This window comes from Mesorhizobium sp. f-mel (assembly GCF_053850215.1).
Genome location: NZ_JBSPTO010000004.1, coordinates 169496 through 224104, shown reverse-complemented (window position 1 = coordinate 224104; position 54609 = coordinate 169496). Strand labels below are relative to the sequence as shown.

Here is a 54609-nt window from a genome sequence, read left to right as displayed (position 1 = left end):
TGAAGCCGGCCGCTACTTCTATGCCAAGGCATTGGCCTCCGGCGAGGAAGTGCCTTGCGAAGTTCTGGTATTTCCGCTGCAGGTCGACAAGATCGCCGACCGGTGGAAGGAAAAGCGGTCGCGCATCCGCAAATGGGTCAGCCCCGCCGAGGCCGTGCGCATGGTCAACGAGCCGGACCTTGGTCAGATCATCGCCTATTTCTGCGCCGACCCGCACCAGTTCTCCTGAGCGAGACTAGGCACCGGCCATAGCTGCGCACCTGCCGCGCATCACCGGCGATGCTCTTTGGCGAAGAGAATCGATTTGACCACCACAGCTTTGGCGTGCGTTGTCATCACGGTCGATGGCCTGGACGTGGGTCAAAATCGAAATCCTCCGCGCCACTTCTATCCCCGTTATCCACATATGTGACACACAAGATGTTGGGGTCACAAAAGCTACGCAAACGAATCCTTGACGGCGCAAAACGAGTCGCCTTTTATGGGCCATGCGCTCCTGTTAAGAGTGCGACCGGAAAGTTCTGAGCCCGGTCTTTTTCCCGGACTATGTGCGTTTTGGCCGCATTTCCGCCTGTCTATGAGGCCGGCGGATGCGTTGGGGTTGTGGGGACTTTGGGGACGAAAGGGAAAAATGTCGGACTGGAATAAATTGTCTGTTAACACTATATTTAGTGATTGCAGATAGGTTCGACGCTAGATAGTGTGAAGGTCCCCTCGATTGAGGGAGTCGCAAACAAGTTTCAGTTTTGAGGGACCGCAGGGTTCGTCGGCGCGTTGGACGACTACTTCGCAAGGAGTTCGGCCAGCAGGGCGGGCGGAGCCTGTGAAAGGGAGCCGGCCGTTTTCTAACGCTGGCAGACGGCGGACATGCGCGTTTCGCCAAGGGGGCAGAAATCCCCTGGGAAAAGCGCTATATCTAGACAAGCAAGGGATAGGACCAATGCGCATTGAGCGTCGTTTCACCAAGCAGGGGCAGTCGGCTTATGCGGAGATCGAATTCCGCAAGGCGCTTTCGGAGATCAAGAATCCGGATGGCTCGGTGGTGTTCCGCTTGGACAATATCGATGTGCCGGCGCAGTTCAGCCAGGTTGCCGCCGACATCCTGGCGCAGAAGTATTTCCGCAAGGCCGGCGTGCCGGCTCGGCTGAAGAAGGTCGAGGAGAATGACGTCCCTTCCTTCCTGTGGCGCTCCGTCGCCGACGAGGCCGAACTGGCAAAGCTGCCCGAGTCCGAGCGCTACGGCTCCGAGATCGACGCCCGCCAGGTCTTCGACCGCCTCGCCGGTACCTGGACCTATTGGGGCTGGAAGGGCGGCTACTTCAAGTCGGAGGAAGATGCGCGCGCCTTCCGCGACGAGCTCGCCTATATGCTGGCCACCCAGCGCGTCGCGCCGAACTCGCCGCAATGGTTCAACACCGGCCTGCACTGGGCCTATGGTATCGACGGCCCGAGCCAGGGTCACTTCTATGTCGACCCGTTCACCGGCAAGCTGACCAAGTCGAAGTCTTCCTACGAGCATCCGCAGCCGCATGCCTGCTTTATCCAGGGCGTGCAGGACGATCTCGTCAACGAAGGCGGCATCATGGACCTGTGGGTGCGTGAAGCGCGCCTGTTCAAATACGGCTCCGGCACCGGCTCCAACTTCTCATTCCTGCGCGGCGAAGGCGAAAAACTGTCCGGCGGCGGCCGCTCGTCCGGCCTGATGAGCTTCCTCAAGATCGGCGACCGCGCGGCGGGCGCCATCAAGTCGGGCGGCACGACGCGCCGCGCCGCAAAGATGGTCATCGTCGACGCAGACCATCCCGATATCGAGGAATTCATCGACTGGAAGGTCAATGAGGAGCAGAAGGTCGCCTCGCTGGTCACCGGCTCGAAGATCGTGAAGAAGCACCTCGAAGCGATCATGAAGGCCTGCATCAACTGCGAAGGCCAGGACGACGATTGCTTCGACCCGGCGATCAACACGGCGCTGAAGCGCGAGATCAAGGCGGCCAAGAAGGACGGGGTGCCGGAGAACTACATCTACCGCGTCATCCAGCTCGCCAAGCAGGGCTACACTTCGATGTCGTTCAAGACCTACGACACCGACTGGGATTCGGATGCCTACCTCACCGTTTCGGGCCAGAACTCCAACAATTCGGTCTCGCTGAAAGACGATTTCCTGCGCGCCGTAGAGCAGGACGGCGACTGGCACCTCACCGCCCGCAAGGACGGCAAGGTGCTGAAGACGCTGAAGGCCAGGGATCTGTGGGAAAAGATCGGCTATGCCGCCTGGGCGTCGGCCGATCCGGGCCTGCACTTCAATACGACGATGAACGACTGGCACACCTGCGCCGCGGCCGGTGCGATCCGGGCGTCCAACCCGTGCTCGGAATACATGTTCCTCGACGACACGGCCTGCAACCTGGCCTCGATCAACCTGCTGCCCTACCGCAAAGCCGACGGCACCATCGACATATCAGCCTACGAGCACACGGTTCGGCTGTGGACCATGGTGCTGGAAATTTCCGTCATGATGGCGCAGTTCCCGTCGAAGGAGATCGCCAAGCTCTCCTACGAATACCGCACGCTCGGCCTCGGCTACGCCAATATCGGCGGCCTGCTGATGACCTCAGGCATTCCCTATGATTCCGACGAGGGCCGCGCCATCTGCGCAGCACTCACCGCTGTTATGACCGGCACGGCCTATGCCACCTCGGCCGAAATGGCCGCCGAGCTCGGCGCCTTCCCCGATTACGACCGCAATGCGCAGAACATGCTGCGCGTCATGCGCAACCATCGCCGCGCTGCCTATGGCGACAAAGACGGCTACGAGAAACTCGCCGTCAACCCGGTGCCGCTGGTCGCCTCCGACCTGAAGCAGCCTGAGCTTGCCGCCCATGCCAAGGCTGCCTGGGACCGCGCCATCGAGCTCGGCGAGGAGCATGGCTACCGCAATGCGCAGGCGACCGTAATCGCGCCGACCGGCACGATCGGCCTGGTGATGGATTGCGATACCACCGGCATCGAGCCCGACTTCGCGCTGGTCAAGTTCAAGAAGCTGGCCGGCGGCGGCTATTTCAAGATCATCAACCGCGCCGTTCCGGAAGCACTGCGTACGCTCGGCTATTCGGAAAGCCAGATCGCCGAGATCGAGGCCTATGCGGTCGGCCACGGCAATCTGAACCAGGCGCCAGCCGTCAACCCCGGCTCGCTCAAGGCCAAGGGTTTTACGGACGACAAGATCGCGGCACTCAATGCGGCATTGAAGTCGGCGTTCGACATCAAGTTCGTCTTCAACCAGTGGACGCTGGGTGCGGACTGGGTGAAGGAGACCTTTGGCTTCACCGACGAGCAGCTCAACGATTTCTCGTTCGAGATGCTGCCGGCGCTCGGCTTTTCCAGGAAGGACATCGAGGCCGCCAACATCCATGTCTGCGGTGCGATGACGCTGGAAGGCGCGCCGTTCCTGAAGGCCGAACACCTGCCGGTGTTCGACTGCGCCAGCCCGTGCGGCAAGATCGGTAAGCGTTCGCTGTCGATCAACAGCCACATCCAGATGATGGCGGCGGCCCAGCCCTTCATCTCCGGCGCCATTTCCAAGACCATCAACATGCCGAACGACGCGACGGTGGAAGACGCCAAGGGCGCCTACATGCTGTCGTGGAAGCTGGCGCTGAAGGCCAACGCGCTCTATCGCGACGGCTCGAAGCTCTCCCAGCCGCTCAACGCCTCGCTGCTTGCCGACGTCGAAGACGACGAGGACGAGGCGATCGAGCAGCTGATCGCGGCACCCGCCTCGCAGCGCGCCGTGCAGGTGACCGAAAAGATCGTCGAGCGCGTCGTCGAACGCCTTTACCGCGACCGCGAGAAACTGCCGAACCGCCGCAAGGGCTATACCCAGAAGGCGGTCGTCGGCGGCCACAAGGTCTATCTCAGAACTGGCGAATTCGACGACGGTCGCCTCGGCGAGATCTTCATCGACATGCACAAGGAAGGTGCTGCCTTCCGGGCGATGATGAACAACTTCGCCATCGCCATCTCGCTCGGCCTGCAATATGGCGTGCCGCTCGAGGAATATGTCGAAGCCTTCACCTTCACCAAGTTCGAACCTGCCGGCATGGTGCAGGGCAACGACGCGATCAAGAACGCGACGTCGATCCTCGACTATGTGTTCCGCGAGCTTGCCGTGTCCTATCTTGCGCGCCACGATCTCGCCCATGTCGACCAGTCGGATTTCGACAAGACAGCGCTCGGGCGCGGCATCAACGAAGGCAAGGCGACGCCGTTCTCGAAGGGGCTGACCCGCGGCGCCTCGCCGGTCAAGCTGGTGTCGGGTATGGGCGCCGAGCCCAAGGGCTTTGGCGGTTCGGGCTCGTCCGGAACCCCTGTCCGCTCTGCCCCGACGGCGTTCTCAGGTTCCAACGTGCTGGCGCTGAAGCCGGCCAGCGACGAAGCGATCGCCTACAAGCGCGATTATGAGGAGCGGGCCAGGGAACTGGTCGAAGACGTCGTCTACGAGGAGGCCGAAGAGGCTTCGGGGGCTTCGGCGCTGTTCACCGACGCCGCCGCGCAGGAGGCCGCCGAGGCAAAGGCGCTTGCCGCGACACGGCGCCAGCAATCGCTGATGCAAGGCTACACCGGTAACGAATGCTCGGAATGCCACAACTTCACCATGGTGCGGAACGGCACCTGCGAGAAGTGCGATACGTGTGGTTCGACGAGCGGGTGCAGCTGAGGAAATCTTCAGCGCTAAAACGTAACATGGTCGGTCCGGTCGCAAGATCGGACCGAAATGGCAAAGGGAACAAAAAGGGTACAATATGCAGTTAATCATTACCAACTGGGAATTTTAAATGGCAGATGTCAAATCGATCTCAAGAACTCCCCCCACTGAAGTTCGGCGACTTAGGGCGGAAGTCGGCTTTGGGCGTCCGATGTGCGGTTCTCCACACTTGGAATATCATCACTTCGACCCTACTTGGGCCGAGCAAAAGCATCACGATCAACAAGGCATGATCGCATTGTGTGCTGAACATCATGCTGCCGCCGATTCAGGCGCATTCACAAGAGATCAGCTTATGGGTCTCAAGCGGGCAAGCCATGCTTCCGTCGAAAGTAGCTTTCAGTGGCGGAGAAAACACACTGTGTTCGTTTGCGGCGGGAACTATGCCTATAAATGTGGGAGTATGCTTCGCGTAGGAGGAATAGATATTATCTATTTTGAAGAAGATGATTCCGGCTATGATACCTTATCGTTAAACATATATGACGTTTGCATGAATAGAATCTTTGCGATGCGAATGAACGATTGGATCGCAAGAATAAACGTTGACGATATTGAGGCACCGCCAGGAGCACGAACACTCGTGTTCAAATCAGCCGTCCATCAAGTTGACATCAGAATTGAATTTAGAGATCGAAAAATGTTGAGCTCCCACGACGAGGCTATCTCTGCCGAATTTGGAATTCCTACTGAAGAACCCGTCGTCTTCTGCATCTTTACAGGTAAAATGCCTGCACCGGTGCCTGTCAAATTCAATGACCGCAACATCCAATTCCGCGGCATGACACTGGAAGGTTGTCGTATGGAACGCTGCAGCGTTGGCGTACAAGTTGGCTAAACCGAGAGGTGGCCCCCGGTGCCTCCTTCATTTCGAAATTGCAGTATGGATGCCACGTTTCCGCGACGTTGAAGAGTTGCACCGGGAACACTGAACAGGATCCTCAAGCAGTCCGGTTTAAGGAGTGACGATATGCGCTATGCGTTGGTGATCGAAAAGGCCGGAAACAATTTTTCCGCCTACGTACCGGATCTACCCGGCTGCATCGCTGGTGCGACGGTGCCTGAGCTGGAAACCGAAATTCGCGATGCAATACGCTTTCATATCGAAGGCTTGCGTGCCGATGGGCTGGATGTGCCCAAAGGTGACAGCCTGGCGGAGTATGTAGAGGCGTAAAGCCCCCGCCTTCTCTTCTTGGGAGGAGGAGAACGATCCCCTACTCCGCGTCGGCCACCATTTGCCGTCAGCCGGCCCATGCCCGCCAGGCACCCTCATCACTGTGGAACGCGTTGAGGTCGATGCGGCCCCTCGCCCCGTGAGACAGGTCGGAGCCGGAACATTGCCAGAACGGCCATTTGCGGCCGGGATAGACCTTTGACGGGTCCGCCGTCACCGCACGACCGACGTGCTGGCGGCTTGGTTTCGCGGAAACCGCCACGCAGTCGCCAACGAAACAGCCGCAGCATCTTCGCTGCGGCTGTTGGCCAGGTGGGGCGTTGTCCGTCAGGGAAGAAGTCGCGCTGCCGAAGCGACCCCACCCCGATCCGCTTCGCGGATCGACCCTCCCCTCAAGGGGGAGGGGAAACAGCCTCAGTTCACGGCGCTGATGTTGCCCAGGCGCAGAAACAGCGTTTCGCCGGAAGAATCGTCGACGCCGTCATTGTCAGTGGCGACGAAGATGTCGCCGTTCTTGTCGATGGTGAAACCTTCGACCTTGTCGATGACATAGCCGTTGGTGGCTGATTTCAGGTCGCCGATGATGTCGCGCACCAGCGTCTTTTCGACCAGCGGCAGTTCGCCACCGAGCTTGGCCGGTTTGAAAGCGTCGAGCGTCACCGAATAGACGCGCTTTACCTTGGCCAGGTCGCCGATCTGGTTGTCGCGTTCAAGGATATAGAGCTTGCCGTCATGCGCGGTGATCTCCGACAGCCCCATCCAGCCAGCCTCGGTCGCTTCGAGCGGATAGCGCACCGCCGACCATTCCTTGGCCTTCGGCTTGTAGGCCAGAAGCTTGACCTGGTTCTTCGGATCGTCAGCCCATTCGCGCTGCACGGCCATTACCAGCATCAGGTCGTCGCCCTCGCCGATGGTGGTGATGCCTTCGAGACCGAAGCGGGTCTGGTGGGCGAGCAGTTCCATCGGGAAGCCGATTTCCTGCTTGATCTCGCCCTTGTCGTCGACGCGCAGGATAGCGTGCGGGACGAGCTTTGTCGGATCGCCTTCATTGGCCAGCCAGAAGCCGCCTTCACCATCGGCGACCATGCCTTCGATGTCGAGCTTCTGTGCAGGATGGCCGCCACGCGTGACGATGGTCTTGCCGGTGATCAGCGCCGGCGTCTGCGTGGCATCGATCTCGAAGATCGAGGGCGCGTTGGCGTAGAACGAGTCCGAGGCTGCGAAGAGCTTGCCGGCAGTGTCGCCGGCCGCGAGCGCCGAAAGCGCACCCCAGCCGAGCGGCGTGCCGTCTGCCGTGAGCTTTGCCGTGATCATCGGGTAAGTGGCGGGACCCTCGGAGCGCTCGTAGATCATCACGTGCGAGCGGGCGAGCCCGTCCTCGACCAGGTCGGCCTCGTTGGCGGTGACCAGGAGATTGCGCGACGGGATCGCGACCAGCCCTTCCGGGCCGATGCCGGACGGCAGGATCTGGACAAACTGAGGCTCCGCACCCGTGTCCTTGTAGACGCCGACAACGGAGCCACGCTCCGAAGCGACGAAAATCAGTCTGTCTTCGCCGAAGGCGCCGGTATCCAGACCTTCCGGCTCGACGCCCTTCTTGTTGCGGGCGTCGGGATAATGGCCGGCATTGGCGACCTGGTACTCGAAGGACGGACCGGATTCGTAGAGAACCTCGCCCTTCTTGCTGAAGATCGTGAAGCCGCGCGAACCGCCCTTGTAGTCGCCTTCGTTGGCGACGACGAGACGGTCATTGTCGAGCCATTTCACGGCGTCGGGTTCGCGCGCGACGTCTTCCATTTTGCCATCGAAAGAGAAGGCGCCGTTCTTCTTGGTGTCGATCTTGTCCAGCGTGACGGAGCCTGCCGAGAAGTGCGTGACGATCGCGCCGGTTTCGGCGTTGACGATGGCGATATGGTTATTCTCCTGCAGCGTGACCGCAACCTCGCCGGCCTCGTTGAAAGCCACGAATTCCGGCTCCGGATCTTCCGCCGCGACTTCGGCAATGCCCGCCAGGTTGACGCTCTTCATCGTCGCGCAATCAGGCTGGCCTTCGGTCATCGTGAAAATCTTGAGGTCGCCCGCCGGTATCTGCGGAATTTCTCCGTCGTTCAGCTCCTCGTCGCGCTCGTTCTCGATGGCGATGGCCAGGAACTTGCCGTCCTTGCTGAACGCCAGCGAGTCCGGCTGGCCGCCGAGGTCGCAGGTGCCTTCGATCGCCTTGGAGGCAAGGTTGATGACGGTGAGGTTGCCCGAAGGCTTGGCTTTGCTCTTCGACGTGTTGACGCCGGCCAGCACCTTCCCGCCAATGACCACGACCGACGTCGGCTCGCCCTCGATCTTGACGATGCCGCCGGCCTTGGGCGCCTTGGGGTCGGTGATGTCGATGAAGCCGACCGCGCCGAGCGGGCTGTCGGAATAGACCAGCGTCATGCCGTCTTCGGTCGCCCTGATGATCTCGGACGAAGTCGGCGTGGTCTGCTCGACGTCCGCCGGGAGGTTTCCGGCGACGGCGAAGCTCGCGACCCGGTTGAACATCATGTCGGCATGGGCCGGCAGCGAAACGGAGGCAGCAAGCGCTGCCGTCAGGACGAAAAGCGCGGAATGGCGGGGCACGGGTGGCGTCTCCTGTTCGATGGAAGCCACCTGCTTTGGGGGAACGACATTTCAAAGCGATGACGGATCCATGACAGTTCTGAGACAGCGGCTTTCTGCGGCCGCGATCAGCACCCCGCAGGTGCGAGCAGCAAGAAGGAACCCCTACTCCGCCTCGGCCACCATCTGCCGCCCACCAACCCAGTTCCGCCAGGCTCTCTCGTCGCCGTGGAAGACGTTGAGGTCGATGCGGCCTCTCACGCCGTGCGACAGGCCGGAGCCGGAATACTGCCAGAACACCCATTTGCGGCCGGGATAGACCTTTGACGGGTGCTGTGCCACCGCGCGCAGCCAGAACGGATAGTCGGGGAAAGCGCCTCTGAGATTGTCTCGGTAGAAATCGGGCGCGGTGTAGATGACGGGCCGCTGGCCGTAGTGGCGCTCGAGCTTGTCCATGAACACCTGCATCTTCTCCAGCACCTTTTGCCGCGACGGCCGCCGCTTGCAGCTGGATTCGCCGTTCCACTCGACATCGATCACCGGCGGCAAGGCGCCCTCGACCCTCGGCACGTTGCGGATGAACCAGTCGGCCTGCTCGCCTGCCGTACGGCACCAGTAGAAGAAATGGTAGGCGCCGCGCTTGAGGCCGGCGGCGTCGGCATTGCGCCAGTTCTTCATGAACATCGGATCAAGATGATCGCCGCCATCGGTCGCCTTGATGTAGGCGAAGTTCGCGCCCTGCGCGCGCAGCTTTGCCCAGTTCACGTTGCCCTGCCAACGTGAAACGTCAACGCCGTGAACGGCGAGGTGCCTGGGCGAGGCCTTGCCGAAATTGATCGGCTTGGCGTCACGAAAACGGTAGCGCTGGACCGGCTCGGCGAGGATCGGTGCTGCTCGTGCCAGCCGCTTCGGCGCCACCAGGGCAATCGGCTCGACGGGTGGTTCGATGCTGTCGGCAGGCTCTGGAGTGGCCATCGCCACAGTCTGCTCCGTCGCCTCTTCCTGCTCAAAGTCGGGTGCGGCATCGGCCGCACCGACCGACGCCACCGGCGCGGGCGGCCGCACAACGGAGCTGGTCGTCTCGCTGGACGGCACTTGCAGCGCGTCGATGCCGGACGTGGATGTGCAGCCGGCAAGGCAAAGTGACGCGATCGAGAAGATGACGACGCCTGATAACCGCATCTGGACCTGTACGCAGAACACAACAGACCGAGGGCAAGACAACGCCGCCGGACAACCGATCCAGATTACTAACGAGAAATTGCCAACAAAGTTTGAATCAAATTGTTAGGACGAGAGCTGGGCAAACAGAATACATGGCGCCCGCTTTATAACCGTAGCGGTGAGAGCTTGGAAACACGGCAGGACGGAGACGGCGCGAAGGATCGCCGACGCCTGCAGGCCCGCTGCCTAGCCGCACAGCCATAACTTGTGGCAGCTCTCGGCTACCATGTGAGCGGGCGGTATGAAGCGGTCGGTGACGGGACGATCGTTGACGACCGGTGCATCATCCCGGCGAACCTTTTCTTCAAGCAGCGAGCGAAGCTCGGCCGGCTGTACGCGGTCACGCTCCATCACGAGCTTGACCATCGGATCGCTCAAAAGCTCATCCAAGGTATTGATTCTGTCTTTCATCCGTCGCCTCCTCGACTGCCGACCCGCACGTAATAGATAGGCAGCAATGATGGCTCGCCAATGACGCTTTGCCGGCTATCTCGTGTCCCGGATGAAAAAATTGGGCACGCTTTGCGCTCAGTTCGCCTGTGCTTCAGTTCGGGGGTGGCGCGCCTTCATATTGCGGCAGGCCGTCGTCAAGCTGCACCCAGGGCTGCTTCGAGGCGGTCCACATATGCATCTGCGGCTTGAATACCGAAGGGGCGTCGAGCGAGCCTGAGGTCACGCCGATGATGCCGGCGGAGTCGCGCCGGGAAAACATCGTCGTGCCGCAGCCCGGGCAGAAGCCGCGCTTGAGATCGGGCGAGGAATTCACCGTCGCCACCGGCCCGTCGATGGTCACGTCGTCGATGCGGAACAGCACGCGTGCGTTGAAGGCCGCGCCCAGCGCCTTCTGGCAGAGCCGGCAATGGCAGACCCGCTCGTTGATCGGCGTGGCATCGGTGCGGTAACGCACCGCGCCGCACAGGCAGCCACCCTGATATTTCGCCATTACCTGCGCCCCTCTTTCTGAAGATTGTCGGCAAGGTAGCTGCCGGCACAGCAGCGTCAATTAAAAAGCCTTGATAGGGCCATCTATGGCTGTGATGCGGGAGATGCCATTGGCCCCCACGACGTGTGTCGGGATTGCCAAGGCTTATAGCCGGCTTCAGAGGGATAAGCCTGCCCGGCCATCTCGCAGGAGATGGGCCGGGCAGGCCGTTGTCAGGTGGTTATTCGCTGATGACCTCGTCCCAGGTCTTGACCTTGGTCTCGCGATTGAGGAAGGGCAGAGTGACTGCTGTCAGTTCCGGCGCGAAGAACACGTCATAATGGGTGCGGTTCGGCAGGATGGCCAGCCGGTTCTGCGAAAGGTTCTCGCGCATCCAGCCGGCATCCTTCAGTCCGCCGCCGAGCATCTGATAGAATTTGATCTCATGCTCGGGCCGGTACATGTCGCTGTCGCCAAAAACCAGCATGACCGGCATCTTCAGCTTGGGTACGTCGGCGGAGTAGTCGTAGTCCTTGCGCATATGGGCGCCTAGTTGATCGAGCAGCTTCGGAAAGTCCTGCGGATGCGGCGCGACCGCCACGTAGGACTTGTACATCGGCGTGTCTTTCATCATGTCGGCCATCGCCGCGCCGACCTGCGCCTGCTGGGCGCGCATGTCGGCATAGAAGCCGTCCGAGGCATAGCCGGCCGACACCAGGACCAGCCGGCGCACCGCTTCGGGATGCTGGACGGCCATGCGGAAGGCGACGCCGCCGCCCAGCGAATAACCCATGACATCGACCTGCTCGTAGCCGAGCGCCTTGACGATCGCCGCCATGTCGTCGCCCATCGCCTTCAGGCTGAGCGGCCGGTCGCCGAGCGCGGTGCGGCCGTGACCGTGCAGGTCGACGCCGATGACGGTGCGGTTTTCGGCAAACTTCGGCAGGATCGGCGCGAACATGTCGGTGGTGCCGAGACCACCATGCAGGAGAAGCAGCGGCTCGCCCTGGCCATAGACGGCGTAATAGTAGTTCAGGCCGTTGATCGGCAGCAGGCCGGATTTCGCCGGCTTCGGCATTGCTTTCGTTTCAGTGGTCATGACGGGCTTTGCTTCCTCGGCTTTGGTGGAGCCCGGCGCGGCGAAGAGCGCTGCAGCCGAGGCGAAAATGGCGAAAAACATCGCTCTGGACATGTCGGTCTCCTTCCGTCCCGCTGATATCAAAGCCGCTTGGCGACTTCTTCGAGCTGGTCGGCGCACTGGCCCCAGCCCTCGTGAAAGCCCATCTTCTCGTGCTCTTCGCGATCGGCGACGGACCAATGCGCAACCCGGGCGATGTAGCGGGTCTTGCCCTCGCCCTCATCCTCGAAGGTCAGCACGAGCGTCATGAACGGTTTTTCGGACGGCTCCCACGCCTTCGTATAGGCGTCGGTGAGAACGATCTTCTTGCCCGGCACGACTTCGAGGAAGATGCCGGGGTTCGGGAATTCGTTGCCGTCGGGTCCCGCCATGACGACCAGGCTGGAGCCGCCGCTGCGCACATCCATTTCGGCGCGCGGCGTCGTCCACGGCTTTGGCGCGAACCATTGCGTCACGAGCTTCGGCTCGGTCCAGCAGCGATAAACGTTCTCGCGCGGCGCATCGATGATGCGGGCAAGAACCAGTTCGCGGTCGGAGCTGGGGGCGATGTCGAGCTTGGTGGTCATAATGGTCTCCTCACTTGCAAAAGAGTTGGCTTGAATGCCGGTTTCCGTCTCAAGGACGAGCGGGCAACGCGCAGCCCGACAGCGTCCCGCGAAAATTTCGCCAGGCCGATTCCGGCGAACGCCGAAGGAGAGCTTAGTGGCGCTTGGCTTGCACCAGATAGGCGTCGATATCGGTCTCGCCGAGCCACTTCGCCGCTTCCAGCCGATGCAGGCCTTCGACCAGGACATGGCGCTTGCCGTCGTGGCGCACCTGGATCGGGGTCTTCATGCCGTTTTCCAGAATGTCTTCGGCCAGATGCCGGACGGTCTCGGGATGCAGTGTCTTCCTGCGCGCGGTCGGCACGTAGATGTCGTCCACCTTGACCTTTTGCACTCTCAGCATGTCGGCTCCCGTGGCGAAAAACGCCACCCTTTGTGATAGTCGGTTTGGAAGGCAAGGCCAAGGCCGACTGTGAGCTATCGCTGGCCCGATCGTTTCCAATTGACGGTTGGCCGGCAGATGGTCGAAATGACGCGTTCGACCCTTCACAGGCGTTCATGACCAAGCTTCCTACCGAATTCCCCGATTTCGGACTGACGCCCCACCAGCGCCGGCAAGCCGTGCGCGGCCACTATTACGAGTGGCCGGGCATGGATGGCGAACGCGGCGAGATCTGGTGCTACAGCGACCGTTTTTCATACCGCCGGGACGAGACGGTGGTGCTGCATGTCAGCTCGACGGCCTCCAGCTTCAGCATGTCGATCGTCCGCGACGGCGGCACCGAAACGAAAATGTTCGACAAGGCTGGGATCGCGGCGCGCTGGCAGGATACACCCGACCAATGTTCGGTCGTGGGCTGCGGCTGGGGCGCTTCGTTTGAATTCCGGGTCGGCGACGACTGGCCGTCCGGAGCCTACCGCATCACGCTGACGGCGGACGGCCGCGACGGCAAACCGATCCGCTGCCAGCATCTTTTCATCGTTAGCCCGCAGCCCGGCAAGAAACGCGGTCGTGTGCTGCAGGTTGCAGCCACCGGCACCTGGCTTGCCTACAACACGTGGGGTGGCTCCAATCATTACGAAGGCATCACCGGCCCGAACCGCGACCAGTATGCCTCAATAGTCTCGACGCAGCGGCCATGGTGCCGCGGTTTTGTTGTTCTGCCGAACGTGGCACCGCGCGTGCCGCTCGAGGTCGCCGTGCCGCCCAAGACCGTGCCGCGCTATCCGCATATGGAATGGGCCTTCGCCACCGGCCATTCGAAGAAATACGCCTCGTCCGGCTGGGCAAGCTATGACAGCCACTTCTTTCGTTTTGCCGAGCGTGCCGGCTATGGGGTCGATCTCGCCAGTCAGCACGAATTGCATTTTTCGCCCGAAATCCTCGACGGCTATGACTGCGTCGTCTTCGTCGGCCATGACGAATACTGGACCTGGGAGATGCGCGACACTGTCGACGCCTATGTCGAGCGCGGCGGCCATGCCGCACGCTTCGCCGGCAATTTCATGTGGCAGACCAGGTTGGAGGACGAGGGTCGCCGGCAAGTCTGTTACAAATACCGCGCCCGCGCCGAGGACCCGGCCTATCGGGGCGGCGACGTGACCCGCGCCACGAACTCCTGGGAAGCACCTGAGATTGGCCGGCCGGGCGCCTCGACTTTCGGGCTCAATGCGACGAGGGGCCTCTACGCCGGCTGGGGCGGTTGCGCGCCGCGCGGCGTGCGCGGCTTTCCGGTCTACCGGCCGGAGCATTGGGCGTTCGCCGGCACAGGCATCTACTACGGCGACCTGCTCGGCGCCGACAGCCATGTCTATGGCTATGAGGTCGACGGGCTCGACCACGAGATCCGAGGCGGACTGCCCTACCCGACGCCCAACAGCGGCGCACCGGACGGGCTGCAAATTCTCGCGGTCGGCATGGCTGCCCAAGTCGAGGAGAGCGCCGATATTCCGTTCGAAGACCAGTTCCTCGGCGACGAGGACGGACGCTTCACCGCCGAAACGCTGTTCGGCGAGGCGAGCGACGCCAATCTCGACAAGGTCAAGCGCGGCAACGGCATGATCGTCAATTTCCCGCGCGGCAAGGGCGAGGTGTTCCACGCCGGAAGCTGCGAATGGGTCGCCGGCCTGCTAAGGCAGGACCCGATGGTCGAGCTCGTCACCAAGAATGTTCTCGACTGCTATCTCGGAAAGTCCTGACATGCTGAAGTCCCAGACCCCTGCCCCGGACACCGAGACGCGCCCGCCATCGCATCTGTTCTATCTGTCCAGTCTGCGCCGGCCGCTGGTCGACCGCGCCGAAGGCATCTACATCTGGACGCAGGATGGCCGCCGCTTCATCGACGGATCGAGCGGACCGATGGTCGCCAATATCGGTCATTCCAACCGCAACGTGCTCGATGCGATGAAGCGGCAGATGGACCGCGCAACCTTCGCCTACCGGCTGCATTTCGAGAACGAGCCGGCCGAGGAGCTCGCGCGGCTATTGGCTGCCAAACTCCCAGAAGGCATGGACCGCATTTTTTTCGTCTCGGGCGGCTCGGAGGCGACGGAATCCTGCATCAAGCTCGCGCGGCAGTGGGCAGTGGCGACAGGCCAGCCCAAGCGCTGGAAGGTGATCACCCGATTTCCCTCCTATCATGGCGGCACGCTTGGTTCGCTATCCGTCACCGGCGACGACGCCTTGGCCGAAACCTTCATACCGATGATGCAGGTCATGCCGACCGTGCCGGCGCCGGCCGCCTGGCGCGACCGCGACAATCTCTCGATGGAGCAGCGCGGCATCCGCTACGCCGACATGCTGGAGGAGAAGATCCTCGCCGAAGGGCCGGAAAGCGTGCTCGCCTTCATCATGGAGCCGGTCGGCGGCGCTGCCACCGCGGCGCTGGTCGCGCCGGACAGCTATTATCCGCGCATCCGCGAAATCTGCGACCGCTACAGCATCCTGCTCATCCATGATGAAGTGATGAGCGGTGCCGGCCGCACCGGAAAATTCCTCGGTGGCGACCATTGGAACTGCAAGCCCGACATCGTCGCTCTGTCGAAGGGGCTGGGCTCGGGCTATGCGCCGCTCGGCGCGCTGGCGGCACCGATGCGGCTGGTGCAGCCGCTGCTCGCCTCCGGCGGCTTCCAGCACGGCCATACCTATGCCGGCAATCCGCTCGCCTGCGCCGCCGGGCTCGCCGTGCTTAGCGAGATGGATCGTCTCGGCCTGATCGCCAATGCAGCTGACATGGGCGATCTTTTGATGGCCGAGCTGAAGGGGTTGGCCAAGCGGTTTCCGTTCATCGCCGACGTGCGCGGCAAGGGCCTGCTCCTAGGTGCCGAGATGGTCGCCGACCCCGATACGCTGGGGCCGATCGCACCGGCGAAGAAGGCCACCCAGCGGCTGCTCGACCTCGCCTATGAGCGCGGCCTGATCATCTATGGGCGAAAGGTCAAGGGCGGCTTCGACGGCGACAATTTCATGGTGGCACCGCCGATGATCGTTACCAAGGAACAGGTCGGCGAAATCGTCGCCATCATCGGCGACTCGCTGCAAGTGCTGGCCGGCGAGCTCGACCTGCCGGTCGAAGGTTGAAAATGGCGCCGCGAAAAGTCATCGTCACCTGCGCCGTCACCGGGTCGGTGCACACGCCGTCAATGTCGCCGCACCTGCCGGTGACGCCGGACCAGATCGCCGCAGAGGCTATTGCCGCCGCCGAAGCCGGCGCCTCGATCTTGCATCTTCACGCCCGCGATCCCAGTGACGGGCGGCCGACCGCCGATCCTGATGTGTTCATGCAGTTCCTGCCGCGCATCAAGCAGGCGACATCAGCGGTGATCAACATCACCACCGGCGGCTCGTCGCTGATGACGCTCGACCAGCGGCTGGCCGCACCGCTCAGGGCCGAGCCCGAAATGTGCTCGCTCAATATGGGCTCGATGAATTTCGCGCTGTTCCCGATGCTCGACCGGCCAAGGGAGTGGCATCACGAGTGGGAGCCCAAGCTGCTTGAAGCGACACGTGACACGATCTTCAAGAACACCTTTGCTGACATGGAGACCGTGCTCGAAAGACTTGGAAAGGGCTGCGGCACACGCTTCGAATTCGAATGCTATGATGTCGGCCACCTCTATTCTTTAGCGCATTTTCGAGACCGGGGGCTGGTGTCAGGACCTCTGTTCATCCAGTTCGTGTTCGGCATATTGGGCGGTATCGGCGCCGATCCCGACAATTTGGTCCATATGAAGCGTATCGCCGACAAACTGTTCGGCGACAGCTATCAGTTTTCGGTGCTGGCCGCCGGCCGCCACCAGATGCCGATGATCTCGATTGCGGCAGCGATGGGCGGCAATGTCCGCGTTGGGCTGGAGGATAGCCTCTACGACGGCCGCCAGCTGGCAAAGTCCAATGCCGACCAGGTGCGCCGTATCCGCAGCGTGCTCGACGGGCTTTCGCTGGACGTCGCCACGCCCACCGAGGCGCGGAAGATGCTGGCGCTCAAGGGCGGCGATAGGGTGGCATTCTGAGATGCGGCCGTGATCAACCCAGCGTCAAAAGACATTCGCATCCGGCCCGGTACCGTCGAGGATGTCGAAACCATCCATGCTGCGATCCTGCGGCTTGGCGCCCATATCGGCGCGCCCGAGGAAATCACTTCTACGGCCGACGACCTTCGCACCTACGGCTTTGGCGAAAACCCTGCCTTCTCGACGCTGATTGCGGAAGTCGGCGGCGAGTTCGCCGGCCTATGCCTGCATTTCCCGATCTTCTCGACCTGGATGGGCCGGCCCGGCATCTATGTGCAGGACCTCTATGTCGAGGATCGGTTTCGCGGCCGCAGGATCGGCGAACGCCTGCTGCGCCGTGCCGCGCGAGAATGCCGGGAGGACGGCGGCGTCTACCTCAGACTGTCCGTCGACACCGACAATGAAACCGCCAAAGCCTTTTACGAAAGACTGGGCATTGCCTGGTCGAGCTACGAGCAGGTGCAGAAGATCGCCGGCGACGCGTTCTTTGCCTTCGCCGATGCACCCGATGATGAGGAGCCAAGATGAAAGCCTTCTATGCCGAAGAACAGAAGCGCCATGATCCCAAGGCATTCCTCTCCAGCGGTGCGCAGAAACCCAATCCGGAAAAGCCGGAACGCGTCGAACGGCTGCTCGCCGGCGCAAGGGCCGCCGGCTGCACGATCGAACGGCCGAGAGATCACGGGCCAGGACCGGTTGCGGCGGTGCATACGCCCGAATATCTCGATTTTCTCGAGCACATCTTTGTGCGCTGGCAGCGCATCGAAGGCGCTTCGGCAGAAGTGATCCCCAACATCCATCCGATCGCGCGGGGCGGCTCCTATCCGGCCTCAGCGGTCGGCCAGGCCGGCTATCACATGGCCGACACCGCTTGCCCGATCTCAAGCGAGACCTGGCAGAGTGCGCTGTGGAGCGCCTGGAGCGCGGTCGAGGCCGCTGAGGCCGTGATGTCAGGCGCACCGGCTGCCTATGCGCTCTGCCGTCCGCCCGGCCACCACGCCTTTGCCGATGTCGCCGGCGGCTTCTGTTTCATCAACAATTCAGCGGTCGCGGCACAGACGCTCCGCAAGAATGCGGCGCGGGTGGCAATCCTCGACGTCGATCTGCATCACGGCAACGGCACGCAAGGCATTTTCTATGCGCGACCGGACGTGCTCACCGTCTCGCTGCATGCCGATCCGGTGCGCTTCTACCCGTTCTTCTGGGGTCATGCCGACGAACGTGGCGAAGGGGCCGGCCTCGGCTACAATTTCAACCTGCCGCTGGCGCGCAAATCCGGCGACGCCGCATTCCTCGACGCGCTGGATGTGGCTTTCCAGCGTATCCGCGCCTTTGCGCCGGAAGCGCTTGTCGTGGCGCTCGGCCTCGACGCCTTCGAAGGCGATCCGTTCGGCGGACTGTCGGTAACGACACCGGGCTTCTCGCGCATCGGCGAGGCTATCGCCGGCCTCGGCCTGCCGACGGTCATCGTGCAGGAGGGCGGCTATCTCTGCGACGAGCTCGGCGACAATCTTACTGCCTTCCTCACCGGCTTCGGCGGCGGCAAGAAGCGGTGATGTCGGATCAGGATCGCTCCTGTCGCAGCATCGCGATGACGCGATGCACGCTCTCCAGTGTCTCGTCGATTTCGGCCGCCGTATTGTAGTGGGCGATGCCGATGCGCACGACGCCCTGTTCGGGCGGAATGCCGAGCTGGTGGACGATTTCCCAGGCATAGTTGTGGCCGGACCACAGGAAGATGTTTTCCGCATTCATCTGCCGTACGATCGTCTCCGGCACGATGCCATCGACGGTGAAGGAGACCGTCGGGACGCGCTCCCCGACACGCGCCGGATCGGTAATGCCATGGATGGTCAGGCTTGAGATAGCCGACAGGCCGTCGATCAGCCTTTGCGCCAGCGGGTTCTCATAAGCTATTGATCTTTCGAAGGCCTTGGCGATCCTGGCGCGGCGCGAGCCGCCATCGCCTGCCGCCGCGCCGAGTTCCGCAAAGTAATCGACCGCGGCCGTCAGTCCGGCCATCAGCTCGATCTGCGGCGTGCCGAGTTCGAACCGCTCCGGCAGAGCATTGGACGAACAGCGGCATTTATACGGTTTCAGCACATCGATGACATCCAGCCTGCCCCATAAGATACCCAAATGCGGCCCGAAGAATTTATAGGCCGAGCAGATCAGGAAATCGCAGTCGATATCCCTGACGTCGATCAGGCCGTGCGGCGCGAACTGAACAGCGTCGACATAGACCAGGGCGCCGGCCTGCTTGGCAATGCCGGTCAGGGCCTTCACCCGGTTAATCGAGCCGGTCAGATTGCTGGCGTAGTTCAAAGCGACGAGCCGGGTCCTGTCGGTGAGCAGCGTAGCAAGCGCCGCCTCCTCGATCTGCCAGCTCTGCTCGTCGAAAGGCAGCCAGCGCACGACAAGGCCAAGGTCTTCGGCCAGCTGCAGCCACGGCGATACGTTGCCCTCGTGATCCATGCGGGTGAGGATGATTTCGTCGCCCGGTTTCATCGTGCGGCCGAGCGTGCGCGACATGTGATAGGTCAGAGTCGTCATGTTGGCGCCGATGATGATTTCCTGAGGGCTCGCAGCAGCCAGGAAATCGGCCATCGCCGCATGGGCGTCATCGACGATTTGTTGCGCTGCGATCGTGGTTTCGAAGAATCCGCCGAGATTGGCGTTTGCGGTCAGCAGGCAGCGTGACACCGCGTCGGCAACCGCTTGCGGCACCTGCGTGCCGGCAGGGTTGTCGAGGTAGATGCGGCGACGGCCCTTGTCGGTCAGCGACAGGGCCGGAAATTTCTCGCGCACGGCATCGATCGGAAAATCCATTTCTGCCCCTTCCCGTTGTAATCATTTGATAACCGGCCGTATTGCTCACGGACAGGGGTTGCCGACACGCTGGTGGATTGCATCGACCGCCTTCTGCATGTCCTCGGTCCAGACGACATCGGCGCAAGACAGCGCCATTTCGAGTTGCGAAATGGTCGTCGCGCCGATGATGCTCGAGGTGACGAAAGGCCGGCTCGTGACATAGGCGTTGGCAAACAATGCCGGCTCCATGCCGAAAGAGCGCGCCAGCTCGTTGTACTCAAGCTGCGCTTCCGCGGCGTTGGGCGTCTCGTAGCGCTGGCCCCGATTGAAGAGCTGCGAGCGTGAGCCTTGCGGCCGCGCGCCATGATCGTACTTGCCGGTGAGATAGCCCTGCGCCAACGGCGAATAGGGCAGAAACGAAACCTGTTCGCGCTCGCAGACTTCGGCGAGATTCACCTCGAAGCTGCGGTTGACGAGATTATAGGCGTTTTGCAGCGACACCAGGCGTGGACCGAGGCCCTTGTCAGCTTCGGCGATGAACCGCATGACGCCCCAGGAGCTCTCGTTCGACAGACCGAAATGGCGGATTTTTCCAGCCTTCACCAGTTCGTCGAAGACGGCCAGTGTCTCGGTGATCGGCGTCTCGCCAGCCGGTGCGCCGACGGAATCGGCTCGCAGCGGCACGGCACCGACGCGGTTCGGGTTGGCGCCCCAAGCCACGTCCCGCTCCGGCCAATGGATCTGATAGAGATCGAGATAATCGGTGTTGAGCCTGGTCAGCGACTTTTCGACGGCATCGAAGATGTCGGCGCGCACCAGCTTCGACGGGCGCCCGCCGCGGAACCATGCATTTGCGGTGCGGCCAACCACTTTCGAGGCGAGGATCACTTGATCGCGATTGCGCTTCGCTTTCAACCAGCTGCCGATGATCTTCTCGGTCCAGCCCTGCGTCTCCGCCTTGGGCGGGATTGGGTAGAGCTCGGCAGTGTCGATGAAGTTGACGCCGCGCGAAAAGGCCAGGTCCATCTGGGCGTGGCCATCGGCTTCGGTGTTCTGCTGGCCCCAGGTCATCGATCCCAAGCAGATCTGGGAAACAAGAAGATCGGTCCGACCGAGGCGGCGTTTGTGCATGGAACTTTCTCCGGCGGGAAATTCTTTGCGCTGCTGCGCGGGGAGGAAGCCGCAGCATACAGGAAGGCGCGGGCTGTCTCCAAGCCCGCCGCAAATCGGCTAGCACTTTTCCGCGAGATCCAGTGAACGCAAGGCGCAAGTAGGTAAAAAGCCGGACTGGATTTTCATGCAGTCCGGAATTCCGCCAGGAATGGCGAGGAAAAACCGGCCCTGTACCGGCATTCAGCTATACGGTCAGCTCGCGCCGGGAGTTTCACCGGCGAAGTCGATTGTGGTCAAGAAGTTCGGTGCGGCATAGCTGCCATGCAAATGCTGCACTGCACAATTGTCATGATTTGACTATATTTGGGACTCGGGGAGGACCAACCAGGGGCTTGAATCATGGGTTTCCTCACTGAAATGTTCGCCCGTCCGCGTCCGCAGGAACATCTGCGCTACCGCGCGGCGCTGGCGCTGCTTCATTCGATGAGCAATGCCGACCGTGCGGATATCGGCATCAAACCAGCCGACTTCCCGCGCATCGTCCGCGAAATGTCCTCCCGCTAGTCGGATATCCCGGCTCGACCGGGATATCTCATCGCCAATTTTTCAACGCGATCCCATGAAAATCGCCTTGCTCAGCGGCACGCCATTGTGGCGAAGGATGTCGTAGGCGGTGGTCACGTGGAAATAGAAATTGGGCATGGCGAGATGCAGCAGATACTGCATACCGGCCATCGAGAATTCGCGCTGGCCAAGCTTCAGCTCGAGCACCCTGTCATCCGAGCCGTCCATATCGGCAGCCGAGAATGTCGCCAGATGGTCGACGGTTTTGGCGATGCGCGCCTGGAGATCGGCAAAGCTCGCCTCGTTGTCTTCGTATTTGGGCACCTCGCGGCCGGCAAGCCGCGATGGCGCGCCCTTGGCGTGGTCGGTGGCGATCTGTACCTGCCTGGTCAACGCGTACATGTCCGGCGCCAGCCTCGACGTCAAAAAAACCTGCGGGTCGATCTTGCGGTCGAGCGCATTCTGCTCAGCGATATCCAGCACATTGGATAGCGCCTTCAACCTGGCCGAAAACACCGGCACGGCCGCTTCGTACATCGATATGGTCACGTGATTCTCCTATCCGGCGGGACGCCGACGGCGGGACCTAACGCCTCCGCGGGCGATTCTTCAAGCGTCACCACGTCGCCGCAATCGGTATGATAGGATTTCCCATCAGGTGGAGATTCCCGATGAGAAGCGCCCTTTTCGCAGCGACCGCCTTTTTCTCCTTTACCGTGTCAGGCCAGCCAGTGCTCGCCGCCGATGCGCCCTATGTCGATGACAGGTCGGACGCCGAAGCGGTCATCCGCTCGCTCTATAGCGCCATCAACCGGCAAGAATTCCCGCGCGCCTGGGATTATTTCGGCGACACCAAGCCGGCCAAGGATTTCGACGCCTTCGTAAAGGGCTATGACGGCACCAACGCCGTCGAAGTCAAAACCGGTGCCGTGTCCGAAGACGGTGCTGCCGGCAGCATCTATTACAGCGTTCCGGTCGCCATCCGGGCGACAGCTAAGGACGGCAGCGAAAATGTCTTTGCCGGCTGCTACACGCTGCGCCAGGTCAACGCCTCGATCCAGGAACCGCCATTTCGCCCGATCTTCATCGACAAGGGCGCGCTGAAACCGGCGAAGGCCGATTTCGACAATGCTGTGCCGGAAAGCTGCGGCGACGGACCGCCGCCGCCGAAGAAGGATGCGGCGCTGGAGCAGGCCAAGGAGGCGTTTGCGGCCACCTATGGCGAACAATGCGATAAGGAGATGCCTGGCGGCGAGCCTTTGGGAGGGCCGGACGCCTACTCCCTCCGCTACAAGGATGCGGGCGCCGAGGCCGACGAGCCCGAACGCGAGACGCGGCTGTTCCGCTTCTTCTGTTCGATGGCTGCCTACAATGAGAGTGCCGTCTACTATATCTACGACGAGGTATCCGGCGTCCGGCAGCTGCAGTTCGCCTCGCCGGAACTCGATATCCACTATGGGAACAACGATAGCGAAGGCAAGGTCGAGGCGATGAACGTCACCGGCTTCCAGACCGACGACCAGTTGGTCAATTCCGAATTTGACGACGCCACCAAGACGATCTCGTCCCTCAACAAGTGGCGCGGCGTCGGCGATGCATCATCAGCCGGGACATATCTTTTTCGCAACGGCAATTTCTCGCTGGTGCAGTACGATGTCGACGCCTCCTACGACGGCGAGATCAACCCGCAGACGGTGGTGGACTACAACACCGCGCCTTGAAGCGCGGCGCGCTTCAAGTTTTTTCTTGATGCATGTCGTTGCCCCAAAACCGCTACACACTTTTGGGCGACATGCATTAGGGCGCCTTCGACAGCATCCAATTGAGCGTGCCGCGCCAGTCGGTCATGCGGATCGGCGTGCCGTGCGTGCCGGTCTCGAAACGAACAAAGCGGGCCGGATAGGTTTTCGATTTGGCCAGGATCGAACGGAAGAAGGCTTCCTGTTTTGCCACCGGAAATACCGGATCCTTGCTGCCGTGGCCGAAGAGGACCGGGACACGGCGCTTAAAGCCCGGGCTCGAGAAGAAACTTTCATCCCACAGCGAACCGAGCAGCAGCAACCCGTCGATGCGGCCGCCCGTATCCTTGCGGGCAGCAAGCTTCCAGCACAGTGCGCCGCCCATCGAGCCGCAGGCAACGAAGATCTTCGCGCCCGGCGACTGCTGGGCATAATGGCCGATCAGCGCGGCGATCTGGGCCGCCCCGGTGTCGCCGAAATCGGAAAAGTCCGGTGAGAGATAGAGGCCACCATTGCCGGCCATCAGGTTCTTGATGCGGTTAAAATTGCCGCCAAAGGTGAAGTCGTCAACGCCCTGCTTGCGGCTGCCGCCCTGCCCGTGCAGATAGAGCACGATGATGCCGGCGCCTTGCGTGCGGCCGACGCCGACGTGGCGGATATTTCCGGCATCGGTCTTCAGCGACAGATCCCGCTGCACGTTACGCACACCGGTGTCGACATACTGCGCCTGCGCGCGGCGCTCCGGCACTTTGTCGCGGGCGTTGATATCGCGCAGCTCGCGATAGTCGACGACTGTATACGCGCCGTTGTTCTCGGATGAGAGCGTGCCCGGATAGGCAAACAGATCATCCTTGAAGGGCTTTAGCGGCAGCGTTTGGCCATGCGCCAAACCCGAAAACAAAAGAAACGTCGAGATCAGAAGGGGTAAACGGAAAGCCATGCCAAAGGCATCGTTTTTCGGCTTCGGTTTGTCAATCCTGCAGCACGCCGCCGGCGCCTTCCAGCGCCTCGCGGGTGTCGACGTCTATCGAAGCCGCCTTGCCGATCTCGACATCGACAACATCGAGCCCCTCGGCCTCGACCAGATGGCGCGCGCCGGTATCGCCTTCGAGATGAGCGATCGCCGCAAACAGCGAGCGCGGCAGCAGCACCGGGTTGCCTCGCTTACCCTCATGCGATGCGCGTACGACCGATTGGCCCTCGGACTTGCGGAATGCGTCAATCAGCCTGTCGAGGTCGGCCGACGAGACGCCAGGCATGTCGCCGAGCATAATCATGGCGCCGGCGGCATCGCCGGCAACCCGGGCGATGCCGGCCTTCAGCGACGAAGACAGGCCCTCGGTGAAATCCGGATTATCGGCGAAGGTCACATCCAGGCCCGACAATGCGGCGTGTACGCGTTCGCGCTGATGGCCTGTGACAACGATGATGCCCGAAGCTTTCGAACCGAGCGCGCGCTCGGCGGTGCGGCGCACCAGCGGCTTGCCGTCGAACAGCGCCAGCAGCTTGTTCGGGCCGCCCATGCGGCTGGAGCGACCGGCGGCCAGCAGCACGACATCGACTTTCAACTCGGCTCTGGCCGGCAGCGGCTCGCGCGGCTGCGGCCGCGTCGGGATTTCCATCAACAGACCGCCGACACCCATGCCGGCAATATCCTTGGCCGTCACGTCGAGACCGGCAATCAACCTGTCGAGAACCCAGTCGAAGCCGTTCTCCTTGGGGCTGCGGGCGCAGCCGGGCGCACCGATGACGTGCTTGCCGCCAAGTGTGCCGAGCACCAGCAGATTACCGGGATCGACCGGCATGCCGGCGCGGATGACGATGCCGCCGGCCTTCTCGATCGCCGCCGGGACGACGTCGCCAAAATCGCTCATCGCCGAAGCGCCGAAGATCACCACCATGTCGTTGTCGCGCGCCAGCGAGGCCGCAGCTTCCGCGACGGGACCAACTTCATGCGGCGTACGGCGCTCCGCCGTCAGCCGGCCGCCCGAGCGCGCCAGGCGGGCTTCGGTGACACGCAACGTCTTGTCGAGCACGTTCGGCTTGATACCGGGCAGAACCGTCTGGATGACGCCGACACGCACCGGCTGATAGGCATTGACGGCGAAGATCTCGCTGCCGGCGCAGATCCTTGCCACCGCATCGACCAGCACGGAGCCGACCGCGAAGGGAATGATCTTCACGGTCGCCACCATCTGGCCCTTTTCGACCGGTGCGTGCTGCGCCAGCGTGGCGATGGTGATGGTCGGGTCGACGGCGTTGATGGCGTCGATCATCGCCGCGTCGACAGTGAAGATGCCGCCCGCCTCGGCGTGCAGGTTGACCCGGCCGGTCGCGGCGGGCTTGGCCTCGATGTTGCGATGGATCATGCTTTCGGCGATCTTTTCGGCGGCAGCGTCCTCGCTAAAATCGTCGGGAGCAAGAACAGCCGCGACAACCTCCGAAATCCCTGCCGCCTTGAGCAAAGATACATCATCGGCGCTCAGCCGATGCGCCTTGCGGAAGCGCCGTTCTCCGACCGTGGTGGCATGCGCCAGCACCGCGCCCTCGGCCGTGTCAATCGGGATCGGGCCGAATTTCACGCCGCCGCGTCCGTAGAGCGCCGCGCGTCCTCTTGGACGCGCAAAGGACGCTCTACTACTTTGAATCTACGCATTGTGCTTCTCCAAAATCGATTCCGATCTTTGGGCCGATGCGGAGGCTTCGAGGCCACGCGAGCGAAAGGCCTGGATCGCCTGCGCCAGCACCGCGACGGCGATCTCGGCCGGGCTCGCTGCGCCGATGTCGAGGCCGATCGGCGCGTGGATGCGGGCGATCTGGTCGGCGGTCGCGCCCAATGCCAGCAGGCGCTCGACGCGCTTCGAATGGGTCTTGCGGCTGCCGAGCGCCCCGACATAGAAGCAGTTGGCGTCGAGCGCCGCCTTCAGCGCGAAGTCATCGATCTTCGGGTCATGGGTGACGGCTGCCAACGCCGTATAGCTGTCGAGCGGCTGGCGCTTCAGAACATCCTCGGGCCATTCGGCATGCAGCGCGACATCGGGAAAGCGGTCTGCGGTGGCAAAGGCCGTCCGCGGATCGACGATCTCGACGGGAAAGCCGGCGATCTTGGCCATCGGCGCCAGTGCCTGGCTGATATGAACGGCGCCGATCACCAACAGGCGCGGCTGCGGCAGATAGGCGTTAAGGAAGAAAGTTCGCCCCTCCGCCTCAACCGACCCGGACCTGCCTGATCGAAACGCCTTGGCGATCGCAGCGCCCAGATCGCCGGCGACCTGGTCGCCCTCGCGCACGATGCGGTCGCGGCCGTCTCCGAGATCGGTGACCAGGATCGCCGCGCGGCGGGCGCGGCGTTCGGCGTTCAGCGTCTTCAGCGCATAAGGATCCATCGTGCCCGGCCTAACCCAACCGCTCGACATAGACTTTGATGCGGCCTCCGCAGGACAAGCCAACCTGCCAGGCGGTCTCATCGGCGACACCGAACTCCAGCATCTTTGCCTTGCCGCTGTCGATGACATCTATTGCCTCGGTGACCACCGCGCCTTCGACGCAGCCGCCAGAGACGGAGCCGTGGAAGTTGCCTTCCGCGTCGATGACAAGATGGCTGCCGACCGGACGCGGCGCCGAGCCCCAGGTTTCGACCACGGTGGCAATGGCGACTTCCTTGCCGTCCTTCATCCAGCCTTCGGCGATGATCAGCGGATCGCGCGCCTCATCGAGATAGATACTGTTTTCCATCACTGTTTCTCCCGGAGAAAACATATGGCTATGCGGCGCTTTACGCGCCACCTTCAATCCATCTGCGTGGGTCGACCAAGCGCGCCGAATTCTTGTCCAGCGACTCGCAGAGATCAGCGAGCGCATCGAGATTGTGTACCGAGCGGAACTCGTCGACATGCGGCAGCATCGCCTTGACACCGCGGGCACGGGCCTCGAAACCGTCGAAGCGCAGCAGCGGGTTCAGCCAGATCAACCGCCGGCAGGATTTGTGCAGGCGCTCCATTTCCTCCGACAGGCCGGCGATGTCGTCGCGCTCCAGCCCGTCGGTGATCAGCAGCACCACCGCGCCCTGGCCCAGCACGCGCCGCGACCACAGCCGGTTGAATTCGGCCAGCGTATTGCCGATGCGGGTGCCGCCCGACCAGTCCATCACCGCAGCCGAGCAATCGGCGAGTGCTGCGTCAGGATCGCGATGGCGCATCTGCCGCGTCAGATTTGTCAGCCTGGTGCCGAAGACAAAGGCATACACGCGTCGGCGCTTTTCGGTCAGCGCATGCAGGAAATGCAGAAAGATGCGCGTGTACTGGCTCATCGAGCCGGAAATATCGGCAAGCACGACCAGCGGCGGGTGAACCTCGCGCGGTGACCGGAATCTTGGCAGGATCAGTTCGCCGCCTGTCCGCGCGGCCGAGCGCATCATGGCGCGCGGATCGATACGTCGGCCATGCGCGTCGGATTTGAAACGCCGTGTCCTGACCATATCGAAGGGCAGCCGCAATGCGGTAATCGCCTTCTTGGCGTCGGCCATCTCGGCGGCGTTCATTTGGGCAAAGTCCTTGCCCCTCAGCACCTCGTTGCCGGAAAATGTGAAGCGGGCGTCGACCTCGATCTCGGGGATTTCTTGCGCCGGCTGGTTCTTCTGGTGGCCCTCGAACATTGCCTGGCTGACGCGGTTTTCCGCAGCGCGCGGCTTCTGCTTCTCTCTGATATCAGGCGCCACCGGAGAAAAAATCGCCAGCATCTTTTCGATCAGCTCGTGCGATTTCCAGAACAGCCGGAACGTCTCGTCAAAGGTTGGGTGGTCCTCGTGCCGCGAGACGAGGACAGCGTGCAGTGTCCAGTAGAAATCGTCGCGGGAACCGATGCCGGCGGCCAGCACCGCCTCGATCGCGTCCTTGACCGAGGCCGGGCCGACCCGCATGCCGGCCTTACGCAAGGTGCGGGCGAAATACACGATGTTGTCGGCGATCCGCCCGTCCGGCGTGGCCTCTTTCGGTTCGCGACGCGGCGTTGCCATCGCCCTACTCCGCCGCCGAAAGCTCGGCCTTCACCTCGTTGAGGATGCGCCGGCCTTCGCCCTGTTCTATACGGGCAATGTCGTCCTGGTATTTCAACAGCACGCCGATCGTGTCGGAAACGGTTTCCGGATCGAGCGCCACCTTGTCGAGTTCGGTCAGCGCGCCGGCCCAGTCGATGGTCTCGGCAACCCCCGGCACCTTGAACAGCTCGATCTGGCGCAGCTTCTGGATGAACGAAACCACCTCTGCCGACAGCCGGCTGTTGGCCTGCGGTACTTTCCTACGCACGATCTCCAGTTCGCGCTCGGCATTCGGATAATCGACCCAGTGATAGAGGCAGCGCCGCTTCAGCGCGTCGTGGATCTCGCGGGTACGGTTGGTGGTGATGATGACGATCGGCGGCTCCTCCGCCTTGATCGTGCCGAGTTCGGGAACAGTCACCTGGAAGTCGGAGAGGATTTCGAGCAGGAACGCCTCGAAGGCCTCGTCAGTGCGGTCTAGCTCGTCGATCAGGAAGACCGGGGCGCCCCCCGCCTTGCCGGTCAGCGCGTCGAGCACCGGGCGGCGGATCAGGTACTTTTCGGAAAAAACGTTACGCTCCATGTCGGAGCGGTCGACCTTGCCGGCCGCCTCCTCCATGCGGATCTCGATCATCTGCGCGGCGTAATTCCACTCGTAGACGGCGGAGGAGACGTCCAGGCCTTCATAGCATTGCAGGCGGATCAGCCGGCGGCCAAGCGCTTGCGCCAGCACCTTGGCGATCTCGGTCTTGCCGACGCCGGCCTCGCCCTCGAGAAACAGCGGCCGCCTCATGCGCAGCGATAAGAACAGGACGGTCGCCAAAGACCGGTCCGCCACATAGTCCGCGCCGGTCAGCAGATCGAGCGTCTCGTCGATCGTCGCCGGCGCGGGGCGCGATTTCAACTCGGTCATCCTCTCTCCGTGGGTGCAGCCATCCAGAGCCTCTACAGAGCGTGATAGCCGCGGTCGTGATAGATCAGCGGCCGCAAATTATCGCCGGTGCGCAGGCCTGTCACCTTGCCAAAAAGCACACGGTGGGTGGCCAGATCCTTGGTGTCGATCAGTTCACAGTCGAACACGGCGAGCGCGCCCTTCAGCGTCGGCGCACCGGTCGAGATCACGTCCCAATCGCCCAACGCGAAACGTTCCTCGACAGGCAGGCCGGTGAGACCGGAAAAGCCGACCGACAGCGCCTCCTGGTCCGAAGCCAGCGTGTTCAAGGCGAACTTGCCGTTCTTCACGAACGGCTCGTTCTTGGGATTTTCGCGATTGAGACAAACCAGGATGGTCGGCGGCGTGTCCGAGACCGAACAGGCTGCAATAACGGTCGCACCGCGCCGGCCGGCGGGGCCATCGGTGGTAACCACATGGACGTGACCGGCAAAATGGCTCATCGCGTCGCGATAGGCCTGCGGCCCTATGTCGTTCTTCTTCAGCACCGGCGATTTCCATTGGTTTGAAGCGAGGTGAACCCAGCGTTATATATGGGGGCATATTGCATGCCACAAGCGAAGTGGTTGACATGCATCCTGAATTTCGCGTGTTGCGTGAAAGCTGACCAGCCTTTAGGTCTTGGCAGGAAGTGGCGCCGGCAACACGCGACCGGCGCGGAGGAATTCTTCGCACGCATGCGACCCCGGACAATAGGCACGACAACGACAATAGCGGTGCTGGCCTGGCTGTCTCTCGCCGGCGATGCGAACGCTGAGACGCTGCTGGTCGGTGTCGCAGCACCACTGTCGGGGCCCTCGGCGATCCTCGGCCGGCAGATCGAGGCGGGTGCTGGCCTGGCGGCGGAGGCGAACGGTGCCCAACTGAAGGTTGTCGATGACGCCTGTACGGCCGATGGTGGGGCTGCCGCAGCGAGAGAATTCGTTGCGGCGAAAGTCGGCGCGGTCGTCGGCTTCCTCTGCACCGAGGCGATCGAGGCGGCACTGCCGATCCTGAAGGACGCCAACATACCGGTCATCACCGTCGGCGTGCGCACCGAAAGTCTGACCGACCGGCGCGCCAAGACCGGTTGGCCGATCTTTCGGCTTGGGCCGCGCGGCGATGACGAGCGCAACGCCGTCGCCTCCAATCTGACCCGCCGCTGGCAGAACGAACTGTTCGCCATCGTCGACGACGGTACGATTTACGGCCGCGAAATCGCTGAGACGCTTCGGGCGGCAGCCGATCAGGCGGCGCTGAAACCGGTGTTCGTCGACACATTCCGGCCGCAACTCGACAACCAGATCGGGCTGGTCGGTCGGCTGAGGAAAGCCGGCGCAACGCATGTCTTCGCCGGCGGCGACGGCGACGACATCGCCATCATGGGCCGCGACGCCGGCCAGCTCGATGCCGGCATCACCTTTGCCGGCGGCGAAGCGCTGCGCACCCCGCCCGGCGACGTGCCTTATGCCACGGGCACGCTGATGATCGCACCGCCCGAATGGGATGATGTCGCCGCCCCCAAGGTGCTCGACAGCTTTGCCGCGCAAAAGATCGTGCCGGAGGGTTACATGCTGCCGGCCTATGCGGCGGTCGAGATCGCCGAGGCGGCGACGGCCCTGGCGGAAACCTCCAACAAGCCATTGGCCGATGCGCTCACCGCGCGCGACTTCAGCACCGCGATCGGACCGATCCGCTTTGACGCCAAGGGCGACTTGACCGAAAACCTCTATCGGGTCTTCCGTTTCAACGGCGCAAATTTTGCGCCGGCGGAGGCCAAATGATGTTTCGGACAGGGCCGCGCAATCTCATCACCGATGTCGCCGGCCTGCGCGTCGGCAACGCTTCCGATGTGAGGCTGAGGTCCGGGGTGACCACCATCGTCTGCGACGTACCTGCGGTGGCCGGTGTCCAGATCCTGGGCGGTGCGCCGGGCACCCGCGAGACCGACCTGCTCGAGCCGCACAATTCGATCGAGGCGATCCATGCTGTGGTGCTTTCGGGTGGTTCGGCCTTCGGTCTCGACGCCGCCTCCGGCGTACAGGCGGCACTGCGTGAAAGGGGCATCGGTGTCGAGGTCGGCGGCTTTCGCGTGCCGATCGTGCCGGCGGCGATCCTGTTCGACCTGCGCAATGGCGGCGACAAGGATTGGGGCCGCTATCCGCCCTACCGCGATCTCGGCTATGAGGCGGCACAGGCTGTCGGCCTCGACTTTGCGCTGGGCACGGTCGGCGCGGGCACCGGTGCGTTGAGTTCCGGCCTCAAGGGCGGCCTCGGCTCGGCCTCGACGGTGCTCGACAGCGGCGTCACCATCGGTGCGCTCGCCGCCGTCAATCCGACCGGCTCGGTGACGATCGCCCAAACCCGCCACTTCTGGGCGGCGCCCTTCGAGATCGGCGGCGAGTTCGGCGGGCTTGGTTATCCCTCGCCTATGCCGGAGGACGCGAAAACGATCCTGCTGAAGTTTCGCGACAAGCATATCGGGAAACGGACGGAGGTCGGCGGCAACACGACCATCGCCGTCATCGCCACGGACGCCGTCCTCACCAAGGCCGCCGCCAAACGCCTGGCGATATCAGCGCATGATGGCTTCGTGCGCGCCATTTGGCCAACACACACGCCGGCCGACGGCGATCTGGTTTTCGCGCTGGCGACCGGCAAGAGCGGCATCGAGCTCGCGCCCAACGACGCCATCGAGCTTTACGCAGCGGCCGGCGCCACCATGGCGCGCGCCATCAGCCGCGGTGTCTTTGCCGCGACGCCAGCCGACGGCGACCTGTTTCCGGTCTGGTCGTCGCGCTGAATGCGCGCTGCCGTAATCAAAAATGGGGCCGTGATTAATGGCCGTGATCAGGTGGGGTCGGATTTTTCTTCCTCGAATGTGACCGCAACATCCGAATTTGCCGACAGCCGCACTTTCTGGCCCTCGACTTCGGCTACGAGGCTGAGCGGAATGAAGTGGTGATGCCCCCTGTGGGCGCCCTCGCCGCTGTCGCGCTTGGTCAGCTTGATTCGTTGTCCCTCAACTTTGTCGACGGTGCCGACATGGACGCCGTCGGCGCCGATCACTTCCATATGTTCGCGAATCCTGGCTGCATCGGTCATTGTGGGTTCTCCATTTCAAGCTGCCAACATAAACAAATGACAGCGCGATTGGATGCATCGGCTTTGCGTCTCAGAGGGCACGACGTTTTGACGATGTCGTGATAGGGATCGAAACAACGCTGGCTGCTCAAACGGAAATCCGATGCGAATTCTTGCCCTGTTTGCCGTTTCCCTCCTTGCCCAGTTTGCAATCTCGCTCGCCGCGCATGCCGGCGACGTCGCCGAGCTTGAAATCCTCGGCTTCACTGGGAATGGCGGCATCTTCGCCTTCGAGGAATATGGCGTCCAGGACGGGTCGGGATTTCCCTATGCCAATCGCTATTACATCGACACGGCCGACGACAGTTTTCTCGAGGGCACACCGATCAGGGTGCGGCTTGACGACGAGAACGCAACGCTTGACGCAGCGCGCCTTGCAGCCCGGCAGAAAGGCGAAGCTATCATCAAGCAGGCGGAATTGACCTCGAATCGCGGCATCACCGCCGGCTTCAACCCGGTGACCGAACTTTCGGCCGATCCGTTCCGCATGGTGGTCAACCCGCGGCCGATCTTTTCGCCGGTCGATGATCCGCTCGAGTTCCGGCTCGACGAGATCGGTATGAACGATACCGAAAACTGCCAGAGCCTGGGCGAGATCAACGGCTTTCGCTTGCTGCGCATCGAAGCGAAAGACGGCGGCAAGACTGAGCTTCTGCACGAGGACAAGTCGATCCCCAAAAGCAGAGGCTGCCCGAACGGCTATCGGATCGGCGCGGTGCAGACATTTTCCTTGCAAACCCTCAGCGCCTATGCCGTGCTGATCGCGGTGCGCCAGTACGGCTTCGAAGGGCCGGACTATCGCTGGATCGCGGTGACCGGCCGGCTGTGACGCCGCTCCCCGCCTTACACAACCGCCTGGATCGTATCCGCAACGCTTTGCCATCGCCGGGCGTCGCGGTTTGCGGCGCCCTGCTGTGGGCCGCAGCGATGGGCGCCAGCGCGCTTGTCAATCTGCTGTTGGACGACTGGGAGACCCCGGCAAAGATCCGCTTCGTCTCGCTGCTCTATGCGGCCGGCGGTGCGCTCGCCTTTCCGGTGGGCCTGTTCCTGGCGCGGCTCGTCTCGCTCGGACGGCATTGGCAAGTTGCCTTGGCGGCCGCGTTTGTCTGCCTTCTTGCCGCCACGATCGGCTTCACTGGTGGGCTCTTTGCGCTGCAATACCGTTCCTACTATGCCCAGTGGCATGAACCTGCACTGACCATCGCCTGGTCCATCCAGTTCGTGCACACAATGGCGACGGCGTTCTATCAATTCATCGTTTTGGGCATCCGGCTTTATTTTCCGCTCGGTTTCATCGCGCTGGCTCTCGTCAGCATCTGGTTTGCGCGGCAGCAGCGTTGAGGATTTTGTGTGCCTCTGTTAGGACGCGGGCGAACGCCCTCGCAAGTCAGGACTGACGGATGATCCCTCGCTACTCCCGGCCGGAAATGGTGGCCATCTGGTCGCCCGAAACCCGATTCCGCATCTGGTTCGAGATTGAGGCCTACGCTTGCGATGCACTGGCCGAGCTCGGCGTCATCCCGAAGGAGGCCGCCAAAACCATCTGGGAAAAGGGCGGTGCCGCGAAGTTCGACGTCGATGCCATCGACGAGATCGAGCGTGTCACCAAGCACGACGTCATCGCCTTCCTCACTCATCTTAGTGAATTCGTCGGGCCGGATGCCCGCTTCATCCATCAGGGCATGACCTCCTCGGACGTTCTCGACACCTGCTTTGCCGTGCAGCTCACCCGCGCCAGCAACATCCTTCTGGCCGACATCGACGGCCTGCTTGCGGCGCTCAAGCGTCGCGCTTTCGAACACAAGGACACAATCACCATCGGCCGCAGCCACGGCATCCATGCCGAGCCGACCACCTTCGGCGTCAAGCTGGCGCAGGCCTATGCCGAATTCTCGCGCTGCCGCGAGCGGCTGGTGCACGCGCGTGAGGATATTGCGACGTGCGCCATATCAGGTGCTGTCGGCACTTTCGCCAACATCGATCCCTATGTCGAAGAGCATGTGGCGAAGAAACTCGGATTGAAGCCGGAGCCGGTGTCGACGCAGGTGATCCCGCGCGACCGCCACGCGATGTTCTTCGCGACACTCGGTGTCATCGCATCGTCGATCGAACGGCTGGCGGTCGAGATCCGCCATCTGCAGCGCACCGAGGTGCTGGAGGCGGAAGAGTATTTTTCGCCCGGACAGAAAGGCTCGTCGGCGATGCCGCACAAGCGTAACCCGGTGCTTACCGAAAACCTCACCGGGCTTGCGCGCATGGTGCGTTCCTTCGCGCTACCGGCGATGGAGAACGTGGCGCTCTGGCACGAGCGCGATATCTCGCATTCGTCGGTCGAGCGCATGATCGGCCCGGATGCGACCGTGACGCTCGATTTTGCGCTGTCGCGGCTGACCAGTGTCATCGACAGATTGCTCGTCTATCCCGACAACATGCTGAAGAACATGAACAAGTTCCGCGGCCTCGTGCATTCGCAGCGTGTGCTACTGGCGCTGACCCAGGCCGGTGTCAGCCGTGAGGACGCCTACCGGCTGGTGCAGAGAAACGCCATGAAAGTGTGGGAGCAAGGTGCTGATTTCCTTGACGAACTTTTGGCTGACAAACAGGTCACCGCAGCCTTGCCCGAAGCCGAGATTCGTGAAAAATTCGACCTCGGCTATCATACCAAACATGTCGAGACGATCTTCAAGCGTGTGTTCGGGGAAGCGTGGTGATTTCGGCGGCCGGAGATTTCGACTTTCTCGCCCTGCCGGGCCGCGGCAATTCCGGGCCAGATCACTGGATGTCGCATTAGTGCCGGGCGTTCCCCAATTCGAGTCGAGTGCTGCAGGCCGAATGGGACAGGCCCAACCCTGAGGACTGGATCGGCCGGGTGGACGCAGCGATTGCCGCGGCACCTCGGCGCGTGGTGCTGCTTGCGCACTCACTGGCGGTGGCGACGGCGGTGAAGTGGGCGGCCGGCGCCAGCGAAAGCCAACTCAACAAGGTTGCGGGCGCATTGCTGGTTGCCGCAACCAATGTCGAGAATCCTGATCCTTGCTTCGACCTTGTTCGTCCATTTGCGCCGATGCCGCTGAAACGCTTGCCATTTCCGACCTTGGTGGTGGCAAGCCGCACCGATCCGCGCGTCACCTTCGACCAGGCAACGGCCTTCGCCGCTGCCTGGGGCGCGGACCTCGCCGATGCCGGCGATCTCGGCCATATGGGAAACGAGACCCACCTCGGCCTTTGGCCGGCGGGCCTGCTCATGCTCGGCCGCCTGCTGGAAAAGGCCCGGCTCTAACAGGCTTCCGAAACGCTCAGGCCTTGCCGGGAACGGTCCTGATCACCGTGCCCCATGGATCCTCGCGGGTCGTTGCATCGGTCACGTTGTCCGAACGCATTTCGACCCAGGCCAGGCCGGACCGGGACGGATCGCGACGACCGGCGCCGGCGCTCTGCCACGCATTGGCGCCGATGTGGTGGTGGTAGCCGCCTGACGACAGGAACACCGCCGCACCGCCATATTTCGCCACCGTATCGAAGCCGAACTCCTGGTGCCACCACGTCTCAGCATCTTCCGGCCGACCGACGCGCAGGTGGACGTGGCCGATGATGCTGTTGTCCGGCATGCCCTGCCAGCCGGCATCGCCGGCCGGCACTTCTGCGACGACAGAGGGGATATTCATCCGTTCGGTCGCCATCGCCACCTTGTCGCCATTCCATTTCCAGTCCTCATGGCGGCGGTCGGCATAGATTTCGATACCGTTGCCTTCAGGGTCGGTCAGGTAAAGCGCCTCGCTGACCAGATGGTCGGAAGCGCCGTCGATGCCGATCTTGTTGGCGATGGCGTGATTGATCCAGCGCCCGAGATCGGCCCGGCTGGGCAGCAGGACGGCAGTGTGGAAGAGGCCGGCGCTGCGCGGATCGTCGGGTTTCGCCGCTGCATCCGCTTCAATGTCGAGCAAGGGACGATTGGCAGCGCCGAGCGTGATCGTGCCGCCGGCGCGGCTCAGTTCCCGCAGACCGACGACGTTGCGATAATAGGCGGCGAGATTTTCGGCATCACGCGCCCGCAACCCGACGCGGGCAACGCTGACCGGGGTCGTGGCAGCAAAAGGCAGTTCGCTCATCAAAATCTCCGTTTGGGCAGCCGTCGACGAGATCCCCAAAGCCAGGATCCCTGTGCCACCGATCATTGTACGTCGTGTCAGTCCCAAAATCCTGGTTTCCCCTTACACGCCCGTCTCTTTTCCTGATGACAGATCGTCGATCGCGATCGTTCACACAAGGCGGCAAGAAGCGAACATGGTGTTCACTATTCGTGATTAATCGCACCGATAATCGCGGTTGCACGAAACCGTGTCGCTCGCTACATGCGCGCCATGAAAGTCAGGGATGCAGACATTCTCATCGTGCCGGGCTACACCAATTCCGGCCCCGACCATTGGCAGAGCCGCTGGCAGTCGAAATTGTCGACGGCGCGCCGTGTCGAGCAGGCGGAATGGTCGAAGCCGGTGCGCGAAGACTGGACGGCGAGCGTGGCGAAGGCGGTCAACGAGGCCGAACGGCCGGTCGTTATCGTCGCGCATTCGCTGGGCGTCGCCGCCGTAGTCCAGGCAATGCCGCAGTTCCAGCGCCGGGTCGCCGGAGCCTTCTTCGTGGCGCCGCCCGACGTCGCCAATCCCAAGATAAAACCCAGGCACCTGATGACCTTCGGTCCCTATCCGCGCGAGCCGCTGGCATTTCCTTCGGTGGTGATCGCCAGCCGCAACGACCCGTTCTGCACGTTCGAGGTGGCCGAGGACATTGCCGGAGCCTGGGGCTCGCTGTTCATCGACGCCGGCGATGCCGGTCATCTCAATGCCGATTCCGGCTTCGGGCCGTGGCCCGAAGGATCGATGACCTTTGCCAAGTTCCTGACGGGTCTTTAGGATCCGATCGAGTCCCTCACGCTCTTCAGCAGGGTCTTTGCCCCCAGACCGATCAGGGCATGCTCGGAGCCCATGGCCAGCAGCCGGTAGCCCATCGACACAACACGGCCGGCGATGGCCGGCTCGACGACGTAAATCGCGGCATGCTTGCCTGCCTTGCGTGTCCGCTCGGCGATCAAGGCGACGGTTTCCAGCATGCTTTCGAGCGTCGAGTTGACGGTGGCGCCGTTCGACCAGGCAATCGAGAAGTCCGATGGGCCGAGGAAGATGCCATCGATACCCGGCGTGTCGAGGATGCCGTCGAGCGCATCGAGGGCGGCGCGCGTTTCGACCATGGCGAAGGCCATGGTGCGCTCGTTGCTGTCGCGCAGCCAGTCGGCATAGTCGCCCTTGCCATGACGCGGAAAGGCATAAGTCGGGCCCCAGGAGCGCTCGCCGAGTGGCGGGTACTTCATGGCGGCGGCAAACAGCCGCGCGTCCGCCACCGAATTCACCATCGGCGCAATCACCGCCTCGGCGCCGAAATCGAGCGCGCGGCTGGCCATGTCGAAGCGGCCGACCGGAATGCGCACCAGCGCCGGTTTGTTGGCGGCCAGCACCGGCCCAAGGCCGCGCAGCACGCTGTCCTCGTGATGTCCGCCATGCTGCATATCGAGGGTGACGGCATCGAAACCCTGTCTGGCAAGAATCTCGACCGTCAGGGCATCAGGCACGCCGGACCATGCGGTGCACAACGTTTCATCGGCCGCAAGGCGTGACTTGAGGGACATGGGCGCCTTCCTTAATCGCTCTCGCATCGGCCCAAAATCGCCAAGCCCGACGCGAGGAGTCAAAGTTTGAGAGCGTACTTTGTGCGTCCGAATGGATGCATGTCGCTCTAATGCAGTTCAGCCGGAAACAGCTGCAAAGGCAAAGAAAAACCGCCCGGAGAGACAGGGCGGTCGATTGGTCCAGCGTATCGATTGGCTCAGAGCAAGGATCAGGTGTTCTTGATCTGCTCGATCGCCTGCGCCATCAGATCGTCCATGGTGCGGCGAATCTGATGGTCCGACTGGACGACCCCGGCCTCGTCGAAATCCTTGCGTATCTTGCGGAACACGTCGTGATCGCCGGCTTCCTGGATGTCGGCGAGGACCACCTGCCTGGCATAGGCTTCGGCGTCGTCCCCGGCCTTGCCGAGCTTTTCGGCGGCCCACAGGCCGAGCGCCTTGTTGCGGCGGGCCGCGGCCTTGAACCGGAGCTCCTCGTCGATTGCGAACTTGCGCTCGAAGCCCTCCTCGCGATCTTTCATGCTGCTCATGGCATCCCTCCGGTCAAATCCGATTCGTTGGCAGTTGGAATATGTGTATTGCCGCAGCACAAACCAAAAGCCCGCGGGCCGGTCAATATGGTATGTCACTTGCTGCGCTGCGGCATTTCATTCCCGAAAGCGGTTGATTGAAAGGATTTGCCGATTGAGCAAACAGTGCGATTGGGATAGACACCGGCATTGAACCCCTACCGTTGCCGCACTAATTTAGGCAGACGGACAGGAACTGGCCGCTTGCCGCCTGCCCGGAAATCCAGAGAAAAGATCAGATGAAAAATCGCCGCCGCATTTATGAAGGCAAGGCCAAGATCCTCTATGAGGGCCCTGAGCCGGGAACACTGATCCAGTTCTTCAAGGACGACGCGACCGCTTTCAACAAGAAGAAGCACGAAATCGTCGATGGCAAGGGCGTGCTCAACAACCGCATTTCCGAGCACATCTTCAACCATCTCAACCGGATGGGCATTCCGACTCACTTCATCCGCCGGCTCAACATGCGCGAGCAGCTGATCAAGGAAGTCGAGATCATCCCGCTCGAAGTGGTGGTGCGCAATGTCGCCGCCGGTTCGCTGGCCAAGCGTCTTGGCATCGAGGAAGGCACCGTGCTGCCGCGCTCGATCATCGAATTCTATTACAAGGCCGACGCGCTCGACGACCCAATGGTGTCTGAAGAGCACATCACCGCTTTCGGCTGGGCGAGCCCGCAGGAGATCGACGACGTCATGGCGCTGGCCATCCGTGTCAATGACTTCCTCTCCGGCTTGTTCATGGGCGTCGGCATCCAGCTCGTCGACTTTAAGATCGAGTGCGGCCGCCTGTTCGAGGGCGACATGATGCGCATCGTCGTTGCCGACGAGATCTCGCCGGACTCCTGCCGTCTGTGGGACGTGGCGACCCAGGACAAGCTCGACAAGGACCGTTTCCGGCGTGACATGGGCGGGCTGGTCGAAGCCTATCAAGAAGTCGCCCGCCGCCTCGGCATCATGAACGAAAACGAGCCGCCGCGTCCTGCCGGACCAGTGCTCGTCGCCTCTACCGATGGCGTCAAAGGCAAGCCGCACTGAGATTCTTCGCCGCTCAACACTTCGAACAGGAGCATGTCCAGCGTGATCAAGGCCCGCATTACCGTAACCCTCAAGAATGGCGTGCTCGACCCGCAAGGCAAGGCGATCGAGCATGCGCTGTCCGGGATGGGCTTTGACGGCGTCGGCCAGGTGCGGCAGGGCAAGGTCTTCGACGTCGAGCTCTCCGAGAGCGACAAGATCAAGGCCGAGGCTGATCTCAAGGCGATGTGCGACAAGCTTCTGGCGAATACGGTCATCGAGAATTACGCAGTGGAGATCGCCTGAGGTGAAATCAGCCGTCGTCCTCCTGCCTGGCCTCAACCGCGACCGCGACATGATCGCGGCGCTGACCAAGATTTCGGGAACGCCGCCGGTCACGGTGTGGCAGACCGACACCGAAATCCCCGATGTCGACCTGATCACCATTCCGGGTGGCTTCTCCTTCGGCGACTATCTGCGCTGCGGCGCCATTGCTGCGCGCATGCCTGTGATGCGGGCGGTCGCCGAAAAGGCGGCCAAGGGGGTCATGGTCATCGGCGTCTGCAACGGCTTCCAGATCCTGGTAGAGGCCGGCCTGCTGCCGGGCGCCTTGATGCGCAACACCTCGCTTAAATTCGTCTGCCGGCAGGTCAAGCTGCAGATCGCCAACGCCAACACGATGTTCACCCGCCGCTATCAGCCGGGTCAGATCATCCGCTCGCCGGTGGCGCATCACGACGGCAATTACTTTGCCGACGCCGAGACGCTTCGCAGGCTCGAAGGCGAAGGGCAGGTCGTGTTCCGCTATGCCGAAGGCACCAACCCCAACGGCTCGATCAACGACATTGCCGGCATCATCAACGGCCAGGGCAATGTGCTCGGCCTGATGCCGCATCCCGAGAACCTGATCGAAGCAGCGCATGGCGGCAGCGACGGCCGGGCGCTGTTCGAAAGTGTCCTCGGCGTCGCCGCTTGATACCTTCAGCGCTCATCCCTTTTCCCAACTCGAAATAGGCGCCGCCTGACCATGAGACAGACGATTGCCCGCCTCGCTCTCGTCGCCACCGCCGGCCTTGTGCTCGCCTCCTGCCAATTGAAGCCGAAGAGCGCACCGGCGCCTTCGGGCAAGAGTGCGGCGCTGCTTGCCATGGAACAGGTGGCGATCGCCGCCCACAAATGCTGGATCGCCAGCAAGGATCCTGCCTTCAAGCCCTATCAGATGGCCAACGAGCTGAATTCGTTCACCGGCACGCCGCGCTTCCTGCTGGTCCCGGTCAAGCATTATGGCGCAAAGCCGTTGCTGGTCGTGCAGGCTCAAGGCAATTCACGCCGCATCGACGTATACGGTCCGCTGATGAACGAGCCGCTCGGCGCACGCATCGGTTCGGACATCGCGCGCTGGCAAACAGGCAATCCGGCCTGCGGTGCGGCTGCTTAGGCTGTGAGCCGCTTCCTGCAGATATCAGGTCTGGTCATAGGCCTGGCCGGGCTTGTCCTGCAAATCTGCATCACCATTCCGGCGTCGATGGCAGCCGGCCGAAGTTTTGTTGGCTCGCTGGTCTTCTACCTCAGCTTCTTCACCATCCTGACCAATATCGGCGCGGTGCTCGTGCATGCTTCGCTGCTGTCACCCGGTGGCCACGCCTGGTTCCGGCCTTTGCCGGGCCGCGGATGCGAGCCGGCGTGGCGGTTGCCATAACCCTGGTCTTCATCATCTATGCCACGGTCCTGCCGCAGCTTTGGCAGCCGCAAGGCTTGTTCCTGCTCTGCGACGTTCTGCTGCACGATGTGACGCCGGTGCTTTTCGTGCTGTGGTGGTTTGCGGCAGGCGCCGACGGCTCGACGCGGTGGCGCGACATCTCCTGGTGGATGATCTATCCAGTCGCCTATTTGGCCTATGCACTGGCGCGGGCGCCGATATCAGGCGAAGTGCCCTACCCGTTCCTCGATCTCGCCAAGAACGGCGTCGCCAGCGTCGCCGTCTCGGCGCTCGGCATCACCGGGCTTTTTCTGGTGCTGTGCATAGTCGCCGTACTTGCAGACCGCGGCGTCTCACGGATGAGGAGCCACGGTAACTATCAAGGCACGAAAAGGCGTCCTAAGACCGCGTCTTCTTAAGGATGCACACAAGCTTGATGCATCTTTCAGTCCCAGAACCGCCTCAGACCCTCTCGGTGGGCCTCGCAGCGCGAGATGCCGATATCCTTGAGCTGATCGTCGGTCATCTCCAGCAATGCCAGCCGGCTTCGCCGGCGATCCAGCAGGCTGCCGATCCGGCTCGCGAGTGACCTGACCGTGCGCACCAGGCGACGGACATAACCTTGCCGGCCCGACGGACCGACTCCGAGCAATTCAGCTCTCGTGTAACGGATTGTATCGATTGCAGCCATTTTCTTGCTACCAGAATTCGAGATTGTACCCTTTTGTTGCGAAATCCATATGTATTGACTCTCAATTCGGTGCAATATAGAAAATTGTCACCATGACAAATTGGCTACCCGACCTTACGTCCGGCTCCGGACCCCTCTACCAGCGGCTTGCAGATTCCATAGAAACCGACATCGACCGCGGCGTGATCGATGCGGGGGCAAAACTGCCGCCGCAACGCGACCTGGCTTATGACATCGGAACAACTGTCGGCACGGTCGGTCGGGCCTACCAATTGTTGCGCGAACGGGGGCTGGTGAGCGGCGAAGTCGGGCGCGGAACCTATGTTCTGGGCCGGCATGAGACCAAGACCGATCTGCTGGCATCCGACCCACATGTGGAAGGCACGCGCTATATCGATGCGCCTCGCGGTAAGTTGCGCTTCGACAGCACGGCTGCGCCGGATATTGGCCAGGGCGCCATTGTCGCCGATGTGCTCTCGCGCACGGCGCAGGACCATCCGTATGAGATTTCAAGCTATACGCGGGATTTTCCGGACCGCTGGTTCGAGGCCGGTTGCAGCTGGCTCTCGCGAAATTCGTTTCGCCCGAGCCCTGACGGCATCGTACCGACGCTCGGCACCCATGCGGCGGTTATGGCGGCGATTGCCGCGCTCACCACGCCTGGCGACTATATCGTCTTCGAGCACCTCACCTATTCGCAGATCTCACGCAGCGCCGGCCTGATCGGCCGCCGGACCGCGCTGGTGACGTCTGACGACGAAGGACTAGACCCAGAGGATTTCGAGCGCGTCTGCGCGCAAAAACATCCGAAAATGATGTTCCTGATGCCGACGGCCAAGAACCCCACACTGGTGACGCTGTCGGCAACACGCCGCGAGGCGATCGCGCGCGTCGCGCGCGAATACAATGTCATCCTGATCGAGGACGATCTCTATGGCGATCTGACCGACGACCCGACCCCGCTATTGGCCGAATATGCCCCCGAACGGACCATCGTTGCCGGCGGCCTGTCGAAATCCGTCGCGGCTGGTGTTCGCGGCGGCTGGCTCGCCTGTCCACCGGCCTATCGCCACCGGATCCGGGTCGCTCACAAGATGCTGACGGGTGGGCTCCCCTTCCTGCTGGCGGAAGTGTGTAGCCGGCTGGTTCTGTCCGGCCAGGCCAGCGAGATGCGCAATCGCAGCATCGTCGAGATCAACGCGCGCATCGCGATCGTGCGCGAGACGCTGGCCGGGTTCGACTTCAAGGCAGTGGACAATGTGCCCTTTGTCTGGCTCACCCTGCCTGATCCATGGCTTTCCGGCACCTTCAAGAATGCCTGTCTCGAACATGGCGTGCTCATCGACGATGAGGACGAGTTCAAGGCGGGCCGTTCCGAGCAGGTTTTCCACGGCGTGCGTTTTGGCGTTTCGCAGCCGAGTCGGCGAGAGGACATCGCGGGCGGCGTCGGCGTGATAAGGCGGCTTCTCGACGAGGGCCGCGCCGGATACGACAGTTTCTCCTGAACCGGCTTGAAACCGGCGGGTCGAGTGGCGATCTTTCGCTAGTTGCTGCCCCTGTGGCTTTCCATCGTTTTTCGGCGCTTGATGGGTGTATCGGCCTTCGCGCTTGCGATAAGAGGGGATTCGACCCCAAGGATATAAATTGCCGCCCATGACCATTTCCAATTCCGTGCCGATCACTCCGGAACTTATTGCCGCGCACGGGCTGAAGCCCGACGAGTATCAACGCATCCTCGACCTGGTCGGGCGCGAGCCGAGCTTTACCGAGCTTGGCATCTTCTCGGCGATGTGGAACGAGCATTGCTCCTATAAATCCTCGAAGAAGTGGCTGCGCACGCTACCGACCACCGGACCGCAGGTCATCCAGGGACCGGGTGAGAATGCCGGCGTGGTCGACATCGGCGACGGCGACTGCGTCGTCTTCAAGATGGAGAGCCACAACCACCCCTCCTACATCGAGCCCTATCAGGGGGCGGCGACCGGCGTCGGCGGCATCCTGCGCGATGTCTTCACCATGGGCGCGCGGCCGATCGCGGCGATGAACGCGCTGCGCTTCGGTGCGCCGGACCATCCCAAGACCAAACACCTCGTTGCCGGCGTCGTTTCCGGCGTCGGCGGCTACGGCAATTCCTTCGGCGTGCCGACGGTCGGCGGTGAGGTCAATTTCGACGCGCGCTACAATGGCAACATCCTGGTCAACGCCTTCGCGGCGGGGCTCGCCAAGACCGATGCGATCTTTCTGTCGGAGGCGAAGGGCGTCGGTCTGCCGGTCGTCTATCTCGGCGCCAAGACCGGCCGCGACGGTGTCGGCGGCGCAACCATGGCCTCGGCCGAATTCGACGACAAGATCGACGAGAAGCGGCCCACCGTTCAGGTCGGCGACCCGTTCACCGAAAAATGCCTGCTCGAAGCCTGCCTCGAGCTGATGGCGTCCGGTGCCGTCATCGCCATCCAGGACATGGGGGCTGCCGGTCTCACCTGCTCGGCGGTCGAGATGGGCGCCAAGGGCGACCTCGGCATCGAGCTCGACCTCGACAAGGTGCCGGTGCGCGAAGAGCGCATGAGCGCCTATGAGATGATGCTGTCGGAGAGCCAGGAGCGCATGCTGATGGTGCTGCGCCCCGAAAAGGAAAAGGAAGCCGAGGGGATCTTCCACAAATGGGGCCTCGACTTCGCCATTGTCGGCAAGACCACCGACGATCTGCGCTTTCGCGTGCTGCATCAGGGCGACGAAGTCGCCAATCTGCCGATCAAAGACCTTGGCGACCAGGCGCCGGAATATGACCGTCCCTGGGCCGAGCCGAAGAAGCCGGCGCCCCTGGCTGCCAGCGATGCCCCACAAGCGGACATCGCCGAGGCTTTGTTGAAACTGCTCGACGGACCCGACCTTTCATCGCGCCGCTGGGTATGGGAGCAGTACGACACGCTGATTCAGGGCAATTCGCTGCAGCTTCCGGGCGGCGATGCCGGCGTGGTGCGCGTCGAAGGTCATCCGACCAAAGCGCTCGCCTTCTCGTCCGACGTGACGCCGCGCTATTGCGAGGCCGACCCTTACGAGGGTGGCAAGCAGGCGGTGGCCGAATGCTGGCGCAACCTTACCGCCACCGGCGCCCTGCCGCTCGCGGCCACCGACAATCTCAATTTCGGCAATCCGGAACGGCCCGAAATCATGGGCCAGTTGGTCGGCGCCGTGAAAGGCATTGGCGACGCCTGCCGTGCTCTCAGCTTTCCGATCGTCTCCGGCAATGTCTCGCTGTACAACGAAACCAACGGGCAAGGCATCTTGCCGACGCCGACCATCGGCGGCGTCGGACTGATCGCCGACTGGTCCAAAATGGCACGGATCGGCTTTGCCGCCGAGGGCCAGATGATCCTGCTGGTCGGCGCGCCGTCCATGTGGGGAACGCATCTCGCGCAGTCGGCCTACATGCGCGACATTCATGGCCGCACCGACGGCCCGCCGCCGCCGGTCGACCTCGACCATGAAAAGCGCGTCGGCGACCATGTACGCGCCCTAATCGCCTCCGGCGTCGTTACCGCTGCACATGACGTTTCCGATGGTGGCATTGCGGTCGCGCTGGCCGAGATGGCGATGGCGTCCGGCATCGGCGCGACCGTCCCCGGCCTGGTCGGGACCGATCCGATCCCGGTCTGGTTCGGCGAGGATCAGGGCCGCTATCTCTTGACGCTGTCGATCGATCCGCAGAGCGATGAATGGGATGCAATTCGCGAACAGCAAAGTAAGCTCGGCATCTTTGCGCCGTGGATCGGCTCGACCGGCGGTAGTGACCTGAAACTCGGCGAGGCACGGGCGATCCCTGTCGGCGAATTGACCGCTGCCCACGAATCCTGGTTTCCTCGCTTCATGGGAAATGAGCTCGTGGACCCGTGATATAATCGAGTGGGGCCGTTTGGGTGGTCCATCCGCCATTTCGATCATATCTATGAGATCACGACCTGAACAAGGAATCCTCGCATGGCAATGGATGCGCACGACATCGAACGGCTAATCAAGGAAGGCATTCCGGACGCCAAGGTGACGATTCGGGACCTGGCCGGCGACGGTGACCATTATGCGGCCGAGGTGGTGGCCGAGAGCTTTCGCGGAAAAAGCCGCGTCCAGCAGCATCAGATGGTCTATGACGCATTGAAGGGCAATATGGGCGGCGTGCTGCACGCGCTCGCTTTGCAGACCAGCGTGCCGGACTGAGGGTTTCGCCTCCAACCCCTCGTCACTTTTTCGCCGAGACGGCAATGATCGGCCCTGCAGGATAGTTTCCGCCGACGATCATCCTCTCGCCATTCGACAGCGCCGAAACCACGCCGTCGAAGAAAAGTGCGTTGGGGCAATGCAGCGCATCACGGAAGAGGCGTGCAAAGCTGCCGAGACTGACTTGCGAGCGTGAGATCGCCAGCACGACCGTGTCTTCGTCACGCACGCCGACGCCATTGCGGATGTGACGCGACGTGCCGTTCGCCTCGAAGCGAGGATGAAGCCGGCCGTCGATCACCAGCATCGGGCCGGATTGCGTGGCGAACGCCACGTCCGGCTTGGCGGCGGCATAGGCGTTCGTTTCCATGACCGCCGCCAAGCCGTCGTTCCGAACCAGGAACACGCCATTCGGCTTCAGGAAGAAATTGCCTTCGCTATCAGCGAGGTTGAGCGGCGCCATCTCGCGACCATTTTCGACGAGAAGGCCGACCGGCGTCAGGTCCTCATGATACATGCCGGCGTTCATAGCGAGCAGCACCGGCCTGCCCTCGCCCGACATCGCCCTGTCGAATTTGTCCAGCGAGCCGAAGACCTTGCCGTCTGCGCCGGCGTGGAAGACAGCAACGTCGTAGCTGCGAAGATCGATCTCGCAGACGATATAGGGGATCGCCTCGAAATTCAGGTCCCGGCATGGCCCGGGCAGTTTGCCGCCGACGGTGACAGGCGGATGCTCCGATGGCCTGAACCACCAGATCAAGGCCAGCGCAACGAGCAGAACACCAATCAGGATTGCCGCGCTAAGTCGCCTTTTCATCGCTTCCTTGGGGAAATAGCTGGCCGATGCTCTTGGCCCAATATCAGGCCATCCTTTGCGCCATTTGCGTGACGATGCGGCAAACGTCTTGTTTCGGGCAACCTATGGGTTTATTTGAAGGGCATGTTTCGAGCCCGACTCTCGCGGGCATGAAAGGATTCTCCATGAGCGGTATCAACGACTACATCGACAGCGAAGTGAAGGGCAACGACGTCGTTCTCTTCATGAAGGGCACGCCCGGTTTCCCGCAATGCGGATTTTCCGGTCAGGTCGTGCAGATCCTCGACTACATCGGGGCCGACTACAAGGGCGTGGACGTGCTGACCTCGGCCGAGCTGCGGCAAGGTATCAAGGAATACTCCAACTGGCCGACGATTCCTCAGCTCTACGTCAAGGGTGAATTCGTTGGCGGCTGCGACATCATCCGCGAGATGTTCCAGGCAGGCGAACTTCAGACGTTCCTCGTCGAAAAGGGCGTGAGCGTCAAAGGCGCCGCCTGACGAGCACGTCGGCCACTTCGACAAGCTGATTACCTCCCCGGTGTCGGGGTACAAGACGAATGAATGCGCCGGTGCGCCGGCGCTTTTTCGTTTGAAGATCGGACTTTGCCGTGGATCAGCATGCACAAGCGCCGCAACAGGCAGGTACCTTGCCTATTCCGCGCTGGGAATTCATCGCTCTGTGCGCGGCATTGATGGCGCTCAACTCGCTAGCCATCGACATCATGCTGCCGGCGCTGCAGCAAATCGGCGCCTCGCTGGGCGTGGAAAATGAAAACCACCGCCAATATGTGATTGCCGCTTATATTCTGGGCTTTGGCGGCGGACAGCTGTTCTTCGGACCGATCTCGGACCGCTTCGGACGCCGTGCTCCGCTCGTCGCAGGACTGGTGATCTATGTCGCAGCGGCGGCTGCTGCGGCAATCGCCCCGACATTCGCCACCCTTATCCTGTGCAGGGTGGTGCAAGGCATCGGCGCCGCGGCCACACGCGTCATCGCCGTCTCGATCGTGCGCGATACGTTCGACGGCCGGCGCATGGCCGAAGTCATGTCGCTGATCTTCATGGTTTTCATGGCAATTCCGGTGGTGGCCCCCGGCATCGGCCAGTTCATCATGCTGTTCGCGACCTGGCACCTGATCTTCATCACCATGGCGGCCGGGGCGCTGATCGTGTCGGCCTGGGCGCTGCTGCGCTTGCCCGAAACGCTGCATCCCGAATATCGCAGGCCGCTGACGGCCGAATCCATCATCGGCGGCTTCCGCATCGTGCTGACCAATCGCATGGCACTTTGCTATGCCTTTGCCAGCACTTTTGCCTTCGGCGCAATGTTTGGCTTCATCAACTCGGCGCAGCAGATCTATGTCGGCGTCTTCGGCGTCGGCGAGATGTTCCCGGTGATTTTCGCAGGGATCGCCGGCGTGCTCGCCTTTTCGAACTATCTGAATTCGCGCCTTGTCGGCCGCATCGGCATGCGCCGCTTGTCGCAGAGCGCGCTGCTCTTGTTTCTGGCCATCAGCCTCGCCTGGCTGATCGTTTCCATCCAAATGAAGATGCCGCTCTGGCTTTTCATCACCTTCTTTGCCTGCGCGATGGTCCCGTTCGGCGCACTCGGTGCGAATTTCAACGCGCTCGCCATGGAGCCGCTCGGCCAACTGGCCGGCACGGCATCGTCCATTCTGGGTTTCATGCAGACCTTCCTCGGCGGCCTGCTCGGCACGCTGATCGGCCAAGCCTTCAACGGCACGGTGACGCCCTTGGCCGCCGGATTCTGCAGCGTTTCGCTTGGCGCATTGGTGATGGTGCTGATCGCCGAGCGCGGCAAATTCTTCCAGCCGCAAAACCAGCCGGTTTAATGCCGGACGCGCTTTAGGATGCACTCCCACTTGCTGCTGTGAAGCGAGGGAACAGCATACGCCCTGCGATCGCTTCACCCATGCTGTCCGAAACGGGCAGTGGCAGAGCCTTGTCAAGAGCCTCGAGGACGGAAGCCACGAAGGCCCGGTTAAGCGTGGCATCATTCCCTAGACGGGAGTAGGTGGCGCGAGGCTTGCCGATAAGTGTGCCGTTTCGGCGAATTGAGAACTGCAGCGTCAGGGTCATGCCCGCGGTACCGGGCGGCGGCTCCCAACAGGCGACGATCGCGGAGAACATCTCGTTTACGGTGTCGACGGGATCGGGACTGCGACATGCACGTTCCTGCGATCTTGCCTCGTTCGGACCGACAACCAAGGCCAGGGCAAGCGCCGGTGCGACAATTGCGGACCGAGGTTTCATTTCGGGTCTCCAGTTTCGCGCGGACAAATGTAATGTAGGCGAATTTTTTGACGAAAGCCTCCATCGATATCAGCCTGTCGTATGAATCTTTTCAGACGCGATGCGCTTTTAGTGACGCGCCATGCCGGCGTCGACATTCAACGTCTGGCCGGTGATCCAGCGCGCATCATCCGAGGCCAGGAACGACACCACGTCGGCGATATGTTCCGGCTGGCCCTTCCCCTTCATCGCCTGCAGCATCTCGACGAATCCGAACGCCTCGTTGTGCCGGCTCGCCTTGACGCCATCGCTCACCCGGCCGGCCTTGCCCGCTGCACGCATCTGGTCCGTTCCTGCGCGGCTGACGATAAAGGTGCCGGTCAGATTGACGTCGATGATCTTGCGCCAATGATCGAGATCGACATCGTCCCAGGCGACGAACGGCGCGATGCTGGCATTGTTGACCAGAATATCGATGCCCCCGGTCAGCGCCTGTATCTCGGCGAAGAGTGCCTTGACCGATGCAGGATCGGAAATGTCGGCGGCGATCGCCTTCGCTTTTCCGCCGATCGACCCGGCCGCGGTTTCGGCGCCTTCCGCCTTGATGTCGCTGACGATGACGGTCGCGCCATCGGCGGCCAACCGCGCGGCGATCGCCTTGCCGATGCCTTGTGCGGCCCCGGTAACCAGGGCGGTCTTTCCCGCAAGCCGTTCAGTCATGAAAACCTCCCTCAATTGTGATCTGGTGATTTTCTGGTTCACGGGTCGGCGTCGATAATGGCCAGCGCCGCGTCGATGCCTTTGCCGACCGCGAGTTCCTGGCCTAAAGCATTCATCGCGCCGCCAAGTGCCGTCAGCGCCGCGATCGCATAGATCGGCTGGGCGGTCGGGCCCATATGGCCGATGCGTGTCAGCTTGCCCAATGTTTCGCCGCGGCCCGACGAAAACACCACGCCGTAGCGGGCGCGCGCCGCCTGGCGAAGCGCCTTCTCATCAATGTCTTCTGGCGTCCGGACGGCAGTCGTGGTTGGCGATGCGATATTGTCGCTGGCGGCCCAGATCGACAGACCCATGGCGGCGACGCCCGCGCGCATTGCCTTGGCGGTGAGCGCGTGGCGCCACCATACCGCTGCCGGTCCCTCGTTGAGGTAGAGGTCGAGCGCGACGTCGAGCCCGTTCATCTCTGCGACGGACGGCGTGAATGGAAACGGCTTGTCCTTCGACCAAGCATGCTCCCAGTCGACGATGCTGAGCATCGACGCGCGTGGCGCCAGTGGATTTGCCTTCATCTTGGCCCAGGCGCGCTCGCTGACGCCCATCATCGTGAGGCCGGGAGGCGCGCCGAGGCATTTGTTCGGGCCGGTGATGTAGATGTCGGCCTTGCAATCCTCAGGATGCGTTTTCATGCCGCCGAAGGACGAAACGGCATCGACGATCAGATAGGCGCCATGCGCCGAAACCAGCGCGCCGATGGCGTCGATCGGGTTGATGGTGCCCGACGGCGTATCGTGGTGGCAGACGGAAACGATGGTGATTTCCGGATGCGCTTCCAGCATTGCCGCAACCGCCTGCGGGTCGATCGCCTCGTTGTAGGGCACCTCGATTTCGAGGAGTTGCGGCGAATAGCGCTTGGCCCAATAGCCAAACCCCTTGCCGTAGACACCGGAGGCAAGGTTGAGCACGACGTCGTCAGGCGTGATCAGAGAGGCTGCGGCCGCCTCTAGGCCAAGAACCGGCTCGCCATGGAGAATGACCGGCCTGTTCGACAGCCGCATTGCCTTCTGCGCCTTGTCGACCACACCCTCGTAAAAGAGCTGGAACGCTGGGTCGTAGTCGTAGAGCACGGTGCGGCCGAGGCCGCGCAGCACATCGGGATAAGCATTCACCGGCCCCGCGGTGAGCGTGATGACCGGTTCGGCGTGTTCGAGATAACGCATGGTCTTTGTCTCCGCATTGGCGGTCAGCCGTAGAATTGCATGCCGGTCCGATAGGTCTTGAAGTTTTCCATGTCGTGCGAATACCCATTCAGCCGCAAATCCGGGTCGACTACGGCGTCTGCATCCCCGCCCATCCTGCACGTGCCGGCAGGATGATGATGTGTGGAGACGGCTTCGACAACGTCTTCATCGTCGACGCGTTGCCGACGATCCCGAGCGGACCGATCAAAGCCGCGATAGTCGCCATCGCGGAACCTGGGCGTCAGCTCCGCCTAGTGCATAATCCCCCGGCCAGCCTATTCCGCCCAGAGCTCGCGGCGCAGTTCGCGCCAGCTTTCCTTGTTCGGCGCGACAAGAAGGCCACCTCCGACATGCGAAGGCAGATAGTCGCTGCCGTCGAAATGCGCTGCGTGACCACCTGCTTCGGCATGGATCAGCACACCGGCCAGGTGATCCCACGGCATCAGCTTGTTGTAGACGACGAAGTGGGCGTGGCCGCTCGCCAGCAGGCGGTATTCGTGAGCCGCGCAGCGATAGCCGAATTGCGACAAGGATTTCGTCTGGTTGCGCGCCAGCCGTGACCGTTCCGGCTCGGGCATGTATTGCCAGGACACCGCGCCGGTCATTTGCGAGATCGGTGCAGGCTCGGCGACATGCACCTTCTCCAGAGTGCCATGCGCATGCCGTATGTGGCTGCCAGCACCCTTGGCGCCGATCAGCCAGTCCTTGCCGACGGGATCGTGAATGATGCCGCCGACGGTCTCGCCCTTCACGACGACGCCCAGCATGACGCCGAACAGCGGCACGCCCGAGGCGAAATTGAAGGTGCCGTCGACTGGATCGATGACGAAGGCAAGATCGGCTTCGCCGAGGCCCTGGAGCAGCGCCGGGTCGTCGGAGCAGGCTTCCTCGCCGACGATCATCGCCTGGGGGTAGCGCTCACGCAGCCTGACGGTGATGAGCCGCTCGGCATTCACGTCGGCCTCCGTCACCAGGTCGGCTGCCGAGGTCTTCTGGCGGACCTCGCCCTCATCCAGCCGTCGAAAGCGCGGCATGATCTCGGCAATGGCGGCGTCGGACAGAAGCTTGGCAAGCCAGTCGATCGCGGTATCGTCAAATGTCATCGGGAACGTCTTGCCGTGTAAGGGTTTCGTTGAGGGCGGCGAAATCGAAGAGTTTGCGATCGAGCAGATGCGAAGGCCGCACATTGGTCATGGCGTGGATCATCGTGTCCTTGCGGCCGGGCATGCGCTTTTCCAAGTCGTCGAGCATCGCCTTCATCGCATTGCGCTGTAAGCCGTCCTGGCTGCCGCACAGATCGCACGGGATGATCGGGAATTTCATGGCGCCGGCGAATTTTTCGAGATCGGCCTCGGCGCAATAGGCGAGCGGCCGCAGCACCATGACGTCGCCGTCGTCGTTGAGCAGTTTTGGCGGCATGGCGGCGAGGCGCCCGCCATGGAACAAATTCATGAAAAAGGTTTCGAGAATGTCCTCGCGGTGGTGGCCGAGCACCAAAGCCGAGCAGCCCTCCTCCCGCGCGATGCGGTAGAGATGGCCGCGCCTGAGCCGCGAGCACAGCGAACAATAGGTGCTACCCTGGGGAAGCTTGTCGGTCACCACCGAATAGGTGTCCTGATATTCGATGCGGTGCGGAATGGCGTATGTGTTGAGATAATCGGGCAGAATGTGTTTCGGAAAATTCGGCTGGCCCTGGTCGAGATTGCAAGCCAACAGGTCGACCGGCAGCAGCCCGCGCCATTTGAGGTCGAGCAGCAAAGCGAGCAGGCCGTAGGAATCCTTGCCGCCGGACAAGGCGACGAGCCAGCGATCACCGGGCCTCGCCATCGAAAAATCGTCGATCGCCTGACGGGCGAGACGCAGCAACCGCTTGCGCAGCTTGTTGAACTCGACGGAGGACGGCACATCGGCAAACAGCGGATGAAAGCCGCCTCTGGCATCGGCGATCGGTTCGAGTGTTTTGGCGTCTGGCAGCATGTTCATGGCGCGTCGGCCTCAAAATCCTTGTTGCTGCCCGGATTAGCGCATCGGCCCGAAAATCGAAATCGATTTTCGGATGCCCAAAAGAAAAGGCCGCCTTCGACGGCGGCCTTCGGTTGTATTGCAGACGCAGAAATCGATCAGCGCGAATAGAATTCGACGACCAGGTTCGGTTCCATCTGCACGGCGAAGGGAACATCTGACAGGCCGGGGATGCGCCCGAAGGTCGCGGTCATCTTGTTATGATCGACCTCGATGTAATCAGGGACGTCGCGCTCGGCCAAGCCTACCGATTCCAGGACAATCACCAGCTGCTTCGACTTTTCGCGCACTTCGACGACGTCGCCCGGCTTGCAGCGGTATGAGCCGATGTTGACGCGCTTGCCGTTGACATTGATGTGGCCGTGATTGACGAACTGGCGAGCGGCAAAAATGGTCGGCACGAACTTGGCGCGGTAGACGACCGCGTCGAGGCGCGATTCGAGCAGGCCGATCAGGTTCTCCGAGGTGTCGCCCTTGCGGCGGTTCGCCTCTTCATAGACCTTGCGGAACTGCTTTTCCGAGACGTCGCCGTAGTGACCCTTCAGCTTCTGCTTGGCACGCAGCTGCAGGCCGAAATCGGAAAGCTTGCCCTTGCGGCGCTGGCCGTGCTGGCCGGGACCGTATTCGCGCTTGTTGACCGGGGATTTCGGGCGGCCCCAGATGTTTTCGCCGAGACGGCGGTCGATTTTGTATTTCGCGGATTCGCGCTTGCTCATCGCATTCCCTTTCAAAACAATACACCCGGAACCTCATGGTCCGGGTGAAGGAAACGCGCCCTCCTCTGGCCCCCGTTTTCGAGACCTGACAGGGTTTTCCCACGCAACGCGGCGGAAAACCCACGGGACACGTCATTTTACACAAGACCTGGGAAAATAGAGCGCTTCCCAAACGTCTTGCGCACATAAAGAAACCACCGAGCATTGCGGCCCGGTGTTGGTGGGCTGATTAAACGGAGATTTAACTGGTGTCAAGGTCGCGGCTGGCGTCGGTGATGGCCAGCGGATAACCATTCAGCCGCGGGCTGGGTGCTGGGCCGCGGCTATCCAACTATGGAATCGGACCCGACCTCCTGCGGATGCGGACGAGCGGCTAGTGCTTTGATTTCTTCTCGGGCAGGCCTTTACGCTTGGTCTCCGCGAATTCCTCAAGCTGCTTTTCACTCATCGATTTGTACATTCCCTTCGAAGCACCTTTGAGCTCACTCTTTTTGGTCTCGCCACGCTTGGCGGACAATGCCGCTCCTGCGGCTTTCTGCTGGGCTTTTGAAGTGGCTGGCATGATCGTTTCTCCCGTCTTGCAATGAGGGAAAAACGCACCGGTCCGGGTGATGTTCCCAGTATCAGGAAATCGCCAGCCCAAACCCCTGCATCAGGCGGCGAGTCGGGAAATCAACCCGCTTCGAGGTGAAGACAGCAAGGTCGGCGCCTTCCGGCAACGCCTCGCCGCGATTCCTGGCCTCAGTGCCCGCGAGCAGCGAGAGCGCC

General features: G+C 62.2%; 59 protein-coding genes and 3 pseudogenes (2 of these 62 only partly in view). 29 read left to right on the top strand and 33 right to left on the bottom strand.

Annotated elements, in window-relative coordinates; genetic code table 11:
- From ACWUKX_RS08705 to ACWUKX_RS08690, 4 genes are all read left to right on the top strand, one after another.
- Positions 1-229, top strand: the end of a protein-coding gene (locus tag ACWUKX_RS08705; protein ID WP_456005780.1) for an NUDIX hydrolase. 260 nt of this gene lie to the left of the window's left edge; 229 of the gene's 489 nt are visible here — the last part of the coding sequence; the start codon falls outside the window, past its left edge; its stop codon occupies positions 227-229.
- Positions 230-940: 711 nt separating this feature from the next.
- Entirely contained in the window at positions 941-4717 is a 3777-nt protein-coding gene (locus ACWUKX_RS08700) for a vitamin B12-dependent ribonucleotide reductase (protein ID WP_456005777.1), read from the top strand.
- A 118-nt stretch (positions 4718-4835) separates the two neighbouring features.
- On the top strand, positions 4836-5603 hold the full coding sequence (locus tag ACWUKX_RS08695) for a hypothetical protein (protein WP_456005775.1): 768 nt from the start codon (positions 4836-4838) through the stop codon (positions 5601-5603).
- A gap of 132 nt (positions 5604-5735) precedes the next feature.
- Entirely contained in the window at positions 5736-5939 is a 204-nt protein-coding gene (locus ACWUKX_RS08690; RefSeq protein ID WP_456005773.1) for a type II toxin-antitoxin system HicB family antitoxin, read from the top strand.
- Between the two features lie 67 nt (positions 5940-6006).
- Here ACWUKX_RS08690 and ACWUKX_RS08685 read toward each other — a convergent pair.
- The 8 genes and pseudogenes from ACWUKX_RS08685 to ACWUKX_RS08650 form a co-directional block, all read right to left on the bottom strand.
- Positions 6007-6162, bottom strand: a pseudogene (locus tag ACWUKX_RS08685) (GH25 family lysozyme); the annotation flags it as partial.
- Between the two features lie 191 nt (positions 6163-6353).
- Positions 6354-8552 (bottom strand): esterase-like activity of phytase family protein, encoded by a 2199-nt coding sequence (locus ACWUKX_RS08680; protein ID WP_456005771.1) that lies wholly within the window; start codon positions 8550-8552, stop codon positions 6354-6356.
- Between the two features lie 144 nt (positions 8553-8696).
- A complete protein-coding gene (locus tag ACWUKX_RS08675; RefSeq protein ID WP_456005768.1) occupies positions 8697-9713 on the bottom strand; it encodes a glycoside hydrolase family 25 protein in 1017 nt (338 codons plus the stop codon).
- 228 nt (positions 9714-9941) lie between these two features.
- Positions 9942-10166, bottom strand: a complete 225-nt coding sequence (locus tag ACWUKX_RS08670; RefSeq protein WP_029353718.1) for a hypothetical protein — start codon at positions 10164-10166, stop codon at positions 9942-9944.
- 133 nt (positions 10167-10299) lie between these two features.
- Entirely contained in the window at positions 10300-10698 is a 399-nt protein-coding gene (locus ACWUKX_RS08665) for a GFA family protein (RefSeq protein ID WP_095521620.1), read from the bottom strand.
- 220 nt (positions 10699-10918) lie between these two features.
- Complete coding sequence (locus ACWUKX_RS08660; protein ID WP_456005765.1) at positions 10919-11869, bottom strand: alpha/beta fold hydrolase; 951 nt, start codon at positions 11867-11869, stop codon at positions 10919-10921.
- A 26-nt stretch (positions 11870-11895) separates the two neighbouring features.
- Positions 11896-12381, bottom strand: coding sequence for an SRPBCC family protein (locus ACWUKX_RS08655; protein WP_456005763.1), 486 nt, complete (start codon positions 12379-12381; stop codon positions 11896-11898).
- Positions 12382-12514: 133 nt separating this feature from the next.
- Positions 12515-12763 (bottom strand): ParB N-terminal domain-containing protein, encoded by a 249-nt coding sequence (locus tag ACWUKX_RS08650; RefSeq protein ID WP_065008163.1) that lies wholly within the window; start codon positions 12761-12763, stop codon positions 12515-12517.
- A gap of 155 nt (positions 12764-12918) precedes the next feature.
- Here ACWUKX_RS08650 and ACWUKX_RS08645 point away from each other — a divergent pair, with 155 nt between their 5' ends.
- The 5 genes from ACWUKX_RS08645 to ACWUKX_RS08625 are packed head-to-tail and all read left to right on the top strand — an operon-like array spanning position 12919 to position 18428.
- The gene (locus tag ACWUKX_RS08645; protein WP_456005761.1) at positions 12919-14559 is read left to right on the top strand and encodes a N,N-dimethylformamidase beta subunit family domain-containing protein; all 1641 of its coding nucleotides are present in this window, start codon (positions 12919-12921) and stop codon (positions 14557-14559) included.
- Position 14560: 1 nt separating this feature from the next.
- Positions 14561-15940 carry an aminotransferase family protein gene (locus ACWUKX_RS08640; protein ID WP_456005759.1) on the top strand — a complete coding sequence of 460 codons (1380 nt, stop codon included), beginning with the start codon at positions 14561-14563 and terminating at the stop codon, positions 15938-15940.
- Positions 15941-15942: 2 nt separating this feature from the next.
- Positions 15943-16872, top strand: coding sequence for a 3-keto-5-aminohexanoate cleavage protein (locus tag ACWUKX_RS08635; protein WP_456005756.1), 930 nt, complete (start codon positions 15943-15945; stop codon positions 16870-16872).
- A 12-nt stretch (positions 16873-16884) separates the two neighbouring features.
- Entirely contained in the window at positions 16885-17400 is a 516-nt protein-coding gene (locus tag ACWUKX_RS08630; RefSeq protein WP_456005937.1) for an N-acetyltransferase family protein, read from the top strand.
- Positions 17397-18428, top strand: coding sequence for a histone deacetylase family protein (locus ACWUKX_RS08625; RefSeq protein ID WP_456005753.1), 1032 nt, complete (start codon positions 17397-17399; stop codon positions 18426-18428). Before ACWUKX_RS08630 ends, ACWUKX_RS08625 begins: the two co-directional genes overlap by 4 nt.
- Before the next feature lie 7 nt (positions 18429-18435).
- Here the strand turns inward: ACWUKX_RS08625 and ACWUKX_RS08620 are convergent, their stop codons facing one another.
- Positions 18436-19701, bottom strand: coding sequence for a cysteine desulfurase-like protein (locus ACWUKX_RS08620; protein ID WP_456005751.1), 1266 nt, complete (start codon positions 19699-19701; stop codon positions 18436-18438).
- A gap of 45 nt (positions 19702-19746) precedes the next feature.
- Positions 19747-20814 carry an aldo/keto reductase gene (locus ACWUKX_RS08615; RefSeq protein ID WP_456005748.1) on the bottom strand — a complete coding sequence of 356 codons (1068 nt, stop codon included), beginning with the start codon at positions 20812-20814 and terminating at the stop codon, positions 19747-19749.
- Positions 20815-21195: 381 nt separating this feature from the next.
- Between ACWUKX_RS08615 and ACWUKX_RS08610 the strand changes: the two genes are divergently transcribed.
- Positions 21196-21360: a hypothetical protein gene (locus ACWUKX_RS08610; RefSeq protein WP_456005745.1), complete on the top strand. Its 165-nt coding sequence runs from the start codon at positions 21196-21198 to the stop codon at positions 21358-21360.
- 42 nt (positions 21361-21402) lie between these two features.
- Here the strand turns inward: ACWUKX_RS08610 and ACWUKX_RS08605 are convergent, their stop codons facing one another.
- A complete protein-coding gene (locus ACWUKX_RS08605; RefSeq protein ID WP_456005743.1) occupies positions 21403-21909 on the bottom strand; it encodes a DUF1993 domain-containing protein in 507 nt (168 codons plus the stop codon).
- A gap of 122 nt (positions 21910-22031) precedes the next feature.
- Here ACWUKX_RS08605 and ACWUKX_RS08600 point away from each other — a divergent pair, with 122 nt between their 5' ends.
- Positions 22032-23081, top strand: coding sequence for a DUF1176 domain-containing protein (locus ACWUKX_RS08600; protein WP_456005741.1), 1050 nt, complete (start codon positions 22032-22034; stop codon positions 23079-23081).
- A 76-nt stretch (positions 23082-23157) separates the two neighbouring features.
- Here ACWUKX_RS08600 and ACWUKX_RS08595 read toward each other — a convergent pair whose 3' ends face one another.
- From ACWUKX_RS08595 to ACWUKX_RS08565, 7 genes are all read right to left on the bottom strand, one after another.
- Positions 23158-24039, bottom strand: coding sequence for an alpha/beta hydrolase (locus ACWUKX_RS08595; protein WP_456005739.1), 882 nt, complete (start codon positions 24037-24039; stop codon positions 23158-23160).
- Positions 24040-24070: 31 nt separating this feature from the next.
- On the bottom strand, positions 24071-25681 hold the full coding sequence (locus tag ACWUKX_RS08590; RefSeq protein ID WP_456005736.1) for a molybdopterin-binding/glycosyltransferase family 2 protein: 1611 nt from the start codon (positions 25679-25681) through the stop codon (positions 24071-24073).
- A gap of 66 nt (positions 25682-25747) precedes the next feature.
- Positions 25748-26485 (bottom strand): XdhC family protein, encoded by a 738-nt coding sequence (locus ACWUKX_RS08585; protein ID WP_456005733.1) that lies wholly within the window; start codon positions 26483-26485, stop codon positions 25748-25750.
- A 10-nt stretch (positions 26486-26495) separates the two neighbouring features.
- Positions 26496-26834, bottom strand: a complete 339-nt coding sequence (locus ACWUKX_RS08580) for an XdhC family protein (RefSeq protein ID WP_456005731.1) — start codon at positions 26832-26834, stop codon at positions 26496-26498.
- Between the two features lie 40 nt (positions 26835-26874).
- Positions 26875-28113 carry a vWA domain-containing protein gene (locus ACWUKX_RS08575; RefSeq protein WP_456005729.1) on the bottom strand — a complete coding sequence of 413 codons (1239 nt, stop codon included), beginning with the start codon at positions 28111-28113 and terminating at the stop codon, positions 26875-26877.
- A gap of 4 nt (positions 28114-28117) precedes the next feature.
- Positions 28118-29047: an AAA family ATPase gene (locus ACWUKX_RS08570; RefSeq protein WP_095521632.1), complete on the bottom strand. Its 930-nt coding sequence runs from the start codon at positions 29045-29047 to the stop codon at positions 28118-28120.
- A gap of 32 nt (positions 29048-29079) precedes the next feature.
- Complete coding sequence (locus tag ACWUKX_RS08565; RefSeq protein ID WP_065008149.1) at positions 29080-29574, bottom strand: flavin reductase; 495 nt, start codon at positions 29572-29574, stop codon at positions 29080-29082.
- Positions 29575-29763: 189 nt separating this feature from the next.
- On the opposite strand from ACWUKX_RS08565, the gene ACWUKX_RS08560 reads away from it, so the two are divergent.
- Together ACWUKX_RS08560 and ACWUKX_RS08555 are read left to right on the top strand one after the other, a co-directional pair.
- Positions 29764-30849, top strand: coding sequence for a branched-chain amino acid ABC transporter substrate-binding protein (locus ACWUKX_RS08560; RefSeq protein ID WP_456005727.1), 1086 nt, complete (start codon positions 29764-29766; stop codon positions 30847-30849).
- The gene (locus ACWUKX_RS08555; RefSeq protein ID WP_456005935.1) at positions 30849-31868 is read left to right on the top strand and encodes a P1 family peptidase; all 1020 of its coding nucleotides are present in this window, start codon (positions 30849-30851) and stop codon (positions 31866-31868) included. Before ACWUKX_RS08560 ends, ACWUKX_RS08555 begins: the two co-directional genes overlap by 1 nt.
- Before the next feature lie 47 nt (positions 31869-31915).
- Here ACWUKX_RS08555 and ACWUKX_RS08550 read toward each other — a convergent pair whose 3' ends face one another.
- Positions 31916-32170, bottom strand: coding sequence for a DUF2171 domain-containing protein (locus tag ACWUKX_RS08550; protein WP_029353687.1), 255 nt, complete (start codon positions 32168-32170; stop codon positions 31916-31918).
- A 142-nt stretch (positions 32171-32312) separates the two neighbouring features.
- On the opposite strand from ACWUKX_RS08550, the gene ACWUKX_RS08545 reads away from it, so the two are divergent.
- The 4 genes and pseudogenes from ACWUKX_RS08545 to ACWUKX_RS08530 all read left to right on the top strand — a co-directional run.
- Positions 32313-33038 carry a DUF2259 domain-containing protein gene (locus ACWUKX_RS08545; protein ID WP_456005725.1) on the top strand — a complete coding sequence of 242 codons (726 nt, stop codon included), beginning with the start codon at positions 32313-32315 and terminating at the stop codon, positions 33036-33038.
- Positions 33035-33550: a hypothetical protein gene (locus ACWUKX_RS08540; protein ID WP_456005723.1), complete on the top strand. Its 516-nt coding sequence runs from the start codon at positions 33035-33037 to the stop codon at positions 33548-33550. The genes ACWUKX_RS08545 and ACWUKX_RS08540 overlap by 4 nt, the downstream gene beginning before the upstream one ends.
- 59 nt (positions 33551-33609) lie before the next feature.
- The gene (gene purB, locus ACWUKX_RS08535; RefSeq protein ID WP_456005720.1) at positions 33610-34920 is read left to right on the top strand and encodes an adenylosuccinate lyase; all 1311 of its coding nucleotides are present in this window, start codon (positions 33610-33612) and stop codon (positions 34918-34920) included.
- A gap of 95 nt (positions 34921-35015) precedes the next feature.
- A pseudogene (locus ACWUKX_RS08530) lies at positions 35016-35489 on the top strand (RBBP9/YdeN family alpha/beta hydrolase); the annotation flags it as partial.
- Positions 35490-35505: 16 nt separating this feature from the next.
- On the opposite strand, the gene ACWUKX_RS08525 reads toward ACWUKX_RS08530, so the two are convergent.
- Entirely contained in the window at positions 35506-36318 is an 813-nt protein-coding gene (locus ACWUKX_RS08525) for a VOC family protein (RefSeq protein WP_456005718.1), read from the bottom strand.
- Positions 36319-36570: 252 nt separating this feature from the next.
- Between ACWUKX_RS08525 and ACWUKX_RS08520 the strand changes: the two genes are divergently transcribed.
- A complete protein-coding gene (locus ACWUKX_RS08520; protein ID WP_456005932.1) occupies positions 36571-37119 on the top strand; it encodes an RBBP9/YdeN family alpha/beta hydrolase in 549 nt (182 codons plus the stop codon).
- Here the strand turns inward: ACWUKX_RS08520 and ACWUKX_RS08515 are convergent.
- Both ACWUKX_RS08515 and ACWUKX_RS08510 read right to left on the bottom strand, forming a co-directional pair.
- Positions 37116-37889, bottom strand: coding sequence for an HpcH/HpaI aldolase family protein (locus ACWUKX_RS08515; RefSeq protein WP_095521640.1), 774 nt, complete (start codon positions 37887-37889; stop codon positions 37116-37118). The genes ACWUKX_RS08520 and ACWUKX_RS08515 overlap by 4 nt on opposite strands.
- A gap of 209 nt (positions 37890-38098) precedes the next feature.
- The gene (locus ACWUKX_RS08510; protein ID WP_456005716.1) at positions 38099-38419 is read right to left on the bottom strand and encodes a DUF1476 domain-containing protein; all 321 of its coding nucleotides are present in this window, start codon (positions 38417-38419) and stop codon (positions 38099-38101) included.
- 278 nt (positions 38420-38697) lie between these two features.
- On the opposite strand from ACWUKX_RS08510, the gene purC reads away from it, so the two are divergent.
- From purC to ACWUKX_RS08480, 6 genes are read left to right on the top strand one after another with little or no spacing between them, the layout of a single operon-like run.
- Positions 38698-39492, top strand: coding sequence for a phosphoribosylaminoimidazolesuccinocarboxamide synthase (gene purC, locus ACWUKX_RS08505; RefSeq protein ID WP_023674725.1), 795 nt, complete (start codon positions 38698-38700; stop codon positions 39490-39492).
- Between the two features lie 42 nt (positions 39493-39534).
- Positions 39535-39777: a phosphoribosylformylglycinamidine synthase subunit PurS gene (gene purS / locus ACWUKX_RS08500; protein WP_456005929.1), complete on the top strand. Its 243-nt coding sequence runs from the start codon at positions 39535-39537 to the stop codon at positions 39775-39777.
- A 1-nt stretch (position 39778) separates the two neighbouring features.
- Complete coding sequence (gene purQ, locus ACWUKX_RS08495; RefSeq protein ID WP_456005714.1) at positions 39779-40447, top strand: phosphoribosylformylglycinamidine synthase subunit PurQ; 669 nt, start codon at positions 39779-39781, stop codon at positions 40445-40447.
- A gap of 51 nt (positions 40448-40498) precedes the next feature.
- A complete protein-coding gene (locus ACWUKX_RS08490; protein ID WP_456005712.1) occupies positions 40499-40909 on the top strand; it encodes a hypothetical protein in 411 nt (136 codons plus the stop codon).
- A 3-nt stretch (positions 40910-40912) separates the two neighbouring features.
- Positions 40913-41170, top strand: coding sequence for a hypothetical protein (locus tag ACWUKX_RS08485; RefSeq protein WP_456005709.1), 258 nt, complete (start codon positions 40913-40915; stop codon positions 41168-41170).
- Positions 41155-41589 carry a Pr6Pr family membrane protein gene (locus ACWUKX_RS08480; RefSeq protein ID WP_456005707.1) on the top strand — a complete coding sequence of 145 codons (435 nt, stop codon included), beginning with the start codon at positions 41155-41157 and terminating at the stop codon, positions 41587-41589. Before ACWUKX_RS08485 ends, ACWUKX_RS08480 begins: the two co-directional genes overlap by 16 nt.
- Before the next feature lie 26 nt (positions 41590-41615).
- On the opposite strand, the gene ACWUKX_RS08475 is transcribed toward ACWUKX_RS08480, so the two are convergent.
- Complete coding sequence (locus ACWUKX_RS08475; RefSeq protein WP_095521644.1) at positions 41616-41861, bottom strand: DUF1127 domain-containing protein; 246 nt, start codon at positions 41859-41861, stop codon at positions 41616-41618.
- Positions 41862-41953: 92 nt separating this feature from the next.
- Between ACWUKX_RS08475 and ACWUKX_RS08470 the strand changes: the two genes are divergently transcribed.
- The 3 genes from ACWUKX_RS08470 (at position 41954) to ACWUKX_RS08460 (ending at position 46073) form a co-directional block, all read left to right on the top strand.
- A complete protein-coding gene (locus ACWUKX_RS08470; RefSeq protein ID WP_455838213.1) occupies positions 41954-43366 on the top strand; it encodes an aminotransferase-like domain-containing protein in 1413 nt (470 codons plus the stop codon).
- Between the two features lie 148 nt (positions 43367-43514).
- On the top strand, positions 43515-45755 hold the full coding sequence (purL, locus tag ACWUKX_RS08465) for a phosphoribosylformylglycinamidine synthase subunit PurL (protein ID WP_456005704.1): 2241 nt from the start codon (positions 43515-43517) through the stop codon (positions 45753-45755).
- Positions 45756-45839: 84 nt separating this feature from the next.
- Positions 45840-46073 (top strand): BolA/IbaG family iron-sulfur metabolism protein, encoded by a 234-nt coding sequence (locus ACWUKX_RS08460; protein ID WP_023674714.1) that lies wholly within the window; start codon positions 45840-45842, stop codon positions 46071-46073.
- 22 nt (positions 46074-46095) lie between these two features.
- On the opposite strand, the gene ACWUKX_RS08455 is transcribed toward ACWUKX_RS08460, so the two are convergent.
- A complete protein-coding gene (locus ACWUKX_RS08455) occupies positions 46096-46890 on the bottom strand; it encodes a phosphodiester glycosidase family protein (protein WP_287339486.1) in 795 nt (264 codons plus the stop codon).
- 164 nt (positions 46891-47054) lie between these two features.
- Here ACWUKX_RS08455 and grxD point away from each other — a divergent pair, with 164 nt between their 5' ends.
- Both grxD and ACWUKX_RS08445 read left to right on the top strand, forming a co-directional pair.
- A complete protein-coding gene (gene grxD, locus ACWUKX_RS08450) occupies positions 47055-47390 on the top strand; it encodes a Grx4 family monothiol glutaredoxin (protein ID WP_029353656.1) in 336 nt (111 codons plus the stop codon).
- Positions 47391-47500: 110 nt separating this feature from the next.
- Positions 47501-48745 carry a multidrug effflux MFS transporter gene (locus ACWUKX_RS08445; RefSeq protein ID WP_456005700.1) on the top strand — a complete coding sequence of 415 codons (1245 nt, stop codon included), beginning with the start codon at positions 47501-47503 and terminating at the stop codon, positions 48743-48745.
- A 13-nt stretch (positions 48746-48758) separates the two neighbouring features.
- On the opposite strand, the gene ACWUKX_RS08440 is transcribed toward ACWUKX_RS08445, so the two are convergent.
- The 9 genes and pseudogenes from ACWUKX_RS08440 to murI all read right to left on the bottom strand — a co-directional run.
- Positions 48759-49166, bottom strand: coding sequence for a hypothetical protein (locus ACWUKX_RS08440; RefSeq protein ID WP_456005698.1), 408 nt, complete (start codon positions 49164-49166; stop codon positions 48759-48761).
- A 108-nt stretch (positions 49167-49274) separates the two neighbouring features.
- Entirely contained in the window at positions 49275-49865 is a 591-nt protein-coding gene (locus ACWUKX_RS08435; protein WP_456005696.1) for an SDR family NAD(P)-dependent oxidoreductase, read from the bottom strand.
- A 38-nt stretch (positions 49866-49903) separates the two neighbouring features.
- Complete coding sequence (gene ppaT / locus ACWUKX_RS08430; RefSeq protein ID WP_456005693.1) at positions 49904-51082, bottom strand: pyridoxamine--pyruvate transaminase; 1179 nt, start codon at positions 51080-51082, stop codon at positions 49904-49906.
- Between the two features lie 83 nt (positions 51083-51165).
- A pseudogene (locus ACWUKX_RS08425) lies at positions 51166-51252 on the bottom strand (GMC oxidoreductase); the annotation flags it as partial.
- Positions 51253-51378: 126 nt separating this feature from the next.
- On the bottom strand, positions 51379-52206 hold the full coding sequence (locus ACWUKX_RS08420; RefSeq protein WP_456005691.1) for an inositol monophosphatase family protein: 828 nt from the start codon (positions 52204-52206) through the stop codon (positions 51379-51381).
- Entirely contained in the window at positions 52196-53086 is an 891-nt protein-coding gene (gene ttcA, locus ACWUKX_RS08415; RefSeq protein ID WP_456005689.1) for a tRNA 2-thiocytidine(32) synthetase TtcA, read from the bottom strand. Before ttcA ends, ACWUKX_RS08420 begins: the two co-directional genes overlap by 11 nt.
- Positions 53087-53223: 137 nt before the next feature.
- Complete coding sequence (gene rpsD / locus ACWUKX_RS08410) at positions 53224-53841, bottom strand: 30S ribosomal protein S4 (RefSeq protein ID WP_456005687.1); 618 nt, start codon at positions 53839-53841, stop codon at positions 53224-53226.
- A gap of 373 nt (positions 53842-54214) precedes the next feature.
- Positions 54215-54403, bottom strand: coding sequence for a DUF3008 family protein (locus tag ACWUKX_RS08405; protein WP_023717374.1), 189 nt, complete (start codon positions 54401-54403; stop codon positions 54215-54217).
- Between the two features lie 61 nt (positions 54404-54464).
- Positions 54465-54609: the end of a glutamate racemase gene (gene murI, locus ACWUKX_RS08400; RefSeq protein WP_456005685.1), read on the bottom strand. The gene runs 668 nt beyond the window's last position; the window shows 145 of its 813 coding nt (coding positions 669-813); its start codon lies off the right edge, out of view — the gene reads right to left on this strand; its stop codon occupies positions 54465-54467.

What these genes read in the sequence shown, in the direction of transcription:
- ACWUKX_RS08645 (WP_456005761.1), top strand. Translation starts at nt 12,919, where the DNA reads ATGACCAAGCTTCCTACCGAATTCCCCGATTTCGGACTGACGCCCCAC.
- ACWUKX_RS08585 (WP_456005733.1), bottom strand. Translation starts at nt 26,485, where the DNA reads ATGGATCCTTATGCGCTGAAGACGCTGAACGCCGAACGCCGCGCCCGC.
- ACWUKX_RS08655 (WP_456005763.1), bottom strand. Translation starts at nt 12,381, where the DNA reads ATGACCACCAAGCTCGACATCGCCCCCAGCTCCGACCGCGAACTGGTT.
- ACWUKX_RS08555 (WP_456005935.1), top strand. Translation starts at nt 30,849, where the DNA reads ATGTTTCGGACAGGGCCGCGCAATCTCATCACCGATGTCGCCGGCCTG.
- ppaT (WP_456005693.1), bottom strand. Translation starts at nt 51,082, where the DNA reads ATGCGTTATCTCGAACACGCCGAACCGGTCATCACGCTCACCGCGGGG.
- ACWUKX_RS08620 (WP_456005751.1), bottom strand. Translation starts at nt 19,701, where the DNA reads ATGGATTTTCCGATCGATGCCGTGCGCGAGAAATTTCCGGCCCTGTCG.
- ACWUKX_RS08560 (WP_456005727.1), top strand. Translation starts at nt 29,764, where the DNA reads ATGCGACCCCGGACAATAGGCACGACAACGACAATAGCGGTGCTGGCC.
- ACWUKX_RS08695 (WP_456005775.1), top strand. Translation starts at nt 4,836, where the DNA reads ATGGCAGATGTCAAATCGATCTCAAGAACTCCCCCCACTGAAGTTCGG.
- ACWUKX_RS08640 (WP_456005759.1), top strand. Translation starts at nt 14,561, where the DNA reads ATGCTGAAGTCCCAGACCCCTGCCCCGGACACCGAGACGCGCCCGCCA.
- ACWUKX_RS08405 (WP_023717374.1), bottom strand. Translation starts at nt 54,403, where the DNA reads ATGCCAGCCACTTCAAAAGCCCAGCAGAAAGCCGCAGGAGCGGCATTG.
- ACWUKX_RS08650 (WP_065008163.1), bottom strand. Translation starts at nt 12,763, where the DNA reads ATGCTGAGAGTGCAAAAGGTCAAGGTGGACGACATCTACGTGCCGACC.
- ACWUKX_RS08615 (WP_456005748.1), bottom strand. Translation starts at nt 20,814, where the DNA reads ATGCACAAACGCCGCCTCGGTCGGACCGATCTTCTTGTTTCCCAGATC.
- ACWUKX_RS08550 (WP_029353687.1), bottom strand. Translation starts at nt 32,170, where the DNA reads ATGACCGATGCAGCCAGGATTCGCGAACATATGGAAGTGATCGGCGCC.
- purB (WP_456005720.1), top strand. Translation starts at nt 33,610, where the DNA reads ATGATCCCTCGCTACTCCCGGCCGGAAATGGTGGCCATCTGGTCGCCC.
- ttcA (WP_456005689.1), bottom strand. Translation starts at nt 53,086, where the DNA reads ATGAACATGCTGCCAGACGCCAAAACACTCGAACCGATCGCCGATGCC.
- ACWUKX_RS08490 (WP_456005712.1), top strand. Translation starts at nt 40,499, where the DNA reads ATGAGACAGACGATTGCCCGCCTCGCTCTCGTCGCCACCGCCGGCCTT.
- ACWUKX_RS08635 (WP_456005756.1), top strand. Translation starts at nt 15,943, where the DNA reads ATGGCGCCGCGAAAAGTCATCGTCACCTGCGCCGTCACCGGGTCGGTG.
- ACWUKX_RS08470 (WP_455838213.1), top strand. Translation starts at nt 41,954, where the DNA reads ATGACAAATTGGCTACCCGACCTTACGTCCGGCTCCGGACCCCTCTAC.
- ACWUKX_RS08580 (WP_456005731.1), bottom strand. Translation starts at nt 26,834, where the DNA reads ATGGAAAACAGTATCTATCTCGATGAGGCGCGCGATCCGCTGATCATC.
- ACWUKX_RS08455 (WP_287339486.1), bottom strand. Translation starts at nt 46,890, where the DNA reads ATGAAAAGGCGACTTAGCGCGGCAATCCTGATTGGTGTTCTGCTCGTT.
- ACWUKX_RS08610 (WP_456005745.1), top strand. Translation starts at nt 21,196, where the DNA reads ATGGGTTTCCTCACTGAAATGTTCGCCCGTCCGCGTCCGCAGGAACAT.
- ACWUKX_RS08700 (WP_456005777.1), top strand. Translation starts at nt 941, where the DNA reads ATGCGCATTGAGCGTCGTTTCACCAAGCAGGGGCAGTCGGCTTATGCG.
- grxD (WP_029353656.1), top strand. Translation starts at nt 47,055, where the DNA reads ATGAGCGGTATCAACGACTACATCGACAGCGAAGTGAAGGGCAACGAC.
- purC (WP_023674725.1), top strand. Translation starts at nt 38,698, where the DNA reads ATGAAAAATCGCCGCCGCATTTATGAAGGCAAGGCCAAGATCCTCTAT.
- ACWUKX_RS08520 (WP_456005932.1), top strand. Translation starts at nt 36,571, where the DNA reads ATGAAAGTCAGGGATGCAGACATTCTCATCGTGCCGGGCTACACCAAT.
- ACWUKX_RS08690 (WP_456005773.1), top strand. Translation starts at nt 5,736, where the DNA reads ATGCGCTATGCGTTGGTGATCGAAAAGGCCGGAAACAATTTTTCCGCC.
- ACWUKX_RS08570 (WP_095521632.1), bottom strand. Translation starts at nt 29,047, where the DNA reads ATGACCGAGTTGAAATCGCGCCCCGCGCCGGCGACGATCGACGAGACG.
- ACWUKX_RS08510 (WP_456005716.1), bottom strand. Translation starts at nt 38,419, where the DNA reads ATGAGCAGCATGAAAGATCGCGAGGAGGGCTTCGAGCGCAAGTTCGCA.
- ACWUKX_RS08575 (WP_456005729.1), bottom strand. Translation starts at nt 28,113, where the DNA reads ATGGCAACGCCGCGTCGCGAACCGAAAGAGGCCACGCCGGACGGGCGG.
- ACWUKX_RS08420 (WP_456005691.1), bottom strand. Translation starts at nt 52,206, where the DNA reads ATGACATTTGACGATACCGCGATCGACTGGCTTGCCAAGCTTCTGTCC.
- purL (WP_456005704.1), top strand. Translation starts at nt 43,515, where the DNA reads ATGACCATTTCCAATTCCGTGCCGATCACTCCGGAACTTATTGCCGCG.
- ACWUKX_RS08440 (WP_456005698.1), bottom strand. Translation starts at nt 49,166, where the DNA reads ATGAAACCTCGGTCCGCAATTGTCGCACCGGCGCTTGCCCTGGCCTTG.
- ACWUKX_RS08595 (WP_456005739.1), bottom strand. Translation starts at nt 24,039, where the DNA reads ATGGCTTTCCGTTTACCCCTTCTGATCTCGACGTTTCTTTTGTTTTCG.
- ACWUKX_RS08460 (WP_023674714.1), top strand. Translation starts at nt 45,840, where the DNA reads ATGGCAATGGATGCGCACGACATCGAACGGCTAATCAAGGAAGGCATT.
- ACWUKX_RS08665 (WP_095521620.1), bottom strand. Translation starts at nt 10,698, where the DNA reads ATGGCGAAATATCAGGGTGGCTGCCTGTGCGGCGCGGTGCGTTACCGC.
- ACWUKX_RS08660 (WP_456005765.1), bottom strand. Translation starts at nt 11,869, where the DNA reads ATGTCCAGAGCGATGTTTTTCGCCATTTTCGCCTCGGCTGCAGCGCTC.
- rpsD (WP_456005687.1), bottom strand. Translation starts at nt 53,841, where the DNA reads ATGAGCAAGCGCGAATCCGCGAAATACAAAATCGACCGCCGTCTCGGC.
- ACWUKX_RS08625 (WP_456005753.1), top strand. Translation starts at nt 17,397, where the DNA reads ATGAAAGCCTTCTATGCCGAAGAACAGAAGCGCCATGATCCCAAGGCA.
- ACWUKX_RS08675 (WP_456005768.1), bottom strand. Translation starts at nt 9,713, where the DNA reads ATGCGGTTATCAGGCGTCGTCATCTTCTCGATCGCGTCACTTTGCCTT.
- ACWUKX_RS08600 (WP_456005741.1), top strand. Translation starts at nt 22,032, where the DNA reads ATGAGAAGCGCCCTTTTCGCAGCGACCGCCTTTTTCTCCTTTACCGTG.
- ACWUKX_RS08475 (WP_095521644.1), bottom strand. Translation starts at nt 41,861, where the DNA reads ATGGCTGCAATCGATACAATCCGTTACACGAGAGCTGAATTGCTCGGA.
- ACWUKX_RS08515 (WP_095521640.1), bottom strand. Translation starts at nt 37,889, where the DNA reads ATGTCCCTCAAGTCACGCCTTGCGGCCGATGAAACGTTGTGCACCGCA.
- ACWUKX_RS08525 (WP_456005718.1), bottom strand. Translation starts at nt 36,318, where the DNA reads ATGAGCGAACTGCCTTTTGCTGCCACGACCCCGGTCAGCGTTGCCCGC.
- ACWUKX_RS08435 (WP_456005696.1), bottom strand. Translation starts at nt 49,865, where the DNA reads ATGACTGAACGGCTTGCGGGAAAGACCGCCCTGGTTACCGGGGCCGCA.
- ACWUKX_RS08670 (WP_029353718.1), bottom strand. Translation starts at nt 10,166, where the DNA reads ATGAAAGACAGAATCAATACCTTGGATGAGCTTTTGAGCGATCCGATG.
- ACWUKX_RS08545 (WP_456005725.1), top strand. Translation starts at nt 32,313, where the DNA reads ATGCGAATTCTTGCCCTGTTTGCCGTTTCCCTCCTTGCCCAGTTTGCA.